The 40896-nt window shown below is 41.3% G+C and carries 32 protein-coding genes (1 of these 32 only partly in view); 16 read left to right on the top strand and 16 right to left on the bottom strand.

Annotation, left to right across the window (positions count from 1 at the left end; all coding sequences use genetic code 11):
- Positions 1–461 precede the first annotated feature (461 nt).
- On the bottom strand, positions 462–2135 hold the full coding sequence (gene ribBA, locus H6H03_RS06600) for a bifunctional 3,4-dihydroxy-2-butanone-4-phosphate synthase/GTP cyclohydrolase II (RefSeq protein ID WP_190954321.1): 1674 nt from the start codon (positions 2133–2135) through the stop codon (positions 462–464).
- A gap of 373 nt (positions 2136–2508) precedes the next feature.
- On the opposite strand from ribBA, the gene argC reads away from it, so the two are divergent.
- Complete coding sequence (argC, locus tag H6H03_RS06595) at positions 2509–3567, top strand: N-acetyl-gamma-glutamyl-phosphate reductase (protein WP_190954320.1); 1059 nt, start codon at positions 2509–2511, stop codon at positions 3565–3567.
- 128 nt (positions 3568–3695) lie between these two features.
- Here the strand turns inward: argC and eno are convergent, their stop codons facing one another.
- Positions 3696–4985: a phosphopyruvate hydratase gene (gene eno, locus H6H03_RS06590; protein WP_190954319.1), complete on the bottom strand. Its 1290-nt coding sequence runs from the start codon at positions 4983–4985 to the stop codon at positions 3696–3698.
- Positions 4986–5321: 336 nt separating this feature from the next.
- On the opposite strand from eno, the gene H6H03_RS06585 reads away from it, so the two are divergent.
- The 5 genes from H6H03_RS06585 (at position 5322) to H6H03_RS06565 (ending at position 12537) form a co-directional block, all read left to right on the top strand.
- Complete coding sequence (locus H6H03_RS06585; RefSeq protein WP_190954318.1) at positions 5322–6716, top strand: serine/threonine-protein kinase; 1395 nt, start codon at positions 5322–5324, stop codon at positions 6714–6716.
- 308 nt (positions 6717–7024) lie between these two features.
- On the top strand, positions 7025–7543 hold the full coding sequence (locus tag H6H03_RS06580) for a COP23 domain-containing protein (RefSeq protein WP_190954317.1): 519 nt from the start codon (positions 7025–7027) through the stop codon (positions 7541–7543).
- A gap of 73 nt (positions 7544–7616) precedes the next feature.
- Entirely contained in the window at positions 7617–10868 is a 3252-nt protein-coding gene (locus H6H03_RS06575) for a serine protease (protein ID WP_190954316.1), read from the top strand.
- 92 nt (positions 10869–10960) lie between these two features.
- The gene (locus H6H03_RS06570) at positions 10961–11395 is read left to right on the top strand and encodes a CoA-binding protein (RefSeq protein WP_190954315.1); all 435 of its coding nucleotides are present in this window, start codon (positions 10961–10963) and stop codon (positions 11393–11395) included.
- Between the two features lie 206 nt (positions 11396–11601).
- Positions 11602–12537 carry a phosphoribulokinase gene (locus tag H6H03_RS06565; protein WP_190954314.1) on the top strand — a complete coding sequence of 312 codons (936 nt, stop codon included), beginning with the start codon at positions 11602–11604 and terminating at the stop codon, positions 12535–12537.
- Between the two features lie 391 nt (positions 12538–12928).
- On the opposite strand, the gene H6H03_RS06560 is transcribed toward H6H03_RS06565, so the two are convergent.
- Complete coding sequence (locus H6H03_RS06560; protein ID WP_190954313.1) at positions 12929–13501, bottom strand: hypothetical protein; 573 nt, start codon at positions 13499–13501, stop codon at positions 12929–12931.
- 170 nt (positions 13502–13671) lie between these two features.
- On the opposite strand from H6H03_RS06560, the gene radC reads away from it, so the two are divergent.
- The 5 genes from radC (at position 13672) to H6H03_RS06535 (ending at position 21973) form a co-directional block, all read left to right on the top strand.
- Positions 13672–14403, top strand: coding sequence for a RadC family protein (radC, locus tag H6H03_RS06555; protein WP_190954312.1), 732 nt, complete (start codon positions 13672–13674; stop codon positions 14401–14403).
- A 768-nt stretch (positions 14404–15171) separates the two neighbouring features.
- On the top strand, positions 15172–16935 hold the full coding sequence (locus H6H03_RS06550) for a peroxidase family protein (RefSeq protein ID WP_190954311.1): 1764 nt from the start codon (positions 15172–15174) through the stop codon (positions 16933–16935).
- Positions 16936–17067: 132 nt separating this feature from the next.
- Positions 17068–17982: a hypothetical protein gene (locus H6H03_RS06545; RefSeq protein WP_242058060.1), complete on the top strand. Its 915-nt coding sequence runs from the start codon at positions 17068–17070 to the stop codon at positions 17980–17982.
- Positions 17983–18169: 187 nt separating this feature from the next.
- The gene (locus tag H6H03_RS06540; RefSeq protein ID WP_190954310.1) at positions 18170–20110 is read left to right on the top strand and encodes a GMC family oxidoreductase; all 1941 of its coding nucleotides are present in this window, start codon (positions 18170–18172) and stop codon (positions 20108–20110) included.
- Between the two features lie 171 nt (positions 20111–20281).
- Positions 20282–21973 carry a patatin-like phospholipase family protein gene (locus tag H6H03_RS06535; RefSeq protein WP_190954309.1) on the top strand — a complete coding sequence of 564 codons (1692 nt, stop codon included), beginning with the start codon at positions 20282–20284 and terminating at the stop codon, positions 21971–21973.
- A gap of 326 nt (positions 21974–22299) precedes the next feature.
- On the opposite strand, the gene H6H03_RS06530 is transcribed toward H6H03_RS06535, so the two are convergent.
- Positions 22300–23865, bottom strand: a complete 1566-nt coding sequence (locus tag H6H03_RS06530; protein WP_190954308.1) for a cation:proton antiporter — start codon at positions 23863–23865, stop codon at positions 22300–22302.
- A gap of 700 nt (positions 23866–24565) precedes the next feature.
- Between H6H03_RS06530 and H6H03_RS06525 the strand changes: the two genes are divergently transcribed.
- The 3 genes from H6H03_RS06525 to H6H03_RS06515 are packed head-to-tail and all read left to right on the top strand — an operon-like array spanning position 24566 to position 28038.
- Positions 24566–25663: a tyrosine-type recombinase/integrase gene (locus H6H03_RS06525; RefSeq protein WP_190954307.1), complete on the top strand. Its 1098-nt coding sequence runs from the start codon at positions 24566–24568 to the stop codon at positions 25661–25663.
- Entirely contained in the window at positions 25656–27092 is a 1437-nt protein-coding gene (locus H6H03_RS06520; RefSeq protein ID WP_190954306.1) for a tyrosine-type recombinase/integrase, read from the top strand. The genes H6H03_RS06525 and H6H03_RS06520 overlap by 8 nt, the downstream gene beginning before the upstream one ends.
- Positions 27082–28038 carry a DUF6262 family protein gene (locus tag H6H03_RS06515; RefSeq protein WP_190954305.1) on the top strand — a complete coding sequence of 319 codons (957 nt, stop codon included), beginning with the start codon at positions 27082–27084 and terminating at the stop codon, positions 28036–28038. Before H6H03_RS06520 ends, H6H03_RS06515 begins: the two co-directional genes overlap by 11 nt.
- Positions 28039–28230: 192 nt before the next feature.
- Here H6H03_RS06515 and H6H03_RS06510 read toward each other — a convergent pair whose 3' ends face one another.
- Positions 28231–28917, bottom strand: a complete 687-nt coding sequence (locus H6H03_RS06510; protein ID WP_190954304.1) for a PEP-CTERM sorting domain-containing protein — start codon at positions 28915–28917, stop codon at positions 28231–28233.
- Positions 28918–29498: 581 nt separating this feature from the next.
- Positions 29499–29726, bottom strand: coding sequence for an OsmC family protein (locus H6H03_RS06505; RefSeq protein ID WP_313931801.1), 228 nt, complete (start codon positions 29724–29726; stop codon positions 29499–29501).
- A gap of 351 nt (positions 29727–30077) precedes the next feature.
- Here H6H03_RS06505 and H6H03_RS06500 point away from each other — a divergent pair, with 351 nt between their 5' ends.
- On the top strand, positions 30078–31631 hold the full coding sequence (locus H6H03_RS06500; RefSeq protein ID WP_190954303.1) for a cation:proton antiporter: 1554 nt from the start codon (positions 30078–30080) through the stop codon (positions 31629–31631).
- A 315-nt stretch (positions 31632–31946) separates the two neighbouring features.
- Here the strand turns inward: H6H03_RS06500 and H6H03_RS06495 are convergent, their stop codons facing one another.
- The 9 genes from H6H03_RS06495 to H6H03_RS06460 all read right to left on the bottom strand — a co-directional run bounded on the left by H6H03_RS06495 (position 31947) and on the right by H6H03_RS06460 (position 39800).
- On the bottom strand, positions 31947–32510 hold the full coding sequence (locus tag H6H03_RS06495; protein ID WP_190954302.1) for a DUF3124 domain-containing protein: 564 nt from the start codon (positions 32508–32510) through the stop codon (positions 31947–31949).
- A gap of 58 nt (positions 32511–32568) precedes the next feature.
- The gene (locus H6H03_RS06490) at positions 32569–33987 is read right to left on the bottom strand and encodes a TolC family protein (protein ID WP_190954301.1); all 1419 of its coding nucleotides are present in this window, start codon (positions 33985–33987) and stop codon (positions 32569–32571) included.
- A gap of 97 nt (positions 33988–34084) precedes the next feature.
- Entirely contained in the window at positions 34085–34756 is a 672-nt protein-coding gene (locus H6H03_RS06485; RefSeq protein ID WP_277926200.1) for an ABC transporter ATP-binding protein, read from the bottom strand.
- 222 nt (positions 34757–34978) lie between these two features.
- Complete coding sequence (locus tag H6H03_RS06480; RefSeq protein WP_190954300.1) at positions 34979–35650, bottom strand: VOC family protein; 672 nt, start codon at positions 35648–35650, stop codon at positions 34979–34981.
- 56 nt (positions 35651–35706) lie between these two features.
- Positions 35707–36987: an ABC transporter permease gene (locus H6H03_RS06475; protein ID WP_199338842.1), complete on the bottom strand. Its 1281-nt coding sequence runs from the start codon at positions 36985–36987 to the stop codon at positions 35707–35709.
- A gap of 22 nt (positions 36988–37009) precedes the next feature.
- Positions 37010–38587: an efflux RND transporter periplasmic adaptor subunit gene (locus H6H03_RS06470; RefSeq protein ID WP_190954299.1), complete on the bottom strand. Its 1578-nt coding sequence runs from the start codon at positions 38585–38587 to the stop codon at positions 37010–37012.
- Between the two features lie 100 nt (positions 38588–38687).
- Positions 38688–39236 carry a hypothetical protein gene (locus H6H03_RS06465; protein ID WP_190954298.1) on the bottom strand — a complete coding sequence of 183 codons (549 nt, stop codon included), beginning with the start codon at positions 39234–39236 and terminating at the stop codon, positions 38688–38690.
- A gap of 209 nt (positions 39237–39445) precedes the next feature.
- Complete coding sequence (locus H6H03_RS40145) at positions 39446–39646, bottom strand: hypothetical protein (protein WP_242065737.1); 201 nt, start codon at positions 39644–39646, stop codon at positions 39446–39448.
- A complete protein-coding gene (locus H6H03_RS06460; protein WP_242065736.1) occupies positions 39603–39800 on the bottom strand; it encodes a hypothetical protein in 198 nt (65 codons plus the stop codon). The genes H6H03_RS40145 and H6H03_RS06460 overlap by 44 nt, the downstream gene beginning before the upstream one ends.
- Positions 39801–39877: 77 nt before the next feature.
- On the opposite strand from H6H03_RS06460, the gene H6H03_RS06455 reads away from it, so the two are divergent.
- A complete protein-coding gene (locus H6H03_RS06455; protein ID WP_190954296.1) occupies positions 39878–40762 on the top strand; it encodes a tetratricopeptide repeat protein in 885 nt (294 codons plus the stop codon).
- A gap of 44 nt (positions 40763–40806) precedes the next feature.
- On the opposite strand, the gene H6H03_RS06450 is transcribed toward H6H03_RS06455, so the two are convergent.
- Positions 40807–40896, bottom strand: the final stretch of a protein-coding gene (locus H6H03_RS06450; protein WP_190954355.1) for a hypothetical protein. Its footprint extends 111 nt past the window's final position; 90 of the gene's 201 nt are visible here — the last part of the coding sequence; its start codon lies off the right edge, out of view; its stop codon occupies positions 40807–40809.

Here is a 40896-nt window from a genome sequence, read left to right as displayed (position 1 = left end):
TTCCTCTTCGCTCTCTGCAATTTCAATCTTAAACGGGCGGCTCATGGCTATTTAAACTTAGGAGATGGCTTCTCCCTATTATATGCAGCTTCATATTAAATTGGTATCACCTTTAATAAGGATATGCAATTAAAGTGTTGATTGTTGACGGTTAACGCTCAACACTCAACAATCAACGCTATATATTGGAGTTTAGACTAATTTTATCCAGAAAATTGCCAAACCCTTATCCAGAAAGGCTTTGATGATTTATACGCTTGTTTAGATTCCGAAGTTTAAAATGCTTGCTACACAAGGGTTGTAGCCTTAAAACAAGAATTTAGTCTAAACTACAGTATATAGGATCAGGCTGAATTATTAATTTAAGCATATAAGCATAATAAACAAATAGCTCTAGCCTTTTAGCTAGAGCTAGATGACAAATTTATATAAATGCTGCGAATCTGATGTATGGTCTGTGCCTATTTGCTAAAGCTGTAAATTTGCTGTGTCTCCAAGCGATCGCTAATCGATGAAGGCGGTGTACCATCGGAGAACACTTGCCGATCTAGTTGAACTTGTAAATTACTCAAAGGATCGCTACCAGAAGAAATCAGAAATTCTAGTTTCTGGATATACGGTAAAGTTACGAGTTTATCTAGAATCTCGAAGATTGCTTGTATGTAAGGATGACCGCTTTGGCGATACCAGTCACAACTAGCAACTTTTGGCTGATCGAAACCCAAGTGTATTGTTAAAGATGGCTCGTCAAATAAAGCGATCGCCAAAGGACGCGCCTCTTCCTGCAATAATAAATCGTGGCTTCTTGCTATATGTCGCAGTTTTTCTAGACGCTCATAGCGTTTTGTCACTAACTGCGGGTCATCTTGCCAGTGAATTGCTACTGTTACCAGATAAGTTTGTAACAGTAAATGACCCAGCTTTTTAGCTTTTGTTGCCAGGTAATAGGAATTGTAGTCATTGGCCTCAATTAATAATGGCACGCGATCGACTACTTCCAATCCATAACCCTTGACGCCAGCAATTTTACGGGGATTATTGGTAATTAGGCGAATCTTTTTTACACCTAAATCCATGAGCATTTGCGCTCCCATACCGTAGTCCCGCAAGTCGGCGGGAAATCCTAAACGCTCGTTGGCTTCTACTGTATCCAATCCCATATCCTGCAAAGAATAGGCTTTGAGTTTATTAATCAAGCCAATTCCCCGCCCTTCTTGCCGCAGGTATACAACTACACCTTGACCGGCATTTTCAATCATTTTCAGTGCCGCTACTAGCTGCATCCGACAGTCGCAACGCAAAGAACCCAAAGCATCGCCAGTTAAGCATTCTGAGTGCATCCGCACCATCACTGGCTCATCTTTGAAATTAGCCGGATCTCCCTTGACAATTGCCACGTGTTCTGTGTTATCTAAGGTGTGGCGGTAAGCGTAAATTTCAAACTGACCGAATTGACTGGGCAGCTTAGTAACAACCTCACGATACACTAGGCGATCGTGTTTGAGGCGGTAACTAATTAAATCTGCAATACTGATAATTTTTAAATTGTGATGTTTAGCATATTCAATTAACTGCTGCAACCGCGCCATTGAGCCATCAGGGTTTTGAATTTCACAAATTACCCCAGCTGGGTATAACCCTGCTAACCGAGCTAAGTCTACAGCGGCTTCTGTATGTCCTGCGCGTTTGAGTACGCCTCCAGCTTTCGCCCGAATGGGAAAAATATGTCCGGGACGACGTAAATCGGTAGGTGTTGTAGCTGGATTGAGAGTAACCTGGATAGTGCGGGCGCGGTCTTCGGCTGAGATGCCTGTAGTCACACCCAAATGGGGGCCAGCGTCGATACTGACGGTGAAGGCAGTCTGGTTAGTATCTGTAATATTGCTCACCATCAAGGGTAAGTCTAATTCGTCTAAGCGATCGCCTGTCATTGCCAAACAAATTAGCCCTCTAGCTTCCACGGCCATAAAATTGATCGTGTCAGGTGTGGCAAATTGGGCAGCACAAATCAAATCGCCTTCATTTTCTCTATTTTCGTCATCCACCACCACAATGACACGACCGGCTTTGAGGTCTGCCAAGGCGGCATCAATTGTATCAAATTGAAAAACTTGGGTAGTCTTAGGCTGTGACACAGAAAGATTCCAGCTACCTAACGTAAATTTTTTTAACAATTTCTTCTTTTAGATTGTAGCTCCTTTATAAGCCAGAGAAGTAGACTAGCAATGATTTGATAACATGGCAATTTCTGATGGGGTATGGGGCAATGGGCATTGGGCATTGGGCATTGGGCATTGGGGAGAGGGGCAGGGGGCAGGGGGCAGGGGGCAAAGGGGAGAATGAAAAATTAGTTCTTTCCCCTCTGCTCCCTGCTCCCTGCTTCCCATCTCCCCATCTCCCTCAACTTTGTTTCGGGGAGATGCAGGGTTTTGTACGCTGTGCCTCAGGTGGCTGATATGTTGATAGCTGGCAAAGAATTAACCATTCATGGGATAAGGATTTGGGATCATGGGCAAATTTAGACGCGTACCCGTTGGGATTGTTGGCGCGTCGGGCTATGGTGGAGTACAGTTAGTACGGCTCTTGATGGATCATCCAGAAGTCGAACTGGTTTATTTAGGTGGTGAGAACAGTATCGGTAGATCCTTGGGGGATCTTTACCCTCACTTAGCTCATACAGCTAATCTGCCAATAGAGGCGGTAGAACCAGAAATAATTGCTCACCGCTGTGAAGTAGTTTTCCTGTCTTTACCGGATGGTGTGGCTTGCCAAATCGCGCCCACACTGTTGGAAAAAGGGTGTAAAGTGCTGGATCTGAGTGCAGACTATAGGTTCAGTGATTTGGCAACTTATACAAGTTGGTATGGTATTGAAAGAAGCGATCGCTCTACTGCTGTCACAGCTGTTTATGGATTACCAGAACTGTACCGCGATCGCATTGCCGAAGCTCAACTGATTGGCTGTCCTGGTTGTCATCCCACTGCGAGTCTGCTTGCACTTTCACCACTGTTAAAGCAAGGTTTAATCGTGCCAGAAACAGCGATTATCGATGCCAAGTCTGGCACATCTGGCAGCGGACGGCAAGCCAAAACTAACTTATTATTAGCTGAAGCAGACAACTCCGTAGCAGCTTACAATATTGGTCGTCACCGCGATACCCCAGAAATTGAGCAAATTTGCAGTGATTTAGCCGGTCACGAATTAACGATTCAATTTACACCACACCTCATCCCAATGGTACGCGGCATTTTGGCAACGGTATACGCCACAATGCGCGATCCCGGCCTCGTGCGAGATGATTTGATTACAATTTTCTCAGCCTTCTACCGCAATTCTCCTTGGATAAAAGTCTGCGGTAGCGGCATTTACCCCCAAACCAAATGGGCTAACGGCAGCAATCTTTGTTACATCGGCGTAGAAGTTGACCCGCGCACAGGTCGCGTAATTGTCGTTTCCGCAATTGACAACCTGATTAAAGGCCAAGCCGGTCAAGCGATTCAGTGTTTAAACCTAATGATGGACTGGGATGAAACCTTGGGGTTGCCGAAGTTGGGGTTTTATCCGTAATTGGGGACTGGGTATTGGGTATTGGGTATTGGGTATTGGGTATTGGGTATTGGGCATTCAGAAAACTTTTCTCTAGCCCCCAGTCCCCAGTCCCCAGTCCCCAGTCCCTAGTCCCCAGTCCCCAGTCCCTACTTCGGCCCTAAGCCTATAGCACCAGCATACACGGCGCGATCGCCTAGTTCATCTTCAATTCGCAGCAAGCGATTATATTTTGCTACGCGTTCGCTGCGACATAGGGAACCTGTTTTAATTTGACCGGCGCGGGTGGCTACGGCTAAATCGGCGATGGTTGTGTCTTCGGTTTCACCGGAACGATGGCTGATTACTGAACGGAAACCGTTGCGAGTTGCCAAGTCAATTGTTTCTAAGGTTTCAGTTAGGGAACCGATTTGGTTAAGTTTAATCAAAATGGCATTACCAGCTTTTTCTTGGATGCCTCTTTGCAAGCGAGTAGCATTGGTTACAAACAAGTCATCTCCCACCAACTGCACCCGCGAACCTAACTTCTGGGTGAGCAATTGCCAACTTTGCCAATCTTCTTCGTGTAAACCGTCTTCAATGGAGACGATGGGATACTGGTCAACGAGTTGTCCGAGGTAATCAATAAACTCAGCAGGGGCATGAGGTTTACCATCGTAAACATACTGACCGTTTTTGTAAAACTCGCTAGCTGCCACATCCAATGCTAAAGCTACTTGCTCACCTGGCTTGTATCCAGCTTTCTCAATAGCAGCAACCAGTAATTCCAAAGCCACTTGATTGGACTCTAAGTTAGGGGCAAAGCCGCCTTCGTCGCCGACACCAGTTAGCAAACCCTTCTCGTCTAATACTTTGCTGAGGGTAGCAAATACCTCAGCACCCCAACGCAGGGCTTCCCGGAAGGAAGTCGCCCCAACTGGGACAATCATAAATTCTTGAAAATCGACGTTGTTCGCTGCGTGTGCGCCGCCGTTAATCACATTCATCAACGGTACTGGCAGTAAATTTGCTAGTGGCCCGCCCAAATAGCGATACAGGGGAATTGCTAGAGATTCAGCGCCGGCTTTAGCTGCTGCGAGGGAAACCGCCAAAATTGCATTCGCACCCAAATTGGATTTGTTGGGAGAACCATCGATCGCAATCATTGTGCGGTCTAATAGTTCTTGGTTGAGGACATCGAAGTTCAGTAATTTTGGGGCAAATACCTCTTCGACGTTTTGTACTGCCTTGAGGACTCCTTTGCCGCCATAACGGCTTTTATCGCCATCACGCAGTTCGTGGGCTTCAAAAGAGCCAGTGGAGGCACCACTGGGAACTTGTGCCAGTCCTACGGCACCGTTGGCTACATGCACTTCGGCTTCAATTGTCGGTCTACCCCGTGAATCAAGAACTTCACGAGCTGCGATCGCTTCAATTGCAGTATCTAGAATGTTACTCATTTACACTTTGTCCTTTGTTTGACTGTTTTACTTACGCATATAGTCCAGTGGCCTAACCCAATCGTTAGCATAGGCGTTTAACGAGCTTTGTCGGCTGAGATTAAAGAATATTTCCAGAGATGTTGTCAATGAATTTTCAATTTTTGGTTCAACTGACTTTCATTTAGCGGATTTTCTCAGCCAATGGTTAAAATTGAGTAAAATTTAGCACTACTAACTATGTAGAAAATTCGCTTTCTGTATACTAAATATATAAATAGTTACAATTTTTTGTACTATCGAGAAATAATATTCCATGTCAAAATTTCAGATGAATCGAACATACTGGTAAATCTGATGATAGGCAAAATCCTCGATGGGCGCTACGAAATTATCAGCAAACTGGGAGAAGGTGGTTTTGGTGCTACTTACCTAGCTATTGATAGGAAATTGCCTGATAAAGACCAGTGTGTTGTGAAGCACTTTTCGCCAAAAGCAACGGATATAAATACTTTGTCTCATGCGCGACGGCTATTTGAGACGGAAGCTAAAGTACTCAACCGCTTAGGTAACCATGACCGGGTTCCGCGTTTGTTGGCGCATTTTGAAGAAGACCAAAAGTTTTATTTAGTTCAAGAATTTGTTGACGGGTACGACTTGAGTCGGGAAATCAATCGCAATAAACAGTGGAGTGAAGAAAAGGTAATTGCTCTGTTGCAGGATATTTTAGAGCCGTTAGAATTCCTCCATCAGCATCATGTTATTCACCGAGATATTAAACCGTCAAATTTAATGCGGCGTCAAGAGGATGGGAAAATTGTTCTGATTGATTTTGGAGCAGTCAAACAAATTAGCTCCCAAGGAATGAATATTCAGGGGCAAATGACGGCAACAGTTGTGGTTGGAACCCCTGGTTATATACCCAGCGAACAAAGTCAAGGTCAACCCAGATTATGCAGTGATATTTATGCAGTTGGAATTATTGCGATCGAAGCCCTGACTAATTTAAATCCAATGCAATTACCCAGAGATCATCTTACAGGTGAAATCATCTGGCGCGATCAAGCAAAAGTTAGTTCTGGTTTGGCACAAATTATCGATAAGATGGTCAAATATGACTTTCGACAAAGATATCAATCGGCAACAGAAGTATTACAAGCTCTGCAAGAACTAAAGATAGCTAATCATCCTCAAAAGTCAGTTTTGCGAAAAAGTTTTATTGGTTTAGGAATAGCGATCGCAGCTACTTCTATTGCTTTTATCTTTATATTTATACCGCGGAATAATACTCTAGAAAATTATAACAATGCCGTTTATGGCATCACCATAAAATATCCTGAAAATTGGGAATACACTGGAACTCCAGACCGCATTACTGGCAACGTGGTAAAATTCATTTCTCCAAAAGAATCTGAAACAGATGCCTATTTAGAAAACGTTAATTTAATTATTCAAGATTTACCAGAAAATCGCAGAGAATTAGAGCAATTTACTAAATTTTATTTAGATGAAATCCAACAGTCAGATCCAAATACAAAAATTCTAGAACAGGGGAAAACTCAACTCACAAACCGACCTGCTTATCAGGTAACTTACACTCTTGAAGAGGAAGGAGTAAAAATTCAACGCTTGCAAGTTTGGATGGTCAAACATAATAAAGCCTATATCATGACTTATACGGCTGATGTTGCTAAATATTCAAAATATTTACAAACAGCACAAGCTATGATTAATTCATTAGAAATCAATTAGTAATTTAATGGTGATTTTTAATAATTTTTTCAACGCATAGGCGCTTCTCTACGAGACGCTACGCGAACGCCTTCCCGGAGGGTAGGCACGCAAAGGTTAGCGCGTTCGCCTTTAGGCGTTCCCGCAGGGTAGGTACGCAGAGGTTTTCCAAGTAGAGAATTGGTATAAGTCGGATTAGGGGTTTAATCAAGAGCTTGGTTTATACGGGAATAAATTATTACATTATTTTACAATGTAATATTGTTGTGGTTTTGTGGTAAATACATAGTATCTATGCTTTCCTCATCTCTTAGTGAGAACTACCAACGATGAAACCCCAGCTATTTTTGCAAGTACTGACCGCAGGTACAATTGTTCTGGGTAGTATTGCTAGCATCACTCCACCCAGCTTTGCTCAAGCTAAAACTTATTTTTGTGAAAAAAGTGACGATGGTGTATGGACGACATATGCCAAAAACTACAACAATAAGAAGATTCCAGTGATTCGCTGGGTTAAAACTTTAGGCAACTACACTCCAAAAATCCGCTGCCAAGAAGTATCTTCCAGATTCCAGAGTGCTTATGAAAAAGGTATCTTGAACTACTTGACCTCTGGGATTTCTGGCAATCAAGCTGTGATCTGCGCGGCTAGTCAATACGGCGGCCCTTGCAGTCAATTACTCTTCACACTCAAATATCATAAAGACGCAAGTTCAGTACTGCAAAGCCTTGTAGAAATTGGTTATCGCGCTCGCGGCCCAATTCTGCAATCTGAAGATGCTTCTTCTCAAATATACATTGATATGAGCATGTTACTGAGCGAAAAAGCACCAGAAGGGCAAAACTAATACTCAGGTTAGTTAAGTAGCGGAATGCTCGTTAAGCATATTTGTGTAGAAATTTGCAAGCGGTAAAAGCAACATGAAACAAAAATTAATCTTCAATCGCTCACTGGCAACGATCGCCTGGATGGGCATACTGTTGACGTTGCCTATACAAACGAGCATTTTTGCCCCAAGAGTTTATGCTCAACAGTCAAATTCTGAGCGATCGCCAGAACAAATCAAACAGCTGGCTAGAACCATAACCGTAAAAATTTTATCTGGTGAAAACCGAGGCTCAGGGATCTTACTCAAAAAACAAGGTCAAACTTATACGGTTATCACCAATCAACACGTTTTAGAATCGGGCAAACCCGTTCAAATTCAAACAGCAGACGGGAAAATATACCAAGGCAGTTTGGTTAAAGGAGTAAACTTTCAGGGCAAGGATCTAGCTTTATTAGAGTTCCGTGCTAGCGGAAACTATAGCTTAGCTCCTTTGGGAAATTTATCAACCATTGCAGTCAACGAGCCAATATACGCAGCTGGATTTCCCTTTGAGGCAAATCCGTCTCAGTCCCAGGGGTTTGTCTTCAAAGCAGGCCAAATCTTACTAGTACCAGACCGAGCTTTTAAAGAAGGATATCAAATCGGCTACAGCAACGAAATTGAAAAAGGCATGAGCGGCGGTCCCATACTGAATCGTCGCGGACAAGTAATTGGTATCAATGGTATCCATGCCTATCCGCTTTGGGGTAACCCTTACATTTACGAAGATGGTTCCCAACCGAGCGAAGCTTTACGAGATTTAATGAGCCGTTATAGTTGGGGCATTCCGATTCAAACATTTGCTCGGTTGGCTCCTGGCTATACTTCCAAAGAAACCTTACCCGCAGCTAACGCACCTTCTAGTGCAAGTCTTCCTCCCATCGCCAATGAAGTTAACAACATCGCCCAAGAAATTACGGTGCGAATAGATGTGCCGACTTTACGAGAGTGTAGCGGTTCGGGAACGATTGTTGGTAAACAAGGAAATACCTACAGCGTCCTCACAGCAGAACACGTTGTTCGAGGATCTCAAAAATGCGATCGCACCGTTTTAGAAATAATCGCCCCTGATGGTAAACAATATCAAGTCAGGGTGAATGACGATAACCTCAAAACTGTGCCAGACACAGACTTAGCGATATTACAGTTTACTAGCAACCAAAATTACCGCGTTGCTACTTTAGCAAACTACGACATAGTTGGAGAAGGTAAATACATTTTTGTTTCTGGGTGGCTGGGGTTAAAACCCGGAACCACCCAAACAAAGCGTCAGTTTACAGCTGGGAGTGTCGCATCAAAACAAACTGGGTCTTTTTTCGCTAGGAGTCCATTGTCTTTGAGCTACGGGTATGGCTTAGTTTATACCAATCTCACAGACCAAGGAATGAGCGGCGGGCCAGTGTTAGATATTCGCGGACGCGTCATTGGTATTCATGGCAAAGCAGAAATAGAAGAAATTAAAGACAAAGCTGGTCAGCCTCGCTTGATAACATTGGGTTTTAGTTGGGGCGTCCCCATCAGCAGCTTTGTTCGTTGGGCACAGTCAGCTGGTATAACACCCATATTGAGAGTGGAAAATAATGCACCACCGCAACTGACACCAGAAGAGACAAAATCAATTCTCCAAGCTTTATTTAAGATAGAAAAACCCAAGGATAATGCTGATGCGATTGATTTTCTAAACTACGGCTGGCAACTAGGACGAAACGCACCAGAAAAGCCACTCGGTGAAAGCGAAGCAAAAGAATCCATCAAAGCTATCGAACGAGCAATTCAACTTGAGCCTAACTTTTATCAGGCTTGGTATCTCAAAGGTTTCGTGCAAACGACTCGTGAAGAATATCCAGAAGCCTTCAAGGCATTTGATAAAACCACACAAATTGAGCCGACATTCATTCCTGCTTGGCGTATGCGTGGACTAGTACTTATAGGATTAGAACGATATCCAGAAGCGTTACAATCCTTTGACCAAGTAGCGAAATTAGACCCCGATGATGCTAGCGCTCAGATATTTCGTAGCATAGCATTAGTTGGATCGAAGCGTTTCCCAGAAGCACTAGAAGTATCAAACCAAGCTTTAAAAAAGAATCCTGGTTCTTGGGCGTACTTTGCTAGAGGTTTAGCACGTTTTGGCACACAAGACTTAAAAGGAGCGCTAGTTGATTTAAACGAAGCAATTCGTCTGAATCCAGAAGGACTTGAAGACACAGCTTACTCGCTTCGGGGTTCGCTCCGTGCTCAACAAGGAGATTTAAAAGGAGCGCTGACTGATTTAAATGAAGCCGTGCGTCTTGATCCAGATGATGCCAACAATTTTAAAAGACGAGGGGACGTTCGTTTTCAACAGAAAGACTACCAAGGGGCACTTGCGGATTTGAGCGAAGCAATTCGACTCAAACCCAAAGATTTTGAAGCAATCAAAGCTCGTGGCGGTATTCGTCTGCTACAGCAAGACTACAAAGGCGCAATAGCAGATTTGAATGAAGCACTTCGTCTCAAACCTGAAGATGCTGAAGTTAAAACCATTCTCATAGGAGCTAATCGCTTGGTACAGATGAAACCTGGAGATATTGATGCAATCAAAGCTCGTGGCGGTATTCGTCTGCTACAGCAAGACTACAAAGGAGCGATCGCCGATTTAAACGAAGCAATTCGCCTCCAACCTGGAGATGTTGATGTTATCAAGGTTCGTGGCCAAGCCTACTTGCAACAGCAAGACTATAAAGCGGCGATCGCGGATTTTAGCGAAGTAATTCGACTCCAGCCTGACGATGTTGACGCTTACTACAATCGGGCACAAGCTCAGGCTGAAATTAAAGATTATCAAAAAGCGATCGCGGATTACGACAAAATATTATTTTCTCAGGAATTTTCCGGTATTGGTGTCATAGCAGAAATCAATCCTCAAACTAAATTAGCAACAGTTACTAAAGTAATTGAAAATTCTCCTGCCGAAAAAGGTGGGATGAAAATCGGCGATCAAATCTTAGCGATTGATGGTAAATCAACCGCAAATCTGAATTTAGACCAAGTAATAAAACTGATTCGCGGTCAAACAGGTACTAAAGTCAGCCTGCAAATTAACCGCTCTGATAAAAATAACTTAAACATTATTCTGACAAGGACGCCAATTGCAGTTGATAGCAAATTTGCAGATGTTTATTACCGTCGAGGTCTTGCTCGTACTCAAATCCAAGATAATCAAGGAGCGCGTCAAGACTTTCAAAAAGCGGCAGACCTCTACAAACAACAAGGTAAAACCGATGATTACCAAAAGGTGCTAGCAAAAATTAGAGAGCTTTAATAGTTAATGAATAGACTTATGGCATTCAGAATTAATATCAGCGTCATAGCTTATTACTCATCACTCAGCAGTCAGCACTTTGCCATAAGACCATGCCAAACCTGAAAGAAGATGATAACGCCCTGCGTGAGGTGTTGACCCAAGCCAAAGTTATTGCTGTTGTTGGTCACTCTGATAAACAGGAACGCATCAGCTACCAAATCGCCCAATTCTTACGGCAAGTCGGCTACACAGTGTATCCCGTTAACCCGTTAGTTAAAGAAATTGACGGTAAGCCTAGTTATGCTGCACTTGAGCAGTTACCAGAACCTGCTGATATTGTTAACGTGTTTCGCCGTTCTGAATACTTGCCAGAAATTGTAGACGAAGCAATTGCTGTTAACACTAAAACCGTGTGGGCACAATTGGGCATCTGGGATCAACCATCAGCACAGAAAGCTTTAAATGCAGGACTCAACGTGGTGATGGATGCTTGCATCAAAATTGAGTATCTGCGGCTGAAAGTAGATTTAATAAAGAATGTCTAATTTTGCATCCTTCATTATGCGTAGACATGATGCAAAAAGCAATTTAGATTGTAATTATTATGCAATCAACCAGTCTCAAGAGACTTTATGTGTAGAGATATTGCATACCAACTCATTGTTTGAGTTACTCGCCTAAACCCTTTTAGAATTAAAACTATTGTGGGGAAATTTTATTACTAAACTAGTTTTTTATTGTGGGAGGAAGGATGAGCCGTCCAATAATTCTTGGTATTGTAGGCGACAGCGCAGCTGGAAAAACAACACTAACACGAGGAATCGCCCAGGTACTCGGCCCAGAAAATGTCACGCTCATTTGCACAGATGATTACCACCGCTACGATCGCCAACAACGTGCAGAAATTGGCATCACCGCCCTCCACCCAGACTGCAACTACTTAGATATTATGCAGCAACACCTGTCGCTACTACGCACAGGACAGCCGATTCTCAAGCCAGTTTACAGCCATAAAACAGGCACATTCGAGCCACCGCAGTATATCAAGCCCAATAAATTTGTGATTATTGAGGGATTACTCGGTTATTCTACCCGCGCCGCCCGCGATTCTTATGACGTAAAAGTTTACCTGGCGCCTCCCGAACAAATACGCGCTCAGTGGAAAGTCAAACGAGACACGCAAAAGCGCGGCTACACTGCCGAACAAGTGCTAGCGGAACTAGAAAAGCGCGAACCAGATTCAGCACAATTCATCCGTCCCCAGCGGCAATGGTCTGATATTGTTATTAGTTTCTACCCGCCCGCCGAAGAAGAAGATGAAAGCAACGGACATCTAAATGTCCGCCTAGTACTGCGTCCAACAATTCCTCACCCAGATTTCACTACAATTACTAATTCTGGCGGTAATTCCGATTCAGCCATCCGCCTGGGACTAGACAGGGATATGGGTAAACCTGTAGATGTCTTAGAAGTTGATGGTCATGCCACCTTGGAACAGGTGAATAAGTTAGAGCATATTATCTGTTCTGATATGCCGCATTTAAGAAATATTTGCGATCGCGAGAGCAACCCCGAACTTGGCAAAATTGCTGGTACAACTGGGGAAACACTCCAAAGTTACCCCCTAGCTCTCACCCAGTTAATAATTACCTACCACATGCTTAAAGCAACCCAAATGTATTTATAAAACAATACATTTCAGATAAAACCAAAACACTTGTAGAGACGGCGATTTATGAGCCAGCGCGTTGCGGGGGTTCCCCCCGTTGTAGCGACTGGCGTCGCGTCTGGTAAACCCACAATTTTGTAAAACTAGCCTTTAACTGAACCGTATTAATTTATAAAATACGCATTATTTGGATTCAACGCTAAAATCCTTAATTTATCGTTGTAGAGACATTGCATTGCAACGTCTCTACAGGACGGATAATTCTTGAGATTTCGTTGATTTGGATAACTCCACATTAGACGTAAAATACAACGAGTTAAAGATAACTGTTTCCGCCTTCCTTGTAGCAGTTTCCGCCTTGACGTTTGCGTATTACGCGCAGCCTGTAGCATCAAACTTGAAATATTGCTCATGATTGAGGCTTAACGGGGGCTTGCAGCAGTTCAATGTCTCTAATCTCAAGAATGCCACTACTCTCAAATTGAACGCTAATTTGAACTTTTGCAGCATCCGCTTCTTTTTTAAAATGGGCACGCACTTCGTAAGGCTGAAAATCTTGAGTTGGTGAAATTCCTGTAGACCATGAAGTTGTTGTCATTGCACCCCACTGTCCTGGCTTACGTAAACCTAAGCTGACTTTGATTGGTTTTTCTGTGTTTAGAGCTTTCGCGTTAAATTGGCAAGCAAAAACACACTCTTGGACATCGGGTTCTGCAACTTCAAACAAGATGACATTTCGCAAAGGATCGACACTGCTTATCAACCGCTGAGTATTATCGTCATAAGCTTCAATTTCCCAAGTTTCTCCTACAGTTCTAATGCCTCCCCTGGTAATTGTAGAATCAGCAGGCGTGAATCGACGAATCAGCACAAATGACCCTGCGGCTTCAGGAACGCCGAAGCGTTTTTCCAATTCTTTTCCGACTTCTTGAATTTTAGACCCAATAAAACTTTGGAGATTGTTGAATAGCTCGTCAAACATAGAGATCGCCAAAAAATCATAATATTTTTAGTATTCCCTGAGAAAATTGCAAATCAGGTGACCCTAAAATCCTCAAAATTAAAGATTTTCTCAAATAAAGATAATTTTGAAAACAAACAAGGGATAACTAAAGATACTTCCATCTTTGGTGACTATTCTCTGAGTTTTCTATGACCTATTGCCTTAGAATTGCTGACCTACCTTTAGATGAGCGTCCACGCGAACGGCTAATGACGCATGGTGCCAAAATTTTAGGCACAGCCGAGTTAATCGCAATTCTATTAGGCACCGGTCAAGGTCCAGGGAAACTGTCAGCTGTGGGTTTGGGACAATATATTTTGAGTGAATTGGGCAAACATCAGCGCGATCCTTTGGCAGCATTGCGAGAAGTTTCACCCGCAGAATTGATGCAAATTCCCGGTGTTGGCCCCGCCAAAGCCACAAGTATCTTAGCAGCAATTGAATTAGGCAAACGCGCTTTTCAATCTCGACCTTCTGAGGGGACACTGATTGATAGTCCGCTTGCTGCTGCTGCTACCCTCAGTCAAGATTTGATGTGGCAGATACAAGAACGTTTTGCAGTCTTACTGTTAGATGTTAAAAATCGTTTGCTGGGTACGCAAGTAATTACTATTGGTACCGCAACCGAAACCTTAGCTTCTCCCCGTGAAATTTTTCGGGAAGTTATTCGTCAAGGCGCAACGCGGGTAATAGTTGCCCACAACCATCCTTCAGGTAACCTCGAACCCAGCCAAGAAGATATAGAATTGACACGCCAGTTGTTAGCAGGGGCACAGTTTTTAGGCGTTCCCCTACTAGATCATCTCATTTTGGGTAATGGCAATCATCAAAGTTTACGAGAAATGACAACCTTGTGGGATGAGCATCCGCAGGGGGATTAGGTGGATGCGGGGATGGGGGGTGTGGGGGGTGTGGGGGATGTGGGGGGTGTGGGAGGTGTGGGGGGTGTGGGGGGTGTGGGGAGACAAAAAGAATAATTCTTAACTCCTCATTCTTCACTCCCAGTTACCAGTCCCCAGTCTCCTTTTTTTAAGATTTAATTTGCTCAAAAAATAACATTTTTTCTACTTCACAAACATTTACAAAATATCTCTTAACTTCAGATGTTAAGTTACTAAAATCTCAGTTGATAAAATAAAAATTATATTGCATCATTCAATTAACCACATTAGTGGGGATCATCTGTGTTGATGATGTGAATCGGGAGCAGGATTGACCGAAGATTAGAATTACTGCCCTACTTGCTGCAAATTTTTATTGCTGCTTGTAATTTTGCACTGAATTTATTATCACGACCATCTATTTTAGAGGTCATTTGTAAAGTAAATATTAAATTCCAATGATGGAAAGCAGGATATATAGTGGCTTCTGCTGCTAAATTCTGCCATTGTGTTAAGCGCAATTTCAGATGTAATTGCTCAATTAATTTCCGAATCTTTACGCTGTAACACACCATTAATGGCTGTGCATGACATTAGTTTAATGCACATAAAAGCTTAAGATTTTCTTTATAAATTAACTCTTAAAAGTATGGGGCAATTTCAGTAATTTTGTTATTTTGTTGTAGGCATCAAGGAAGTTTTTAACATCAAATAGCCTTGATATCTAGGGTTGACGAAATTTGACATAATTTGCCAGGAGATGAAATCATGTCTGGAATTCCGTGGCATAAATTGCCAACTCCCTTTGCGCTTTTAAAATTAGTTCAATTCCGTGGAAAGCTGAGAAAAGAGAACCTCCACGATACATCGCAACTACCGAATAACGACCAGCTACCTAAACCGGCTCCCATTGCAGACCCTCACCAATTGAAGGTTCGCAGTGCAGATGGCAGCTACAATGACCTTGAGCATCCAGAAATGGGTATGGCTGGAACTCGGTTTGGGCGCAATGTGCCGCTGCAAGATGCCAAATTTGATGAAAAAAACCTACTTACCCCAAATCCGCGCACTGTCAGCCGAGTGTTATTAGCACGGGGTGAATTCCAACCTGCGAGAATCTTGAATTTACTCGCTGCTTCATGGATTCAATTTCAAACACATGATTGGTTCAGTCATGGGGGGAACCAGCGGGATAAAAAATTTGAAATTCCTGTAGAAAAGGATGACCCTTGGTCAACAGAACACGGTCCGCTGACAATCAACAAAACCTTAGAAGACAAAAGCCGTACCGGAGATACTAAAAACCCTCCCAGTTTTATTAATGAAGTTACTCACTGGTGGGATGCTTCACAAATTTATGGCAGTAATCAAGAAACCATTGACGCACTGCGCTCTCATGTTGACGGAAAAATGCTGATTGGTGAAGACGGCTTATTACCATTTCACCCAGAAAATGGCATTGACAAGGTAGGCTTTGCTGGTGCTTGGTGGGTGGGCTTAAGCATGTTGCATACCTTATTTGTTAAAGAACATAATACGGTCTGCGACCATTTAAAGAAAATATATCCTGAGTGGACAGATAATGAACTCTTCAACCATGCCCGCCTGATTGTCGCAGCTTTGACAGCTAAAATTCATACTGTTGAATGGACTCCTGCCATCCTGCCACATCCTGCCACTGACATTGCCTTGAATTCCAACTGGTGGGGATTACTTGGCGAGGATTTTAAAAAGCGTTGGGGTCGTATTGGTGAGAGTGAATTGTTGAGTGGAATTGTTGGTTCACCAACTGACCACCATACCGCTCCCTATTACCTCACCCAAGAATTCGTATCTGTATATCGGATGCATCCTCTAATTCCAGATGACTTGGAGTTCCACGCAGTTAATAATGGCAAATTGTTACACAAAAAACAATTTCCTGAAATAGCTGGTAAAAACACTCGTGGAACTTTAAAAGAAATTTCCATGCAAGATTTGTTTTACTCTTTTGGAATTTCTTACCCTGGTGCAGTGAGATTGCATAATTACCCCCGCTTTTTGCGACAGTTGTCAGGAGAACTGTTAGGAGATGATACGCCAGCATTTGATTTGGCTGCTGTTGATATTTTGCGGGATAGGGAAAGAGGCGTTCCTCGCTATAACCGTTTTCGTGAATTATTGGGTCGGGGTAAAGTTAAATCTTTTGAAGAGATTACAAGTAATAAACAATGGGTTAAAGAATTACGCGAAGTCTATAACAACGACATTGACAGCGTAGATTTGATGGTGGGTTTATTTGCAGAAGATCTTCCAGATGGTTTTGGTTTTAGTGATACGGCTTTTCGCGTGTTTATTCTCATGGCATCTCGAAGACTGAAAAGCGATCGCTTTTTTACCAAAGACTACACCGCTGAAGTTTACACTCAATTTGGATTGGATTGGATTGACAACAACACCTTCCTAACAATCCTCCGCCGTCATCATCCCGAACTAGCACCTGCTTTCTTCGGCATCAGCAACGGCTTTAAACCTTGGAGAAAGGTCGGTTAAATCGGGTATGGGGAAAGGGAAAGGGGTAAGGGGAAAAGGGGAAAGATTAAATTTATTCCTTTTCCCTTTAACCTTTAACCTTTTCCCCTGCCTCAAGAGCCTCCCATCTCCCCAGTCCCCAATCACAGAAACATGATGCAACACTTAGAAGAAATTCAGAAATTTTGGCATAATGCTCAAGATTTGGGTTCTTTGCCTGATGATTACCTGTCCTGGCAAGCTGCTCAAAAACAAGATTTTTTATGGAATTCTAGAATTCTCAAGTCGAAATATGATGAACTTCCTCCCTTGAGAAAAATTGATATTGTTGGTTTATTTTTTACTGCTCTCAAAACTAAGATGGATCGTCAATTAGACGAAGCTCCTAGTAATTGGAAGAAAGCGATTCACGCCCACGGAAGTGTAGCGAAAATCAAGTTTGTTCCCACAAATAATACTACATTTTCGGGTTTATTTAAGGGAGCAGACTACGGAGTTTTGCGATTATCTGTTACTGGAGATCCGAGCGATCGCGGTTTTGCTCCAGGTCTAGCACTCAAGTTATTTGTGGATGGAAATCCTTCTGGTAATTTCTCAGCTTTAGTATCTTTAGTTGGGCAAGACAAAAATTATAATTTCTTCGCCAATGAATTATCAAATATCGTTCCTGTAGCTAAAAGTCTTGGGCCGATTGTCACCAACTTAATATTTACAAGAGTTACCAGATATCCAACTAAATTGTATTTAGAAGATTTGGGAGAAATTGACCAACACGGTCAAAAAGAAAGTAAAGCTTATTATCCCGCACAAGTGTTTCTTGTTCCTAACCCAAATATCAAGTTTGCTGAAAGTCCGCCACATGACTTTAGGAACGACTTGGCTAAAATCCCAACTGGAACATCTTTATACACTGTCTATGGTGTTAGCCCAGAAGATGCTACGGAGGAAAAGAATAATCGTCAAAAAGCTAAAGTTATCGGACACATTGAAACCACGTCGGAATTTTTATCATCATTTTATGGTGATAGTCAACTATTTTTTAGACATCAAAGATTTCGGAATCGTTAAATCAAAGCAAAACTTTTGTAGAGACGCGATGAATCGCGTCTTTATGGAATGGATGATTTTATCACGCAAAGTCGCAAAGGCGCAAAGAGAAGAGTTGAAAAAAGAGAAAGTGAGTTTGAGATTTTGATAAGCCATAGAGTCAATCTAAAATCCAAAATTTCTTGATGTATTTGAATTAACAAAAATTATGAATAAACAAGCTGAATACGACTATATTGTTGTTGGTTCCGGTGCTGGAGGAGGCCCGGTAGCTGCAAATTTAGCAAAAGCAGGGTACAAGGTTTTGCTATTAGAAGCAGGTGGAGATCCGTTACGCGATGAAAAGGGCAAAGATAGGGAACGTTACACTTATTCAGTACCAGCGTTTCATGCGCGGGCGACGGAAGATAACGATTTGAGGTGGGATTTTTTTGTTAAGCATTACTCCAATGAGGAGCAGCAGCGGCGTGATTCTAAGTTTAGCCCAGAGCATAAGGGTATTTTGTATCCGCGAGCCGGGACGTTGGGGGGATGCACTGCTCATAATGCGATGATTACGGTGTATCCTCACAACAGTGACTGGGACAAAATTGCAGAAATTACAGGAGATGCTTCCTGGAACAGCGATAATATGCGGAAGTATTTTGAAAGGCTAGAGCGCTGCAATTATCTCGATCGCCCTATTAATCCTAATGATAATCCGACTCGCCACGGCTTTGATGGCTGGCTAACAACCAATTTAGCAGATCCTAAGTTAGTTGTGCGCGATCGCCAACTCCTAAAAGTTATCGTTAAATCTGCTATTCAAGCTTTAGGAGAACAGGGTAAAAGTTTACCCCAAGTTATTAAGGTAATTTTTAAGAGTTTCTTGGCTAATATATTAGCTTTTCTCAAACTCCGGCAAAAAGATCCTCTGGAGTTTTTAGACACACTTTTAGACCCGAATGACTGGAAAATTACCAAAGTCAGTGGGGAAGGTGTTTTTTCTGTTCCCCTTGCTGTTAAGGATGGAAAACGCACTGGTACAAGGGAATATATTCGCGAAATTGAACGCCAATTTCCTGATAAATTGATAGTGAAAACTCATGCCTTGGTAACCAAGGTTTTATTTGATGAAAATAATACTGCGATCGGTGTAGAGTATGTTGAAGGTCAACACATATATCGTGCCGATCCTCAAGCTGATAAAACAGAAAATAACTCCCAAGATAGCCACACAGTATTTGTCAAAAGAGAAGTAATCTTGTCTGGAGGCGCTTTCAATACTCCCCAAATACTCAAATTATCTGGAATTGGCCCGAAAGAAGAATTAACTAATCTAGGAATAGAAGTTCGCGTAGATCTTCCGGGAGTCGGTAGGAATTTACAGGATCGCTACGAAGTGGGCGTGGTCAGTGAAATGAATCAAAACTTTAGCATCCTCGATAATTGTACATTTACCGAACCAGAACCCGGAAAGAAAATTAATGATAATTGTTTATTAGAATGGAATCGTTCTAAATCAGGTGTATATGTAACTAATGGAGCAGTGTTAGGAATTATCAAAAAATCGCATGGAGATAGACCAGAACCCGATTTATTTATTTTTGGATTACCAGCTTTTTTCAAAGGTTATTTTCTCAAATATTCTGAAGACATTGGTAAATATAAAAACCTATTTACCTGGGCTGTACTCAAGGCTCATACTAACAATACAGCCGGTTCAGTAACACTGAGAACAACTGACCCTAGAGATGTTCCAGAAATTAATTTTAAATATTTTGATGAAGGTAATGATGTCAACGAACAAGACTTATTATCTGTTGTCGAAGGAGTCGAATTTGTGAGACGCTTGACAGAACGAACTCAGTTGTTCACAAAAGCCGAAATGTTACCAGGAAAGAGTATAGATGAGCAACATGAAATCAAGCAATTTATCAAAGATGAAGCTTGGGGGCATCACGCTTGTGGTACTTGTAAAATTGGACGCAAAGATGACACAATGGCAGTCTTAGATAGCGACTTTCGAGTTTATGGAACACAGAATTTACGCGTGGTAGATGCATCTGTGTTTCCTTTTATTCCTGGGTTCTTTATTGTGACGCCAATATACATGATTAGTGAAAAAGCAAGCGATGTTATTCTGCAAGACGCTGCTAATAAGCAATAGGCAATAGGCAATAGATTTTTCTTACCAATGATTTAGTAGGGCTATATTCATTCATCAAATTTTATCCTGATTTTTTAATTATTCTGGCTTTTAATTCTTGTACAGACGCGATTAATCGCATCTCTAATGCTGAATTTTGAATTCTGAACTTTAACAATAAGGAATTTATATATGGAAAATAAATTACCACATTTTGAGATTGGTTTAGTGATGGCTGGTGCTGTTTCAGCAGGCGCGTACACTTCTGGCGTAATTGACTTTCTTTTTGAAGCTTTAGATCAGTGGTACGAACAAAAATTAAAGCAAGAACAGCAGTATGGTGATGATTTTTCACAATGGGAAATTCCACCCCATGATGTTTTCATTAAAGCGATGTCTGGAGCATCCGCAGGTGCGATTGTAGCTGCGATTACAGCATCGTCATTATATAGCGAGATCACCCCTGTAATTGGGTATCCATTGAATAATCCGGTAAGGAATAAGCTTTATGAAAGTTGGGTACAAAGAATAGATGTCTCTGAACTTTTAAAGACTCAGGATTTAGAAAATCCGAAAGCTCCTGTTTTGTCTTTTCTGGATTCTACTATTCTTGACGACCTTGGAAAAGATGTTCTGAAGTTAAAATCTACAGGTAAAAAACGACCTTATATTGATGACCCATTTGAAGTTTATTTGTGTATTACTAACTTGCGTGGCGTTCCTTATGTAATTAAATCTCAAGGAGCAAATTCCAGCATTAAAGGGCATTGTATGGTTAAACATGCAGATTTCATGCATTTTGCCATTGGTGACAAGAGTGATGAGGTTGAAGGTGCGATCGCTCTAAATCCAGATAAAATTGATATCGGTAATTGGAAACTGTTGGTTGATTCAGCATTAGCCAGTAGCGCGTTTCCCGTAGGATTTCCTCCTCGCCGACTTGAAAGAAGTAGTATCGATGAATACGAAAAGCGCAAATGGGAAATACCTGTTCGTAACCCAACGCTAACCGGTACGTGTTCAGAGTATCGCTGTATCAGTCCTGATAAAGATTTATTAATTGAAGATGAAGGTTCGGGTTCCTATAAGTTTGTAACAGTAGATGGCGGGATTATTAGCAACGAACCCATAGAACTCGTCCGCTTGGCGCTGCGAGGTAATCAACAGCGAAATCCCCGCGATGGAGAGCAAGCAAATCGAGCTACTTTGTTAATAGATCCATTTCCTAATGATGTGGATGCAGTGAATCCAGAGAGTAATTTAATTAACTTAGTATCGCGAATATTTAAGAGTTTTATCAATCAAAATAGATTTAAACCAGATGAATTAATTCTTGCTTTAGATGAAGATGTTTACAGTCGCTTTTTGATTGCTCCCGAACGTAGCGATAACGACCGTAGAAAACCTCTAGCTTGTGGTAGTCTCAATGCTTTTGGTGGTTTTCTATCCCAGGAATTTCGGCATCACGACTATATACTTGGTCGTCGTAATTGCCAAAGATTTCTCCAAAAATATTTTGTCTTACCAGCTTCTAATCCTCTGTTTGATTCATGGTCAAAAGGACTGAGAAATAACCCGCAATTGCAAGTTGAAAAGGAAGGAGAACAAAATATTTTTCTACCAATAATTCCTCTGGTTGGTTCAGCAAAAAAAGAAGTTAATTTACCACCTTGGCCTAAATATCAAAAAGAAAACTTTAAATCTCTTGAAAAACAAATCCAAGAACGTATTGAGGTTGTTGTTCCTCGTTTAATTAATCAATCTATAAACGATTCTTTTAGCCGTACCGCTCTCAATGTTCTTTGGTTTTTCAAGCGTGGGAGTTTAGCTAAAATGTTACGAGATATAATTAAGGACAATTTAGAAAACTACGGTCAGCTATAGAATTTTAAATTGATTAAAAAGATAAGAGGCAGAGGCAATAGGTAATTAATCATTTTCTATTCCAATACGGTTCAGTTAAGGATTTTTTGTAGAACCATAGACCTGTAGAGACTAGCAATTGCAACGTCTCTACATTGTTCGCTTGTGGTGCGTTACGCTATCGATAACACACCCTACGTTTCAAAAATCGAATACTAGTCCTATATAATTGAATACGCTTCAGCTAAAGGCTAATTGTACAAAATTCTGGGTTTACCAGACGCGATAAATCCCGGTTTTTACAAGTGTTTTGTATTGCTATATAATTCTATTGCCTCTTGCCTTTCTTATTTTCCCTCCCCATTTTGCAAAACATCTTCAAGCAAAGAAGCGAGTTCTTTATTTAACCGACCAGATTTGACAAATTCTGCATACGTATCTGCTTCAATTGCTAACAATTCTCCTCGAAATTGTTCAGTAGTAAAGCTCTGAAGATTCGGATACTCAGTTTGTAATTTATTAATTTTTGTATGTAAATTTGCAAGTTCACTTTCGAGAAGTTTCCCTTGGTAACGACGAAATTCTGGGTCGATACCGGGGCGTTTATCTGCTTGGAGGTGTTGTAAAACGCGTTCTAGCGCAACATTACGGGCAACTAATTCTAAATATTCCTCGCGTAAGGGTGTATCACCCAGCAAATTGAGTTTTTCTAGCAAAGGTTTGATGGTCAACCCTTGCACAAGTAAAGTAAATAAAACTACCCCAAACACTGTAGCAATGATTTTTTCTCGCTCTGGCAGTATTGTCGGTACACTCAATGCTAGGGCGATGGAGACGGAACCCCTAAGTCCACCCCACCATAAGATAGTTTGGTCTGGTAAAGTAATTTCTGATTTGGTGATGCTGGTACTCAATTTGGTGAGAATAAAAATAGCAACTCCTCGCATCAAAATCATTGCTCCCACTGTCATTAAAATAATTTGTAGATTTTCTCCTAGACTGGCAAAGCTTATTTGGTCGCCAATCAACAAAAAGACAATGGAGTTAACAAAAAACGCCAAAAATTCCCAAAACTCGGAAACAATAACGCGGGTGCGGGGATTCATTCCTATACGAGAGCCAAAGTTGCCCAAAATTAAACCTGTGGTTACAACCCCAATGACTCCAGAACCGCCCAAATCTTCAATAATCAGGTAAGTACCGTAAGCAGAAACTAAAGTTAAAGATTGTTCCACTAAAGGCAAATCGAAGCGCTGGGTAAGGTAGGAAATACCAAACCCAATGAAAGCTCCTACTGCAATACCGATGCCGACAACTGTAACAAGCTCAACTAAAATTGGCTGAAATTCTAATTCTACAGTTCTCAAAGAGAACGATACCAAAAAACCAAAGGCAACTACCGCCATCCCATCATTGAACAAGCTTTCGCCTTCCATTAAAGTGACAAGACGACTACCCACGCCTAGTTCCCGAAACAAAGCAGTGACAGAAACAGGGTCAGTAGCAGATAGACTGGCTGCAATGAGTAAAGCTGTAGTCACAGAGACAGCAACAACTTGATTGAGAGCGATCGCCACACCTGCTATTGTTATCAGTACCCCCAAAACTGCATACAAGCAAATTGGTACTAAATCCCGCTTCAGTTCTGACCATTTCAAATTCCATGCAGCTTCAAACAACAGTGGCGGCAAAAAAATGAACAAAATCAATTCGGGGGAAAGAATCACCAAACGAACATCGGCAAATGCCAACCCTAAGCCAACAATCACCAATAGTAGAGTGTAAGGTATCTGGCGAAACCAGCTAAATATCTGCGGTAGTGTCGCCACACCTAAAGATACCGAAAGCACCAACAGAAATTGCTTGAGATTGTTAGTGATAACTTCCTCGGCGATCGCACCTTCAAGTACCATAATAAGATTCCTAGTAAAATTTTGTACTTCTGCTCATCTAACTATTTTCAGATGACAGCAAATCAATGTCAGACTTTAATAACCAATTTTTGAAGTTGGTCAGGTGGAAGAAATTCGACGTTACGAACCTACGCGGTGAAATAGGGGGACAAGGGGACAAATCGAAATAAATAGATATCACAGGAGCAAGGCTGCTGCAATAAAAAAGTCTTGACCAATGGTTCTTATAAAAACAGGAAAGCAAAGCGTTGCTCCCGCAGAGAATAAGAAAATCTTTTAAGGGACTTCCAAATAAAAAAACATACAATTTTTCTTGTGGGGTGGGCGTCTCGCCCGCCCAAGGCTTGGGGCGGACAAGATGTCCACCCCACAAAATTGGATAATTTATTTCTTGGTAATCCCTAAGAAAAGGCAAATATAGTAAAGCCTCTTCATCGTTTGTGGTAAAGGTTTCAGCCGCCTTACCTGCGAAACTTCCTTGCGAATGTGTGGCGATCGCCGAGGTACGAATACACGCGATCGCGTGGGGGAGATGAATAAAGTAAGAAGAGTTTGAGACTGTGATTACACGAAATAGCCCTTATGTCGTTCTAAATATTTTCCTTAAACAACAACAACAAAGATGTCCTGACAGCCTAAAAGCATTGTTGTTAAATGATAAGTTCGGTCAATTTAACGACGTAAGCGAAGTAGGTGAAAAGTGAGAGTTCAACGGGTGCGCTTGCCTGGAGATGGCAGGGTAACTTGGATGGTATTGGGCGACGATTTGTTACCAGTAGAGCCGATTCAAAAATATTTAAGCTACATAGAAAACCTACAGAAGTCGCCTAATACTATTCAAAGCTATGCATATCATCTAAAGTTATTTTGGGAGTTTCTGAGAGATTCTAGACTCTCTTGGAAAGACTTATCATTGGAAAAACGGGCGGAATTTATCCAGTGGCTCAGGAGTCCAGATCCAAGGGTTGTTTCCCTGCAACAGCAGCAAGCTAAACGAACAGAGCGAACAATAAACACAATCATGGCTGCTGTGTATAGTTTCTATGAGTTTCAAGAGCAAATAGGGGCTACTGAAAGAGTTGATACTTACGACTACAAATATCAGCCAAAACGGAAATATCAATCACTTCTTCACCACATTAATAAAAGTAAGCCTGTTAAGCAGAAACTACTTAAATTAAAAGAACCCAAGGCTTTCCCTGGAACTTTATCTAGGGAGCAAGTAAAGCAGTTAATAGAAGCTTGTATTCGCATACGAGACAAATTTTTGATTTGTTTACTTTATGAAACGGGGGTAAGAATAGGAGAGGCGTTGGGATTGCGACATGAAGATATTCAATCAATGGGAAAAAGTGAGATTCATGTTGTACCTAGAAACGATAACTCCAATCATGCCAGAAGTAAATCAGGTACAGAGCGAGTGATTCATACTCTTCAAGATTTAATGTCTCTTTATTCAGAGTATCTGATTGAAGAGTATCCAGACGATATTGACTGTGATTATGTATTTGTCAACATCTGGGAGGGTCAACGTGGTTCTCCTATGACTTATGCAGCAGTAGACAGTTTGTTTCGGCGGCTGCGTAAGAAGACAAAAATAAACGTTAACCCTCATTTACTGCGTCATACCCATGCAACAGAACTGATTAGAGCAGGCTGGAATATGGCATACGTCCAGAGGAGATTAGGTCATGCTAATGTGCAGACAACTATAAACACTTATGTTCATCTAACAGGCGATGATATGCGAGCCGAGTACGAGAAATATTTGCAACGAAAAGAAGAATCCGGTGAATAAACAAAGAATTGAACGACATCAGGAATTGACTATTCAAGAGCAAGAGTATTTAAAGGATACTTGGGATGTTAGGGTTTTTGGTGTAACGCCACGAATTGGAGCATATGAATATAAAATTAGCTTCAAAAAGATTCAGCAACTTTGGCTAAAGTCAATTGCCAAAGCTTATGCTAAATATGCTTTAACAGTGCTTAGTTTTGGAACTGTTAGTCATACAATGACTGTAGTTAATCTACTTTCTGCATTTATTAATGAGCGTTATACAAGTCTACAAGCTAACCAAATTGAGCGTCAATTTATAGTTAATTTCTTAGGTTATTTGGCAGAAATCTACCCAAATACAGGTACTAGAAACACTAGAATTAGCCTTCTTAATTCCTTCCTGGAAATATGCCAGAGAGAAAAATGGCTGGGAATAAATAATGAAATTTTAATACATAAAGAAGATTATCCAAGTATACCAAAATATGTACCAAAATATATTCCTAAAGAAGTACTTGACCAATTGAATGAGCATCTAAATACTTTGCCAAAACAAGTTGCTCGTATGGTTATACTTCTTCAATCAACAGGGATACGAGTTTCTGAACTGTGCCAATTGAGGTTTGATTGTATAGCTCAAGATACAAAAGGTGGTTGGTGGTTTACGTATTTCCAATTCAAGTTGAAGAAAGAACACAACATACCTATTTCAACAGAAATAGCAGAAGTAATTCAACAACAGCAGTCATATATAACAGAAGAACTTGACCCGAAATTTCCTTACTTATTCTGTGCTAGAAAAAAAGGAAGCGAGATATTTATACCTGCACTTAAACCCATGAGCTATCTTACATTGCGTCGCTATCTGAAAAAATTAGCTCTGGAAAAAAATATTTGCGATGCATCAGGAAATATTTTTCCTTTAGAAAGGGTACACAGATTTCGTCATACCGTTGGCACAAATATGATTAATAATGGAGTGCCAATTCACATTATTAAGCGTTTTTTTGGACATGAATCTTTTAGAATGACTGAACGCTATGCCCATATCCACGATGAAACTATTAAACAAGCAATAGATGAGTATTATGGCGGCAAGGTTGTCAATATTACAGGTGAAGTTGTCATCTCAAAACGTCCAGAACTGGACACTGGTGACATGCAGTGGTTTAAGAAAAATATTCAAGCACAAGCATTAGCTAATGGATATTGTGGACTTCCAAAAACTTTAGATGATTGTCCACACGCTAATGCCTGCTTGACTTGTGGACACTTTCGGACAACAAAGGAATTCTTAGTGGTTCACAAACAGGAATTAGAGAACACTAATAAAATTATTGAAAAAGCTAAAGCTAACGGTTGGGAACGCCAACTAGAAATGAATGAAAAAGTGAAGCGGAATCTAGAGAAAATTATTAGTTCTTTGGAGTCAGAAAGTGGGAAATAACAAAAAGATAGAAGCCCTTAAGGATGCAGCTGAACGTAAGCGTCAAGATGCTTGGCGTAGAACTGATGAAGCTATTAATCGACTGATAAAGCAGGGTAAGCGTATTAACTTTCCTTCTGTTGCTCTTGAAGCTGGTGTATCAGTTACTTACCTCTACAAGTATAATGAACTTAGAGAGAAGATTGAACACCTCCGTAATCAGCAGGAACGAATTGTTGCTCAACCCACTAAACTACAGCCTGCAACAGACAATTCAAAAGCTGTCATTATCTACAATCTTAAGCAGGAAGTTAATAAACTCAGAGCTGAAAATCGAGGATTGCGCGACCAAGTTGAGATGGTATATGGACGAATGCACAGTATGAGAGCTGCCGAGCAACAGGTAGAAGTTTTTCAGGCAGAAAATGCTAGACTTCAAACCGAAATTGACTCCTTAAAAGAGCATTTGGATAAATACCGTCCTTGTGCTAAACTGCAAATCAATTCCACTTCCTCTGAGGATGCGAAGGTGGCTTTTTTAGACTCAAAAAAACAAAAGAGTTTAACCATTAGCAACAATATTAAATCAGAACTTAATAAAATTGGAATTGACCTCAATACAACTTTGACCAAAACGATTAAGTCTGCAAGCGAAGAACTTGTTCTTAGTGCCATAGCAGCTCTCAAAGAAGCAATGAATCTTGGAGTTATTGAAAGACCAGGAGGCTGGCTGAACAAAGCAATCAAGAACGGTTGGAAACCTAATGAAAAGCATCTCCCTCAAGATAAGCTTACACGGGACATATTCAAGGAGTGGTTTGACCTGGCATATAAACAGAGATTAGTTATAGCCAGCACTCTTGGAGATGACGCTCAGATGTATGTTTACACTCCAGACGGTGTATCACTTCCCTTTGAGGTGATGCTAACTGAGTACCCCTTAGAGAAGCTTAAGTCATCATTGTGAAAAACATAAACAACGTAGAATCCTTATCTGGTATGTGTTGGGAACGTTGTGAACGAGATAATGGCTCTAAGGTGTAGTGCAACTGTTGCGCGATCGCGCTTTTTGTATCGCTGTCTTTATACTATTAATTTCAAATGTTCTTTCTCATAGTATAGAAAATAGATATTGAGGTGTCTGCCTTGATTTTCACTTTCATTTTAAAGCAGGCATTTTCTTAGTCAGCAACGATCGCTGTTGATATTTAAGCTTCATTGCACCAAGTACTACTAAAGCTAGCGCAGAACCTAGAATCGAGGTTGGTTCGGGGACAGTAACTGTATTTTCAGTAGTGTTAACACGGATCGCTGGTATGACAAAATTATCTGTATCACCGCCTTGTGTACCATTAATAAAGGCAAAGTTGCCTTGTGTAAAATTGGGATTATCTAACTGAGTATAGAAAAAATTCTGGTTAGCATCCTCTTGAAAAGAGAATTCAATATGATAGAATTTATCCTTTAAAAAAGTGAGTGGAGAAAGGGGAAAGTCTATCCACTGTAACCCATTAGTTGTAACTGTTTTATTAAGTGTGGTTAGTACGTTTTGGCCTATTGTTACATTTCCTGTTAATTCCTTTGTTTCTCCTATTTCAACAGACAAACTTGTGTTTGTTAAGTCCTGCAAAATTCCTACTGAGTTTATTGTCGTGTTTGCTAACGCTTTAAATACAAAACCGCGACCTTCACTGTAACCATCATTAGAGTTGGTAGTAAAAATTTGACCGCTTTGATCGGTTGGAGGGATAAATTGAATTACAGCTGCTTTAGTTGGTTTATTACCGACAACTGTAAAGCTTATGCTAATAGCAGCGGCCAATGCCAATTTACGTTTTGTCTTCATTTAGTTCGTTAAATTTTTTAGCTTGAATTATCCTTAAGTAATTTATTATGTTTTATAAAAACTTACCTAAGCCAAAGGTAATTTTTAATAAATTTTCATTTTATTTCTTGACATATAAAGTTTTTCTAAAATTAGAATATTATTTTTCAGAATAATTATTCTATATGCTGCTATTTATTAAGATTTTGCAATTAGTATGCTAATCGGTAATGATTTGACAGAATAAAAAATCTTTTTGCTTAATTATTTATTAGCGTAATTCACACTAAATAAGCTGGCATTTCTTTATAGACCCGTGCCAAGTGCTGATGAGGAAATTTTTACAAGAGCCATGAGACATTGGCTTAGGTAGAACCAGTTTCAATTGCCTATTACACGTATGACGTATAGCGGTAGTCACATAGGTTAGGACATTTTAAAAACTTGAATGCTAGGCATAGTAAGACTTTTACCTCCTGCCTTCTGTCTCCTGCCTCCTGCTATATGAGCCATTTCGTCTAATGTCAACCGTTGACAGCCGCTACAGGGCAACTTCCTTGCGAGGTAATGTATTTATCAACAAAAAATTATTGGGAGCTAATTTAATCTAGCACCACCTCTACATCAACATTGCCATGAATAGCTTTCGAGTAAGGACAAAGCTTGTGTGCTTGAGCAACGACCTGTTCAGATTTCTCTCGGTCTTGATTAGGAAGAGCGATAGTTAATTTAGCAGCCAACATATATCCACCATCGTTTGGATCTCTGCCAATGGTTACAGCACATGTAACCGTGGCAGTTGAAGCATCAATACCTGCTTTTTTGAGAATTTTTACGCAGAATATTCCAGTTAAGTTTGTTGAAAATACTCATAAATATAGCCATTACTGTGTTTATTATTCCCAGTTTTTCCCAAGAAATATAAACAAAAGACTATTTCGGTTTTTCTATAGAATTCAATATTATTAACTGACCTTTTCGAGGATGTTTTAAAAGTATTTTTTTTCAAAAAAGTTTCTTGAAATCTAATTTTTAGGATTGCGATCGCTAACAACTAAAGCGCAAAATTCAAAGCCTTTCTCCTTCTAAGAGAGAATTTAAAAGTAGATTTCAGGACTGCCGGACATCCTTTAAGATGAAAATTGATAAGTATTGTCCAAATAAATTTTCACAAAGTAATAGTGGATGTAACTCAACTAGTCAAAATTTCAATTATTCTCTTGCTGCTGGCTACAGGTGTAGCTTTGCTATCTCGGCAGTTACGAATTCCTTATGTCACTGGTTTAGTATTGGCAGGTTTACCAATCACTGAATTGTTGTCTCGTCCCCTGGGTTTAAATCCAACCCTTGTTTTAAATCTTTTCTTACCAATTCTCATCTTTGAAGCTGGTATTAATACAGATGTCAGCCGCCTACGCAGTACCTTTAAACCAATTGCCCTGTTAGCTGGGCCTGGGGCTGTGCTTTCCAGTGGTATTATTGCCGTTCTCTTGAAATTTGGGCTGGGACTAAGTTGGATACCTGCCTTATTTGTCGGGGTAATTTTGGCAAACACTGATACAGTTTCCATGATTGCCGTGTTTAAGGAAATACCAGTACCTTCTCGCCTTTCCACCATTGTGGAAGGAGAAACTTTATTTAATGATGCCGCTGCTCTAGTTTCTTTTAACCTAATATCGCAGGTATATTCTACAGGTTCACTCACCTTACTAGAGGGAATTCAACAACTGTTATTTATTTCTCTAGGAGGCTGTGTCGTCGGGTTAGTCTTGGGCTACTTAAGCATACCTGTGTTCGCCCGTTTAGACGATCCCCTCAGCAGCCTTTTGCTAACAGTTGCAGTTGCCTTAGGAACTTTTCAGGTAGGGCAATCTTTGGGTGTATCCGGTGCCGTGGCTGTAGTTGTAGCTGGATTAATTTTTGGAAATTTAGGACTTTCTCGCAATACTTCTGCTTCTAGTCGCATCACATTGTTGAGTTTCTGGGAATATGCCAGTTTTACCGTTAACACCTTTATTTTTCTATTAATTGGTGTAGAAATAGACCTGGGAATACTTTGGAGAACTTTACCCGCAATTATATTTGCAGTTTTAGCTTATCAAGTCGGGCGACTGCTTACAGTCTATCCCTTGCTATTCGGAATTCGTTGGTTTGACCGCCCAATTCCCCTGCGCTGGCAACACTTACTGTTTTTAGGCAATATTAAAGGTTCGCTTTCAATGGCTTTGGCTTTGAGCTTACCTACCACGCTACCGGGGCGAGAAATCCTCATTGCTTTAGTTTTTGGCAGTGTGTTGGTGTCATTAGTGGGGCAAGGTTTGAGTTTGCCTTGGGTAGTAAAACGCTTAGAATTATCTCAAGTTTCACAAGTTCAGCAACAGATTGAAGAATTGCAAGCCGAGTTGATGACGAGTAAATCTGCACAAGACGAATTAGATAGCCTGTTGAAATCAGGAGTATTGCCAAAAGCCGTCTATGAAGAAATGCGCTCAGCTTATCAGGTGCGAATTGCCAAAGCCGAAAAAGCAGTGCGAGAACTTTATAATCGCCGCCCTGAAGAGTTAGGAGGCAAAAATGGCGATCTCAGTAAACTCGATGCCATCCGCCGCCGTTTACTTTTGGCAGAAAAAGGAGCGCTCAATGAGGCATTACGCAAGCGAATTCTTTCAGAAGAAATTGTGCAAGGGCGGGTACGAATTATTGATGAACAATTATTAAAACTTGAGGATGATTAATTAGTTGTTGGGCATGGGGCATTGGGCATTGGGCATGAGTCTTTGATACTCGTGAACCAATACAGTTCAGTTAAGACTGTAGCCTAATGCATCCTACTTAGGGTCTGCTGAATAACTTTAAAACTCTTTACTCTTGAGATAACCCAGAAAGCCCTCATGTAGAGACGCGATTTATGGCGTCTAAAAAACTGGCGCGTTAAGAAGACGCGATAAATCGCCGTCTCTACAGAGAATGTACTCGTCAATTATTCCTTGAAAGACTACTATTTTCGACTTATGTGTACACCGTAGCCCTGTAAAGAAGTTTATTTTCTGCTATTTTGAGAGCGATCGCTTATCATTATTTTGGCTTTTAATAACTCTACCACTACTAGTAAAAGAAATTCCTTGCTGAAAATCAGTACCAATCATCACTGCTTCTACTATCGGTTCAGATATTTCTTTTTGCGCTACCCACTCAACAATAAAGTTGGCTCCTAAACCTCCACTAGTGTCATTTCTATTAATAAAAAAATCTGTGGAAGCTAGAGCATCAAGTTGAATTGGGCGCTCTAAATATTGCTTAACTAATTTACCCTCTGAGTTATAGTAACGCACAGAAGTCACGACCATCGAATTATTCAAATCTGTATTCCGAATACTCAGGGTAACTGCTAACTCAAAAATCTCCTGTCGATTGTGATGATAAATATGAGAATACACAGGGACATAGATAGTTTGACCCATTGCAATCTGGAAATTTTTATCCAGAGTCACTGTCTTTTGAGATGTGCTTGTTTGAGTAGTGTTGGTTTTGGATTCTGGCGGAATTTCTGTTGATTGACAAGACGCAAGAAAAATAACAGCGATCGCTAGATAAACATGGGGATACAGCTTCATCAAAACTATTGACACCTATTAAGTAGAAGGCAACAAATTTTTCTCCAATGATTAGACTTTAGCGCGAAGTCCTAGAAGTGACGGATCTTTGTAAATTAGCTAGAGCGCGATTGTAATCTAAGATAGCTGTAACTCGATTTCCCTCCGCTCTTGTGAGGTCGTTTTCCGCAGCAATGACTTCTGTTTGAGTTCCGACACCAGCTTGGAATCTCAACCTGGCTAAATCCAAAGCCTGGGTAGCTTGATTTAAAGCCACGCTAGAAGTCTGGACATTATTTAAATTGGATTGTAATTGAGAATAGTACTGTTCTACATCAAAGCGGATTTGGTCGCGTTCCCTTGCAAATTGAGTCTCTGCGATCGCTACATTACTTTTCGATTGAGCCGCACGCGCTTTTGCTGCTCCGCCATCAAATAAATTTAAACTTGCTTGCAGTCCCACTGAATAGCTATCAGTAGAACTAGCACCATCATTAAAGCGATCGCGCAAACTGTAACTACCAGCTAAACTAAGTTGCGGCCCCAGTTGTGAAAGTGCTTGTCGTCGCTGCTGCTCGTAAATATTACGTTGCGCTAATTGCTGTTGCAATTCTGGACGATTTTGAAAAGCTTGGATAATAGTTTCTTCCAGTGTTGGCTGCCAAAGCCCTGCTATTTGTACAGGATCTGAGGCAGTGATATTAACTGATTGGGCTAAACTTAACACCGTTGCAAGTTGGCGACGGGCAATTTGCTGTTGGGAAATAGCATTAGTCAGTTCTTGTTGAAAATTTGCTAAATTTACCTGAGCTTGCAGGACATCAAACCCCGTACCGACTCCAGCGTTTTCTCTAGCTTGAGTATCCCGCAAACTCGCCTCGGCATTATTCACAGCAGACTGATTAATTCGTACTTGTTCATCTGCCTGTTGCAAATCATAATATTCAGTCGTAACATTCAGTTGAATTTCCAGAGACGTACTTTCAACATCTAATTCATCTAGCCGTAATTGTTCCTCAGCTGCTCGGATAGTAGCTTGGCGATTACCAGAGGTATACAAATCATAATTCAGTTGTGCTGAACCATTAAAAGAAGTACTAGCTTGAGATGAATTGCTCCTAAAACCATTACCACTGTTAGTTAAATTTCCGTTGATTCCAAGAGTAGGAAATAAGGCTGCTTGAGATTCCCGCAGAGCTGAACGACTGCGTTCTAATTCTAAAATGGCTATTTGTAAATCTCGATTATTACGTCGAGCTAATTCCAAAGCTTGTGTCAAACTGATTGGCACAGTTTGTTGAACCTTAACTTCCTCCGGCTTAGTAGGAAATTGCAGGGGATTGGGATTAGGATTGAGGTATTCAGGAACCTGTGAATAACTTGAAGAATTTTGGCTTTTTGGAGGAGTCGTTGCACTTGCGAAAGTTGGAAAAAAAATAGCGAACGCCAAAAGAACCCAGGTAGAATTTACACACCAAAAAATCAAATTCACATTCATAATTCGTAATTCGTAATTCGTAATTCGTAATTAGATTGGGTGCTAGTGAATGAAACAATGGAGAATAATTGATGCCCAATGCCCAATGCCCAATGCCTTAACCCACAATCAAACCATCTTGAACTCGGATAATTCTTTTAGTTTGAGCAGCGATATCTGGTTCATGAGTGACAATTACAATTGTGATGCCTTGCTGATTAAGTTCTGTTAATAAATTCATCACTTCATAAGAAGTCTCAGTATCTAAAGCGCCTGTTGGTTCGTCTGCCAAAACTAATGCAGGTCGATTAACTAAAGCACGAGCAATAGCTACCCGTTGTTGTTGTCCACCAGAGAGTTGACTAGGACGGTTAGAAATACGTCCGCCTAGCCCTACTTTTTCCAAAGCTTCTAATGCCCTTTCGCGGCGTTTTGGTTTGGGTAAGTTCGCATAAACCATTGGCAACATGACATTTTCTAATGCTGTCGCCCGCGCTAATAAATTAAATTGTTGGAAAACAAAACCTATCCTTTGATTGCGAATATAAGCTAATTCATCATCATCAAAAGTTGTGAGGTTTCTGCCTTCAAAAATATAATCTCCAGTTGTGGGTCGATCCAGACATCCCAAAATATTCATGAGCGTGGATTTACCCGAACCTGACGCACCCATAATGGAAACGTATTCACCTTCTTGAATAGAGAGTTCAATACCTTTAAGTATGGGAACATTGATTTCTCCCAAATGGTAGGTCTTAGTAATGGATTCCATCCAAATCATGGTTGGCATATTGATTTTTGATTAATAAATAGTTAGTTGTGGTTGTTAGTTAAAAACATTGTATAAATTACAAATAATTCAATATAAATTTTTAGCTTATTTGTAAATATTTTGCATTTTTATTATGTAAAAAACTTAGTAGATAGGATGTGTTTACTATAATTGGATACCATAACATTCGTCAGGCTGACAAATTAAATATAGTCTTAACTCTTACAAACTATCCCATAATCACCATCTAAACAAAATTGGTAATTGCGAACCAAAATCTTGCGATTTACCTTCTTTGGCATTATCAAACTCTATTTCTAGCTGGTAAAAATCGCCTTGGGAAAATTGCACTAATCCAAGGTCAATTAAAGTTCTAACTTCAGCAGAAAACTTTTGAGTACTCGGTAAGGTGACTTGTAGTGCTGTAATTTCTTTGAATCCAATTTTATTAACTAAAGGAAGTTGCCGTTCTAACGCATAATCTGTAGGTTTTTTAGTTGTAGGTGAAATGAAAATCAATGGTTCTGATAAATTGTCACTATTAGTTGCGATGGGAATAGAAGCTTGTGGTGGCAAATATTTTGCATAATAATCCCAAGTAGGAAATGGAATTTCTCGTGAATCTGATGCTGTTGACCGGAATGAAATACCAAAAGGGCAAGCCTCGGTTTCTTGCCAACGGCAACGTTCCCACAAACCTGTAGGACGAACAAGAGCAGATTGAGCCTCATTAATATTAAATAGCCAAAGTAGCTCAAGATAAGCATTCTCAAAGAAGAAGCAAACGTTAGCACTTCCTTGGCCTTGATGAATTCTACGATTACCTTCTGTGAGTCCAAAAGCAGTGAGCAAATCTGCGGGTGGTGCTTCTGGTTCAACACATACAAAGATATGGTCTAGTTCGAGTTGCATATATTCACCTGTTTTTAGAGAAACTGTTAATTTTGAAATTTTCAAGTTTGAATTATTTAGTCACTACGTAAAGCAGTAATTGGATCTAATTTTGAAGCGTTGCGTGCCGGAACAACTCCAGCAATTAAGCCAACGGTTATCGAAAGCCCAAATCCAGCAATAATTGATAATAAAGAAATTACGAATGGAAACTTAAAAATATTTGCAGCTGCATAAGCGATCGCGATACCACCTACCATACCAATGCATCCGCCAACAATGGAAATGACGATCGCTTCAGCTAAAAATTGATTGAGAATTGCTGAATTAGTGGCACCTACGGCTTTCCGAATACCGATTTCCCGCGTGCGTTCGACTACGGAAACTAACATGATGTTGGCAATGCCAATGCCTCCAACTACTAAAGAAATTCCGGCGATCGCCACTACCATAACTGTAAATAAACCCACAACATTAGTGAAGGTACTAACAATATCAGCTTGGTTAGTAAGTCTAAAATCATCAGCTTGGGGCGGATAAATATTATGCCGCAGACGTAATAAATTAGTCACTTGAAACTGAGCCGCTTCTAAATCTTCTTGATTAGCAGATTTGACTAAAATTCCGGTTACAGAAACCCCGACCAAAGCATTATTCCCAACTAGTCTTGCCGACATACTAGTTAGAGGAATGAAAATTTGGTCATCTCGATCCATCGGCCCTTGAGAACCTTTAGGTTCCATCACCCCAATGACTTCGTAAGCTTCTCCCTGAATCCGAATTCTCTGGCCTATAACATTGCCACTCTGTCCAAAGAGTGTGCGTTGGACTGTAGGGCCAAGAACGGCAACTTGGACGGCGCTATTTAGTTCTTGTTCAGTAAAATATCTTCCCTGTTGGGGGTGGGTATTTCTGACTTCTGGATAGTTTAAATCTGTACCATAAATTGTTGTTGAAGTGTTCTGTCCTGCATAAACAACTTGGGCAGTCCGCTGGAGGTAGGCAGAAACAAGTTGAACTGATGGCGCTTGTGTGGCGATCGCTTTTGCATCTTCCCACGTCAAGGTGCTGCTAGAACCTATTCCTTGTCGCACATTCCCACTTCTGGCTGCACCAGCCAAGATTTGCAGCACATCTGTACCTAATGCTTGGATCTGTTGTTCGACTCCCTTTTGCACTCCTTGACCAACAGAAGTAATCGCAATCACTGAGGAAATGCCAATAACCACGCCCAACATAGTTAATCCAGTGCGTAATTTATTACTCCACAGTGTTTCTACCGCCATTGACAATATTTCTGACAGCGGCACTGTACGGCTATTCTTAGCTTTGTAAAAACCCTTAAATATCTTAAACATAAGGTTGTATTTCAAACTAACTTTAAGGAGAACCGCCGCCCGAACGACCTCCTCTTCCACCGCCACCGCCGCCACCACCGCCACCACCACCACCACCGAGGCCTGGAAAAACTCCTCCTCGTGGCGTTGATTGGGGACGCGCTCCTGGTGGGAAACTCAGCAGCACCCTTTCATTTCCTGTCAATCCAGACTTAACTTCAGTAAAGTTATTAGCAGTCACGCCCGTCTCAATGGGAGTAAACACAGGTCTGCCATTGTTACCTGGAACAAACACACCTGTACCATTTTCTTGACGCACCACCGAGGCTGTTGGCACCACCAAGACATTTTTCACTTCACCCACTTGAAAATCTGCTTCTACATTCATCCCAGACCGGAGTATCCTTTGAGGGTCTGAAAGTGATACTCTGACTTCAAAACTGGTAACATTTTGTTCCACTACAGATTGGGCTGCGATTTGTCTGACTTTACCTTCAAAGATTTTTCCTGGGTAGGCATCCGCCTGAATAGTAACTTTCTGACCAATGCTAATTTTAGAAATATTGGTTTCAGCTAAATTGGCGACAACTTCATTGGTGGAAGCCAGAGCCAAAATTGAAGAAGAAGTAGCAGAAGATATCTCACTACTGGCAGTTGTAGGAGTTACGAAAGCGCCTGGGTCAGCATATTTTTTCGTCACCACGCCATCAAAAGGAGCGCGAATGATTGTGTCATTGATTTCGGCTTGGATGTTTTGCAGCGAACCACGAGCAGATGTTACCTGAGCGCGGGCTGCGTCAATATCTTCTTGGCGGGTTCCGGCTTTGAGGAGTGCCAAAGCTTGTTGCCTTTGGTTGACCACAGCGCGTGCTTGTTCGATGTCTTCTTTTCGCGACCCAGCTTTTTGCAAACCCAGTGCTTGCTGTGCTTCATTGACAGCAGCTTGGGCACTATCGCGATCGGCACGGCTTTGATTTAGACTTTGAAGCGAAATAGCCCGTGCATTGTAGAGTTCTTGATTGCGACGAAAATCATCTTCAGCTTTACTCAAACTTGCTTGAGCGCTTTGTAAACGTGCCTGTGCCTGGGCAATATCTTGAGAGCGATTGCCTGCTTGTACCTTTTGCAGATTCGCTACAGCTTCGTCGAGTTGTGCCTGTGCTTGTGCAATATCTTGGGGACGATTGCCTGCCTGTGCTTTTTGCAGATTCGCTTGGGCTTGTGCCAATTGTCCTTGAGCAGAAGTGAGCTGCCCCCGCAGGTTGGAATCATCCATGTAAGCTAAAATCTGCCCTTGTCTGACGAGATCTCCTTCCTTCACCAGTAGTGTTTTGAGTACGCCTGAATTTTTGGGGCTGAGGTTGATTGACCGTTCAGGCTTCACCTCTCCGTTTGCTGAAACTTTGATTATTAAATTCTGTCTTTGTACAGGCCTTGTTAAGACGCGGCGTCTGGCTTCTTGACGGGGAACGACGGTTACTTGGTAATAAACTGCATAGCCAATACCACCGAACAGGGCAAAGACGAGTAGCCAAGAGAGCCAATTTTTGTTACCTTTTTTTTTCTTGACCTCTGGAACCAAAACTGGCGAATCTACAGAGTCTTGTGTATTAAATTGCATATTGATTTAAGTCTAGAAGGAACGGCTACCGAGCTGTTCTTCACGGCTAAAACTATAGCCTGGTAGCTCCATACTGACAATTATTTTAAGTTTTTAGTGTTTAAAGGTTAATTTGCAGTACCAGTCCATTGGGAAGTCTGAAATAACCATCACGCACTCTAACTAATCTTCCAGCAGGAACAATTTCCTCACTGGGAAGCAGAATATCGCCGTTGGGTAGTCTAAAGTAACCTCGATCGCGTAGTCTAACTATGCTCCTAGCAGGAATAATTTGTCCATTAGGATATCTAATATCACCATTACCAAGTCTGACTACTCTGGTATAAGGTTGGTTGTCACGGTTCCAATTTTCCCAGTTTGAGCGATTTCTAACTTCTCTAGGATTGGGTCTACCATCGCGGTTCCAATTATCCCAGTTTGAGCGATTTCTAACTTCTCTGGGATTGGGTCTGCCGTCACGGTTCCAACTGTCCTGGTTTGGAATAGTTCTGACTTCTATGGAATTGGGTCTACCATCGCGGTTCCAATCTCGATCGCTCTCACCAATCACGTAAACTTCAGTTTGAGCATTTGCAGGCGCACTCAAGAAAGTAGGAAAAGCGATTGTTGCCGCCGCTAGGACTATAAATGCACAGTTTTGTTTCAACATAATTAATATTGACTCCTTTGTGCTTCGATTTTGATTCGACGATTTTTAGAAAGTTGCTTTGTTTTGGTTGGTATTACAGCAGAATTGAGAAGTTAAACAGGCTTGATGGCTGACTAACAAAGCCAAGCTGCATAATTCATCGAGTTGAAATCCGCTGTAAAATGTATAGTTTTACCTCTCCGTATAAATTCATACATAATAATTATCGATCAAAACGTCCAAACTGATGTAGGACTAAAGTCACAAGTAATTCCACCCTGGTGTATGACCAAAGTCATCAGTTTTTCTAATGGTGAATGGGGTATGGGGAGATGAGGGGGATGGGGGAGTGTGGGGAGTGTGGGGGGAGAGGGGGGAAAGATTTCTTCACCATCCTCCCACACCTCCCACACCTCCCACACCTCCCACACCTCCCACACCTCCCACACCTCCCACACCTCCCACACCTCCCACACCTCCCACACCTCCCACACCTCCCACACCTCCCACACCTCCCACACCTCCCACACCTCCCACACCTCCCACACCTCCCACACTTCCTCGAAAGCTCAATACCCAATACAAGATTTTACTGCCGCCAATAGCGGAGATCGTTTAAGCTAGCTGAAAGATTCTTTGATTAGTGGCTTAGAGGCGGTAGTGTGCCTAAACATTTTTATTTGATTTTTCTTCTGGTTGTCTGTAGTTTGTGGAGTGTTCCAAAAGCCGCTAACGGGCAGGCATTAATACCCCATACACTGCAACTAGATGCAGCAAAGTTAGAAAAGCAGGGGTTGACTCTGGCGCAGGAAGCGGCTCAACTAGCCCAGTTTCAACAGGTTGAGTTAGCTTTGCCACGAGCGCGGCTGGCTGCTCAACTGGCTCCCAATAATGATAAAGTATGGTTGCTCTTGGGTGGATTGCAGTTACAGACTAAAGAGTTTGACGGAGCGATCGCCACCTTAAAAAAAGCTCAATCTCTCAATCCCAAAAATGCTGATATTGTGTTCGCTATAGGCTCGGCTAATTTTCAACAGCAAAAGTACCAAGAGGCTGTTGTCAATTACCAAGACGGTTTGAAGTTAAAACCTAATGACCCAGAAGGATTGTTTAATTTGGGTAATGCTTACTATCTCTTGGGTCGGTTACCAGATGCCATCACTCAGTACAATCAAGCTGTCACCCAAGATAAAAAATTCTGGCCGGCGATCAACAATATAGGTTTAATCAACTACGAACAAGGTGATACCTCCGGAGCGATTAAACAATGGCAATCGGCTGTGAAGATTGATAAACAAGCCGCAGAACCTTTACTGGCTTTGGCAGTGGCACTCTATACCAAAGGCGATCAACAACAAGGACTCAGCCTGGGAGAAGCCGCACTCCGCATCGATCCGCGCTATGGTAGTTTAAATTTTCTCAAAGAAAATCTCTGGGGCGATCGCTTACTATCTGATACGAAAAAATTCCTAGAATTACCTCGTATTCAAGCAGCTCTACAGCAAGGGGGAAGCTCATCAGTCCCTGAAGAAAGGCCTACGCAGTAGCATCGAGGACTGGGGACTGGGGACTGGGGACTGGGAACTGGGGACTAAGGACTGGAGACTAGGGACTGGGGACTAGGGACTGGGGACTGGGAACTGGGGACTAGGGACTGGGGACTGGGAAATAAGATTAAAAA

Origin of the sequence: Nostoc paludosum FACHB-159 (genome assembly GCF_014698835.1) — a bacterium.
In the GTDB taxonomy this organism is placed as follows: domain Bacteria; phylum Cyanobacteriota; class Cyanobacteriia; order Cyanobacteriales; family Nostocaceae; genus Nostoc; species Nostoc paludosum.
The sequence above is the reverse complement of the archived record's forward strand: the minus strand, read 5'-3'. Positions and strand labels throughout refer to the sequence as shown.

Bases quoted from the DNA above. Each gene is read 5' to 3' on its own strand.
- H6H03_RS06530 (WP_190954308.1), bottom strand. From the start codon at position 23,865: ATGGTACTTGAAGGTGCGATCGCCGAGGAAGTTATCACTAACAATCTC.
- H6H03_RS06570 (WP_190954315.1), top strand. From the start codon at position 10,961: ATGCCAAACCTGAAAGAAGATGATAACGCCCTGCGTGAGGTGTTGACC.
- H6H03_RS06550 (WP_190954311.1), top strand. From the start codon at position 15,172: ATGTCTGGAATTCCGTGGCATAAATTGCCAACTCCCTTTGCGCTTTTA.
- H6H03_RS06475 (WP_199338842.1), bottom strand. From the start codon at position 36,987: ATGTTTAAGATATTTAAGGGTTTTTACAAAGCTAAGAATAGCCGTACA.
- H6H03_RS06540 (WP_190954310.1), top strand. From the start codon at position 18,170: ATGAATAAACAAGCTGAATACGACTATATTGTTGTTGGTTCCGGTGCT.
- H6H03_RS06510 (WP_190954304.1), bottom strand. From the start codon at position 28,917: ATGAAGACAAAACGTAAATTGGCATTGGCCGCTGCTATTAGCATAAGC.
- H6H03_RS06485 (WP_277926200.1), bottom strand. From the start codon at position 34,756: ATGCCAACCATGATTTGGATGGAATCCATTACTAAGACCTACCATTTG.
- H6H03_RS06535 (WP_190954309.1), top strand. From the start codon at position 20,282: ATGGAAAATAAATTACCACATTTTGAGATTGGTTTAGTGATGGCTGGT.
- H6H03_RS06575 (WP_190954316.1), top strand. From the start codon at position 7,617: ATGAAACAAAAATTAATCTTCAATCGCTCACTGGCAACGATCGCCTGG.
- H6H03_RS06560 (WP_190954313.1), bottom strand. From the start codon at position 13,501: ATGTTTGACGAGCTATTCAACAATCTCCAAAGTTTTATTGGGTCTAAA.
- eno (WP_190954319.1), bottom strand. From the start codon at position 4,985: ATGAGTAACATTCTAGATACTGCAATTGAAGCGATCGCAGCTCGTGAA.
- H6H03_RS06480 (WP_190954300.1), bottom strand. From the start codon at position 35,650: ATGCAACTCGAACTAGACCATATCTTTGTATGTGTTGAACCAGAAGCA.
- H6H03_RS06465 (WP_190954298.1), bottom strand. From the start codon at position 39,236: ATGTTGAAACAAAACTGTGCATTTATAGTCCTAGCGGCGGCAACAATC.
- argC (WP_190954320.1), top strand. From the start codon at position 2,509: ATGGGCAAATTTAGACGCGTACCCGTTGGGATTGTTGGCGCGTCGGGC.
- H6H03_RS06490 (WP_190954301.1), bottom strand. From the start codon at position 33,987: ATGAATGTGAATTTGATTTTTTGGTGTGTAAATTCTACCTGGGTTCTT.
- H6H03_RS06585 (WP_190954318.1), top strand. From the start codon at position 5,322: ATGATAGGCAAAATCCTCGATGGGCGCTACGAAATTATCAGCAAACTG.
- H6H03_RS06495 (WP_190954302.1), bottom strand. From the start codon at position 32,510: ATGAAGCTGTATCCCCATGTTTATCTAGCGATCGCTGTTATTTTTCTT.
- H6H03_RS06545 (WP_242058060.1), top strand. From the start codon at position 17,068: ATGATGCAACACTTAGAAGAAATTCAGAAATTTTGGCATAATGCTCAA.
- H6H03_RS06470 (WP_190954299.1), bottom strand. From the start codon at position 38,587: ATGCAATTTAATACACAAGACTCTGTAGATTCGCCAGTTTTGGTTCCA.
- H6H03_RS06565 (WP_190954314.1), top strand. From the start codon at position 11,602: ATGAGCCGTCCAATAATTCTTGGTATTGTAGGCGACAGCGCAGCTGGA.
- H6H03_RS06580 (WP_190954317.1), top strand. From the start codon at position 7,025: ATGAAACCCCAGCTATTTTTGCAAGTACTGACCGCAGGTACAATTGTT.
- radC (WP_190954312.1), top strand. From the start codon at position 13,672: ATGACCTATTGCCTTAGAATTGCTGACCTACCTTTAGATGAGCGTCCA.